Source organism: Marinactinospora rubrisoli, assembly GCF_042664915.1.
Taxonomy (GTDB): Bacteria; Actinomycetota; Actinomycetes; order Streptosporangiales; family Streptosporangiaceae; genus Marinitenerispora; species Marinitenerispora rubrisoli.
The window spans coordinates 746,611-804,281 of the sequence record NZ_JBHTBH010000001.1; the positions used below are offsets into that span (position 1 = coordinate 746,611).

Below are 57,671 nucleotides of genomic sequence, written 5' to 3' on the forward strand. Positions count from 1 at the left end.
AGTTCGTGACCGGCGGCCTGGTTGGCCGCGCGCAGCCGGCCTTCGGCGAGTTCCAGGAAGCGCTGGTTGGTGGCGTCCAGGGCCTGCGCCGAGAGTGCCCGGAAGCGTTCGGCGAGCTGTTCCTCGATGTAGGCCGCGCGCTCCTCGGCGGCGCGGGCGTCGGCGCGCGACTCCGCCTCGCGGCCCCTGGCGAGCATCCAGCCGACCAGCGTGCCGAGCGCGACTCCCACCAGCAGTACGAGTATCAGGTTGAGGCCGTCCATAGCGGCCCATGCTCTCAACCCGGGGGGCGGCGCGGGAATCGCCACGCGCGGCGGCCGGCGCGTCGTGCCGCCGGATTCGGGGATCCGCCCGAGCGCAACGGTGGCCCGTCCGGGCCGCCGTTCCGCCCGGACGGACGGGAGACCGGGGCCGGCGCCGGGCGACCCGGCAGGTCAGCCCGTGGGCGGCCGGCAGGCGTCGATCGCGCTCCGCCAGTTGTCCGCCGCGCGCCAGAAACCGGGGGCGGGGGGCTCGGGCGCGAACATCCACATCCGGTCACGGGATCCGTAGCCGCGGCCGGTGATCTCGGGGCGTGGGGGGTAGGGCGTCGCGCCGGACAGGTGGTACCAGCCGTAGTCGAGCGGCTCCAGAAGCGCCATCAGCCGCTCCTCGACGCCGCGGTCCGGCAGCACCTCGCAGAAGACCCACGGCCGGAACCGGCGCAGGACCTCCAGACCGCCGGCGATGACGTCCGGCTCGGTGGTCTCGGTGTCGATCTTGATGACCGCGGGCACCACCCCGGCCCGCTCCCGCCAGCGCGCGAGGGTGTCCAGCCGTACCGGTATCCGGCCCACCTCGCGGCGGAAGCCCTCGGCCAGCGAGTTGGAGGCGTCGGTCGTCGCGGACAGCCGCAGTGTGGCCGTTCCGCTGTGGTTGCTCAGGGCCAGTTCCTCGACCCGGAAGCCGAGTTCGTTGTCGGCCGCGATGGCGCGGGCGGTCGCCGCGACGTCGGGGGTGGGCTCGAACGCGTAGACGTCGCGGTAGGTGCGGGCGGCGGCGAGCGCCGCGTAGACCCCGATGTTGGCGCCCACGTCCAGTACCGCGCCGGGGCGGCCGTGCTCCAGGGCGGCCAGGAAACAGGCGAGCGTCTCGGGCTCGTAGCCCGCGAGGCCGCGTTCGGCCAGGCGCTTGGCCACCCAGAGCTCGCCCGGCGAGCGGACGGTCAGCGTGGGCGGCCCGATCGGAGAGCCGCCATCGCGAACCGGCAGTGCGAGCTCGAATCGTCTGATGTTCGGTGGTAGTCGGTCCGGATTGATGCCGCCCAGCCGTTCCGGCAGGTGCATGCGGATCCGTCGTGCCGCGCGCCGGACTGTGGGATGACGCCGGACGAACGCGCGTACCTGGTCAGGTACCACTGAAAGCCCCCAAGGTGGCAGACACGGATTCCGTGCGCCCGGGGCCGACCCGAACGCGGCCGGACCGGCGTCCGGCCGATCCGGCCGGCGCCGCCGGCACGGTCGGCGGGAGCGCGGCCGGCGGAGCGGCGAGCACGGCGTACACGGCGAAAGCGGTCAACTGTCAGCACTGCAGGCACCGCCGAGGCAGTAGATACGGATCGTGTCCGGATCGTCCCTGTTCGGACACGTACGGAACCCGGGCCGTTCCGCGGTGTAACGACGGTACCCGCGCACCCTGGCGGAACGCGGGCCATTTCATCCAAAGATCACCGTCGTGTCACCGAATCGTCCGACGCGGCAGCGCCTCGCGTCATCCGCCGCACGCCGCCGGGAGCGACTCGCCACCGACACATTCCCGTCACCGCCCTAGACTCGAACTCCGTGAGTCTCTCTATCGGGATCGTCGGCCTGCCGAACGTCGGCAAGTCCACGCTGTTCAACGCGCTGACCAAGAACGACGCTCTGGCCGCGAACTATCCGTTCGCCACCATCGAGCCCAACATCGGAGTCGTGGGTGTGCCCGACTCCCGGCTCCGCAAGCTGGCGGAGATCTTCGAGTCGGCCAAGGTCATCCCGGCCACGGTCAGCTTCGTCGACATCGCCGGCATCGTCCGCGGCGCCTCCAAGGGGGAGGGGCTGGGCAACCAGTTCCTCGCCAACATCCGCGAGACCGACGCCATCTGCCAGGTCATCCGGGCGTTCGCCGACCCCGACGTCACGCACGTCGACGGCGAGATCGACGCCGGCCGCGACATCGAGACCATCAACACCGAGCTCATCCTCGCGGACCTGCAGACACTGGAGAAGGCGCTGCCTCGGCTGCGGAAGGAGGCGAAGACCAACGCCAAGGACAAGGACCGGCAGCGGCTCGCCGCCGCGGCCGAGGCGGCACAGGAGGTCCTGAACGAGGGGCGTGCGCTCTCGACCGGGGGGCCCGCGGCCGGCATCGACCTCGCGGACCTCCGGGAGCTGAACCTGCTCACCGTCAAGCCGTTCATCTACGTCTTCAACCTCGACTCCGATGAACTGGCCAACGAGGAACTGCGCAAGAGGCTCTCGGACCTCGTCGCGCCCGCCGAGGCGATCTTCCTGGACGCCAAGATCGAGGCCGAGCTGGCCGAACTGGACGACGACGAGGCGGCGGAGCTGCTCGAATCCATGGGGCAGAGCGAGTCCGGTCTCGCCCAGCTGGCGCGTGTTGGCTTCGCCACACTTGGCCTGCAGACCTACCTTACGGCCGGCCCGAAAGAGGCCCGTGCCTGGACCATTAGGAAGGGAGCCACGGCTCCGGAGGCCGCCGGCGTCATCCACACGGACTTCCAGCGCGGCTTCATCAAGGCCGAGGTGGTGTCCTTCGATGACCTGGTCGAAGCCGGGAACACGCAGGCCGCGCGGGCCGCGGGCAAGGTCCGGATGGAGGGCAAGGACTACGTCATGCACGACGGTGACGTGGTGGAGTTCCGCTTCAACGTGTAGGTGACTCTTTCGTCACCCGCGAAAGCCGGGCCGACCAGCGCCTCCGCGCCACACTTGGCTAACTGATCAGCGAATTCCTCCTTTCCGGGCCTCCCGCAAAACCGGCGGTGACCTTGCCTCATTGTCCCGCTTCGTGGTCCCATGCGCCTCGACGCGGCATTGTGGCAGTCCGGTACGAGCCGGTGGAAAACGGGCCGGAGGAAAACACGATCGCGTAATAGCCATGGAGATCCCGGGTCATGCCGCACCATAGAGGATGGGGTAGACAGGCCGCGGGAAACAACGCCTGCGTGGCCGGGAACGTAGTCGGCGCTGCGTGGCCGGGAACGTAGACGGCGCCGCGTGGCCGGGAACGCACGATCTGGGTGCCCCTGGGCAGGCTCGGGTGTGGATGGAGGCGCGATGGCTCGCAAGTCGACCTCGGGGCGGGGCGCCGCCATGCCGGACGACGCCGCCGTCCCGGCGGCCGGCGGCTGGGCGGACGGTGCGCACGACACCGGTCGGCAGCGCGGCCGGCCGCGGCGCCCGCGCGCCGGTGCCGGCGGGCGCTGGTGGGTGTGGGTGGGGCGGGCCTTTCTGTGGGCCTTCATCCTCGTCGTGCTCTTCAACGGGGTGTGGCAGCCGCTCCGCTCCGGCCTGGCCCAGCCCGACCCCAGGGAGCCGGAGCCGGCCGACACCGTCGACTTCCCGCAGACCGCCGCGGCCGCGTTCGCCGTCCGGTTCGCGGAGGTCTACCTCAACTCCGCGCCCGGCGGTGGCAACGAGCGCGCCGACGCCCTGGCGGCCTTCCTCCCCGAGGGGCGCGCGACATCGCTCAACATCACCGGTGGCGAGCTGACCGGCGACAACATCGAGGTCATCGCGGTCGACGCCCAAGACGACAACAACGCCGTCGTCACCCTCAGCGCCGACGTCAACGGCCAGCCGGTGAGTCTGGACGTGCCCGTCTACGCCGAGGACGGCGGCGCCGCCCTCGTCGTCTCGGGGCAGCCGGCCCTGCTCGCCGCGCCCGGCCGGGCGCAACTCCCCGAGGCGCCCGGTGTCGAGAGCGACGTGGACGCCCGCGACGAGCTCGAACCCATCCTGGAGGGCTTCTTCGAGGCGTACGCGCAGACCCCCGAACACCTCTCCCGCTACCTTGAGCCCGACGCCGAGGTCGCCGCGCTGCCGGCCGGCACCGTCGAGTTCGCCGACCTGCGCGACCTCACCGTCCCCTCGGCGGCGGGCGCGGGCTCCGCCGACACCCGGCAGGTCCGCGCCACCGTCGTGTGGCGGCTCGCCGGAGGGGAGAACGCCGACAACGCCGCCGAACTCGCCCAGAGCTACCAGTTGACCGTCGTCAGGGAAGGCGAAAACTGGTACGTCCGTGACATCCACGGCGCCCCGAACTCGTTCGACTGAGCAGGCCCGGACGCCCGGCGACTCGATGACCAGAACCGACCCGGCGTGGGCACCAGTAAGGAGACGTGACAGAACATGCAGCTGAGATCTGAGCCTCAGGGGGGCGGACGCTAGATGCTCCCCCTGTTTTCCAGCGTCACGCACGCCGCCGCCGATACCTTGGTCCCCGTCGTGCTGGCCGCGAGCGTGGACGGGCCGGATACCTCGGGACTGGCCGACTGGCTGCGCGGATTCTTCGGGCCGCTGTTTCTCGTGATCGTGTCGATCGTCGCGATCTTCTTCCTCTTCACCCGGGAGATCACGCGGTTCGCGCAGTTCATCATTCTGGCGATCTTCATCGGAATCGTTTTCTACGTGCCGGGGATCATCGAAGTCATCGCGGTGGCGATCGCGCGGGCCATGGGCGTGACGACCGAGTAGGAGGGCCGGGACGTGGACCTGCCCACGTACACCAACATCTGGCGGATCGAGAAGCGGCTGTACAAGCTGTACGATTTCCGGCTGCCCACGCCGCTTCCGCTGGTCACGTTCGGTGTCTGGCTGGGCGTCACGTTGGTGTGGATGGTGCTGATGAGCATCATCGGCGTGCCGTTCCACACGCCGTGGCACGTCCTGTGGATCGTCCCCCCGTTCGTCATCGCCTTCCTCATGACCCGGCCCGTCATCGAGGGCAAGCGCCTCACCGAACTGCTCCTCTCCCAGGGGCGCTACCTCGCCGAGGCGCGGGTGTACACCCGGCTGGCCCCCCAGTACGAGCCCGCGGAGATCACCGTGACGGCCCGCGTCTGGCACCGCGACCCGGCGGCCGGGCCGCTGCCCGAGGTGCACCGTACGAAAGTGCGCCTCGCGGCCCGGCGCGCGACGGCCGTGGCGCCCGGACGGGCCGGTGCGCGGCCGGTCGAGTCGGCGGATCCTGAGCGCGCGGACGCCCGGCCCGCGGCTCCCGAACCCGTGGCTCCCGAGCCCGTGGGGACCGACGAGGCGGTCCGTGCGGCGGCAGCCCCCACGGAGCAGCCCCCCGGGCCCGCGGAGCGCGCCCCCGCGCCGGCCGAGACCGTCCCCCCGCAGCCGGCCGTCGGCGCCGCGACGGAGCAGGTCCCCGCGAAACGCTCCATCGGGCTGCGGGTCCTCAACTACTTCGGGTTCGCACTGCCGCGTCCCGCAGAGGACGCGGTCCCCGAGCGTGCGCGGCCCGCGGCCGCCCGGGGCGAACTCGGCACCGTGAAGCGCCGCGAAGAGGCGCCGAGCATGCTGCCGGCTCCCCCCGCCCCCACGACGCCCGGTGACGCGGACGCCGACCCCGACCCCGCGGACGCCGCCCGGCCACGCGCCGACGCGAACCCCTGGCTGTCGGCGGCGCGCCCTTCTCCGGGCGGGCCGCCGCCTCCGTACCCGGCCGAGAGCACCGGCACCGCCCCGGACACCGCGGAGAGCGAGCGGGTCGCGGCCCGGCGGCGGGCCGAGGAGATCATGGCCGCACCGGCGCCCGGCAGTGGGCACGCGGAGGTGCCTCAGGCGCGGTCGCGGCCCGCCGGGACGCCCGGCCCGGAGGCGCCCGACGTCGGCATGCTGACCGCTCCCGGCGACATCACCACCCCCCGCGAACGGGTCGTCGCACGTCAACGCGCCGAGGCGTCCGGGCACGAGCCGACCCCGGAGCGCGACCCGTGGCGCGGCCGCGAGGCCCAGCGCCGGCTGCGCGGGCGCGCCCAGGGGGCCGAGGTCGCCCGCCGCCTCCAGCGCGAGCGCGCGGCCGCCGAACCACCGGCCGTGGAACCGGCCCGTGGACTCGGCGCACCCGCCACCCCGGACGAGGCGCACGAGCAGCGGCCCTCCGGCCGGCAGCGTCCCCGCCCGCACGCCGCACCGTGGGAACTGTCGGCGGTCGCTCCGGACGGCCCGGCGCAGCAGGACGGAACCGCTGTGGCCAACGGCCTCGCCGACTCCCGGCCCACCACGGGCCCGGCCGAGTCGACCGATCTGTCCTCTCTGCCCCCCGGAGCCGCCGCACCGGCCGACTTCCCCGACCCCGGCCCCGCGGTCCCCGCCGCGCCGGAGGCGGCTCCCGACACGACCGGAGCCGCCTCTTCGCACCCTGCCGACGGCACGTCCGCCACCGGTCCCGCCGGGTGGACCGCACCGCCGGAAGCGGACGCTTTCGCGCCCGGCGTCGACGCGCCCGGCCAGGGGCAGGGCGGCGCCACGGGGCACGGTGCGGCCACCACGTCCAGTGAGGGACCCGCGCAGCCGGAAGACGACGCGAGCGGCGAGCCGCGCCCGCCGGGCCGTGGCGCTCCGTCCGGGCGGGAACCCGAAGCCGCCGTCCCGGACGGCCCGGCGGCTCCGGACGCCGGGCACCCGGGCGATCCATCCCCGCTGCCGGGCCGGGACGGCGGCCCCGCGTCGGCGCTGGTGATCCCGGCCAAGCCACCCCTGGAACTCGACCACGGCACCGGAGAACACGAGAGCTTCACCGACGTCGCCGAACCGGGACCCCGCATGACACTCGGCGAGCTGCAGGCCGCCGAGCGGGCCGCCTTCCTCCGGCGGCGTGGTGCGGACGCCACGCCGCGCGCCGCCGCCGCGGCGGCCGAGAACGCCGCCATGGCCGAATCCCACGGCGTCGAAGCGCCGGACGCCGCCGCGAGCCCGGAGCAGCGGGCCGGCGGGCCGGAAGACGAGGCCCGGACCGCCGGTTCCGCTCCGGGGCCGGTGGCCGAACAGAACGGTGCCGCTCCGGCCGGCGAGTCCGCCCGCGAGCCGGGCGCCTTCGAACGCGTGGCGCGCAACACCCGTAAGCTCGGGCAGCTGTTCGCTCCCGCCTCCGGCGGATCCGGTGCCTCCGGCGGCGAGACCGCCGGGCCACGGCCGCCGGAGCACGAGGCCACCGCCAAGCCCGGTCTGGAGCTCGACCACGGCACCGGAGAGCAGGAGGTGCTCACCGGGCGGATCCAGGTGGTGCCGGACGACGGCACCGCCGTGTCCCCGGCCGACGTCCCGGGTGTCCCCCGCACCGACGCGCCGGGACGCGACCCGGACCAGCGGCCCGCCGCCGACGCCGCCCCACAGCCCCCCGCCGTCCCCTCACCGCCGGGCGGCACCCGCGGCTGGCGGCGGCTGGCCCGGGTGGTCACCGGTGGCAACACCGCCGCGTCGCGGTCCGAGCTGCCCCCCGCCGACCTGGACCGGCTGCGCAGCCGCTTCGAGGGCACCCGCCGCATCGTCGTACTCGGCTGCACCGGCGGGGCCGGCCAGACCGTCACCACACTGATGCTCGGCCACACCCTCGCCGCGCACCGCGACGGGCGCGTCGTGGCGGTCGACGTCAACCCGGGCGCCGGCGCGCTGTCCCGCCGGATCCGCACCGAGACCCCGGAGACCCTCACCTCCCTGCTCGCCAACGCCGAGGACGTGCACGGCTACCTCGCCATGCGCGGCTACACGTCGCAGTCGAGCTCCGGCCTGGAGGTCGTCGCCACGCTGGACGACCCGTACGTGCAGACGCTGGACGACCGCGACTACGCCGGTCTCACCGGGCTGCTGGAACGGTTCTACGAGGTCACCCTGCTCGACCCCGCGGCCACCGGCGTCGCGCGCGCGCTGCCGATCGCCGACGCGCTCGTGCTGGTCGCGCCGGCCAGCGCCGACGCCGCCCGCGCGGTCGCGATGACCTTCGAGTGGCTGGACGGGCACGGATACGCCCACCTGCGAGCGAAGGCCGTCATGGTGGTCAACGGGGTGAGCAAGCGCAGCCTCGCCGACGTCGACGCCGCCGAACAGGTGGCGCGCGGCCGATGCCGCGCCATCGTGCGGGTGCCGTGGGACGACCATCTCGCCACGGCGCGCGGCGTCGTCGATGTCGGCGAGACCGCCGCGCTGCGGGCCACCACCCGGCGGGCGCACGCCGCCCTCGGCGGGGTGCTCATGTCGGGTTTCACCGGGACCGGGACCTCCGGCCCCCGGACGTCGTCGGAGGTGCGGAGGTGACCGGGCGACGGCCCGGCCGGCCGGGGGCGGCGGGACGATCCAGGGCGGGTGCCGGGCGACCCCGGTGCGGCACCCCGTGAGCACAGCCGGAACAACGCAGCTCCAGCACACCCCGTGGGAGGGCAGCCAATGAACGGCAGCAGGGGCGCCACCAGACTGGCGGTCCGCTACTTCGACGACCGCATCCTGCTCAGCGACACCGAAGCGTGGGCCTACTTCCGGCTGCCCACCGTGTCGTACGAGTTCGCCACCCCCGAAGAGCGCGAGGCCCTCGCCACGAACATCACCATCGCGCTCGCCGCCATCCGGATGAACGACGCCGAGGTGCACCTGCGGGTCGCGCACCGCACCTACCCGGCCGCGTCATGGGCCACCCGGCTGAACCGCACCTCCGACTCCGGGCCCGGCTGGTACGACTACCTCGACGAGATGTACCGGCACGTCTGGGCCAAGGACTTCTGGACGAAGGAGGTCTACCTCGGCGTCCGGCTCGGGCAGCGCGGGGTGCGCGCCCAGCTCTCCCAAGGCGTGTTCGCGCAGCTGTTCGGCGCCTACCAGCGCACCGAACAGGTCCTCGGACTGGAGGACGACGCCATCGACGCCCGCGAGATCGCCCGGTGGACCGAGCAGGCCGAACGGCTCGGCCGCGCGCTCGCCGCCAGCTCGCTGCACGCCCGCCACGCCACGTCCACCCAGCTCGCGTGGCTGATCCGGCACGCCGTCACCGGCACCATCGAGGAGCCCCGCCGGTCCGCCGCCGGCCGCCGGACGTGGGGCCGCGGGGAGATCGAGGCGCTCGTCGAGGGCGTCATCCACAACGGGCGGTCGATGCTGCGGCTGGAGCAGCCGACCGGCTCCACCTACGTCGCACACCTCTCCTTCTCCCGCTTCCCCGACCTGATGCCGTTCCCCGACGGCGAGCCGTGGCTGCACTACAGCGACGCGCTCCCGTTCCCGGTCGAGGCGTCGCTGCGCATGAAGCTCGTCCCGCCGGCCAAGGCCAGCAAGGACGTCGGCCGCAAGCTGGCGCACGCCCGGGACATGGACGCCCACATCCGGGAGGCGGGGGTGGAGGCGCCGCTCGCGCTGGCCGAGCAGATCGACGCGGCGCGGATGCTGGAACACGGCATCACCAAGGAACGGCTGCCGTTCGTGTACGGCTGGCACCGGCTGATGGTGTCGGCCCCCACCGAGGACCTGCTGGTGCAGCGGGTCGAGGCGGTCGTCGAGCACTACCGCGACATCGGGATCGACGTGGTCAACTCCACGGGAGACCAGTTCTCGCTGTTCTGCGAGTCGCTGCCCGGCGACCGGATCCGGCTGAACGCCTACGCGCAGCGCCAGCCGCTGCGCACCATCGCCGGCGGAATGCCGACCGCGACGATGGAACTCGGCGACCGGCCCGACTCCTCGGGGGCCGGCTGGGTCGGCCCGTACGTCGGCGAGACACTGGGGCGGGCCCGCTCGATCGTGCACTTCGACCCGATGGTCGCCGCCGCCCGCAACCGCCCCACGGCCATCGCGATCACCGGCGAACCGGGCGGGGGCAAGACGACGCTCGCGCTGCTGCTCATCTACCAGCTCGCGCTGCGCGGCGTCACCGTGGCCGCCATCGACCCCAAGGGCGACGCGGAGTCGCTGGTCCGCCTGCTCCGCCGCCGCGGCCGGCGCGCCCGCGTCATGTCGCTCGGCTCGGCCGAACCGGGGCTGCTGGACCCGTTCGGGTTCGGGGACGACCTCCCCACCAAGAAGACGATGGCCACGGAGACGCTGCGGCTGCTGCTCCCGCGGATGAGCGAGGAACGCGAGTCGGCGATGATCCAGGCGGTCGCGGCGGTCGCCAACCAGCCGCGGCCCAGCCTCGCCAAGGTGGTCGACTACCTGGAGTCGTCGTCGGACCCGGCGTCGCGCAACCTGGGCGCGGTGCTGCGGTCGATGTCGGAGATGCGGCTGGCGAGCCTGTGCTTCGACCCGCAGGGCGAGCACCAGGTCGACAGCGAGGGCTGGACCACCGTGTTCACGCTCGGCGGCCTCACACTGCCCGACTCCGCGATCCAGCGGGACGACTACAGCTACGAGCAGCGACTCAGCGTCGCCCTGCTCTACCTGGTCAGCCAGTTCGCCCGGCGGCTGATGAACGGCCTGGACCGCAGGCTGCCCAAGGCCATCTTCCTGGACGAGGCGTGGGCGGTCACCTCCACCCCGGAGGGCGCCAAACTCGTGCCGGAGGTGTCCCGGATGGGCCGCTCACGTAACACGGCGCTGATCCTCGTCAGCCAGAACGCCGGCGACCTCCTGAACGAACAGGTCACCAACTGCCTGTCCTCGGTGTTCGCCTTCCGCTCCTCCGAACGGGTCGAGGTCGACAACGTCATGGCGCTGCTCGGGGTCGACCCCTCGGAGGAACACCGCGCCATGCTTCGCAATCTCGGCAACGGCGAGTGCATCTTCCGCGACCTCGACGGCCGCGCCGGACGCATCGCCGTCGACCTGGTGTCGGAGGAACTGCTCAGGTGGCTCGACACCAACCCCACGAGACAACGGCCCGACGCTGATGACGCCGAGGAGGATGCTGCTTTGGTCGGCACGGGGCAGGAGCTGCGGCCATGAACCCACACCCGGGAAACCCACCAACCTCGGGCCGCCCACCCGGCCCGTCCACCCCCGCCACCGCGGCGGGCACCGCCGACGCGACGGGCGCGGAACAGCGCGGGTGGCGCCGCATGCTGTTCATGGCACTGCTGATGGCGGCCTTCATCCTCACTCCCCTCGGCTCGGCCCAGGCCGCCGTCCCCGGCTGCGAGGGAGAACCCGCCCCGCAGCCGGAGGCGGCGGGATCGGGGGCGGACGGGTTGCTGGTGCCGCCGCGATCGCAGGCCTCGATCGACGGCTCCCCGGACGGGCTCCCGCCGGACGCCAGCCTTTACGGGCAGTACGGGACGGCGGGCCAGCAGTGGCACGTGATCCGTGAGTCGTGCGTCGACAAACTCAGCTCCAGCGCCGTGGCGACCCTCAGCAACACGGCGTGGGATCTGTCCAAGACGATCAACCAGTCGACCATCACGGTGTACCAGGCGGCCACGTCGGACGGGTTGCTCGTCAGCTTCAATGAACTGGTCGAGAACGTCGTCGTCGAACTGCGGGAAGGGATCTGGCGGCCGCTGCTGCCGACGGTGATCATTCTGGGTGCCGTGTGGCTCGGGTGGTACGGGCTCATCCGCAAGCGGGTCACCTTGACGATCGAGAGCACCATATGGATGGTGCTGGCGACGGCCATCGGAATCTGGATTCTGGTGAATCCGGGGCAGATCCTTGGATACGCCGGGACCGTCGTGAATTCCGGTGGGCAGTTGGTGAACACCGCGGTGTCCAGGGTGGCGGTGCCGGGCGTCTCCAACTCCTGCCCTGCGGGAGCACCGCAGATCGAGCAGGCCGATTGGGAGAGCGACAACGATTTCGCGGTTCGGCAGAACTCTCAGATGCTGTGGGTGGGGCTCGTCTGCCGTCCCTGGGTCGCCGGCGAGTTCGGAACCGGAGCGGTGGCGAACAGCGCCGCCCGCGAGCACGGTGTGGCGCTGCTGGAGGCGCAGGCCATCAGCCGGGTCGAGCTGCAGCGCATCAGTCAGGGCGACCTCGACCCCGTCGAACTCACCCAGGACAAGGAGAGCCAGTACGAGGAGATCGCAGCGAGCATTCGGGAGACCTATCCCGAGGTGTATCCGCTGTTCGAAGGCAACCAACAGGGAAGCCGCCTGGGGGTGGCGACGCTCGCGCTCTTCGCCTCGATCTTCGCCGGAGGCCTCATCCTTGCCGGCTCCGTGGCACTCATCGTTCTGAAGATCGGATTCCTGCTCCTGCTTCTGCTCTCCCCGATATTCCTGCTCATCGGGATTCATCCGGGGTACGGGCGCACAGTCCTGCTTCGATGGTTTGAAATGGTCCTCGGACTGCTGCTGAAGCAGATCTTCGTGATTTTGCTGATCTCCTTGCTGGTCATGAGCTATGGCCTCGTCATGGCGACGGATCTCGGGTGGGGCCTGCAGATGATCCTGCTCGCCCTCTTCACACTGGCGCTCTTCATCTACCGCAGGCCCTTCGCCCACCTCTTCGCGTCGGTGAACGCCAACACCTTCACCTCGCGGATGGTCAGCGACGCCGTGACCAGCAGCGCCCTGAGCCGGAGCGCCAACATCCTCCCGCCGGTCGCCTACATGCGGGCGCAGAAGTGGGGCCTGAAACGCGCCCCGCAACTCGCCGCCGCGGCCGCCGCGGTGCCCCCCGGTGCCGGTGCCGCAGCGGCGGCCGGAGAGGGGGCAGAGACCGCCCGGGGCGCCACGGCGACGGCGGACACCGGTGCGAACGACGCGGCCACCGCTCGCGGCGAATCCGGCCGGGCCCGGGGAGTCGCCGGGTACGGGCGGGCACGCGGTGGCGCCGCTCCGCCGCCGCTGCACCTCGGTTCCCAGGAGGCGGGAGCCGAAGGGGGCCGCAGCGGCGGCACGTCGTCGACGCGGCGATCCGACCAGGCTCCCCGGCTGAGCGACGTCGCGGCGGCCAGCGGAGGACTCGGCTCCTCCGCCGCGCCGGCCGGCAACGCGGGGCCGATCCCGCCCCGGCCCGCAGGGGGCTACACCGGGACGGGCGACACCGGATGGGCATCGGTGTTCGGCACCGGCTCGGGCAGCGGGCACCGCGCCGCGTCGAGCGGCAATACCGCGGCGCCGGGCGGAGGAGGGGCCGGGGGAGCCGCTGAGCGGCCCGCGCCCAGCTCCGGCCGTGGGATCTTCAACGGCCGTTCCAGCACACCCCCGCAGGGAAACGTGTCCCAGCGCGGCTCGCGATGGGGCGGCCCTCGGACCCGGCCCGAGAAGGCGGCGCCGCCACCGCGGACGCCCCGGCTGTCCGGCGGCGGCGACGAGCGCGGCACCTGGTTCACGAACTCCGGCGGCTCGAACAAGGACGCGCCGACGAGCCCGTTCTGGGCGGGCACCGGACCGCAGCGCCGGGAGAACCGTCGGGACGTCCCCTTCTGGCTGCAGGACGACGACTAGCGGACGGCGGTGGGGGCGGTGTGCGCACCGCCCCCACCGCGACGCGCATACCGAAATCGGAGTCGTGACGACCGAGTAACCACCCGAAGCAGCACCCGAGAGAGCTCCGAGAACATGCCCCAGCCCCTCTCCGACGGCGCTCAGCGCCTCGTATTCGGCATTCTCGTCGTGGCGTTGGTCGCGCTCGGCATCTACCTCAGCGTCGACGGGTTCCGCGGTGACGAGGAGCCGGAGCAGCAGCCGGGCCAGGCGAGCGGCGACACGTCCGCGGCCGACCCGGCGCAGCCGGACGCCGCACCGCCGAGCCCCCTCCCGACCGCCGACGCCGCCGACATGAACGTCATGGACTGGTTCCCCTTCTCCGAGGAGGAGTTCCGGGCGGCGGCCAGCGTCGCGCAGCGGTTCGGCGCGGCGTACGGCACCATCGACTACACACGATCACCCGAGACCTACTACGACAGCCTGGCCGCCTTCACCACCGAGGACTACGCCAGGACCGTGGAGAGGAGCTCCGGCGCGGGCGCCCTGTGGGGTGAGATGGCCGAGCAGGAGGCCGTCGCCCAAGGGCGTGCCAACGTCGAGTCGGTGCGCAACTTCGACGCCGAATCCATCGTCTTCGTCGTCCGGACGCAGTCGATCGTGGAGGGCGGCGATGCCGCCGACTCCGACCTCGGGGACTTCGCGGTCACCATGGTCCGGGAGAGCGGCGAGTGGCGGGTCTTCGACTTCCAGCCGGCCGACGCCGGGAATCTGGGGGACGGCAGATGACCCGGCTGTTCGTGCACCCGGACCCGGACCGGGGTTCGTGTGCCACGCGGCTGGCGATCGCGGTGGGCGTGTTCATCGCGGGTGTGCTGGTCCTGGCGATGATCGTCATTCCGACGGCGTCGATCAACCGTGGGATGAGCGCCCTGACCGGGCTCCGCTGCACCAGCGAGACGGAGCAGGTCGCGGCGTCGGGGTACGCCGAGAACTCCATTCCGGAGAACTACCTGGAGATCTACCGGGAGACCGGGGAGGAGAAGGGCATCCCCTGGAACGTCCTCGCGGGGATCGGGCAGGTGGAGACCCACCACGGGCGCTGGGACGGGCCCGGCGTCACGGAGGGGCACAACGACTGGGGCGCGTCGGGACCGATGCAGTTCGGCTCACTGAACGGCTCGGCGGCCGGCAACAGCTGGGGCGGAGAGCCGATCATGCCGGTGGACGAGCGCCCCGAGGACGGCTACGGACAGGACGGCAACGGCGACGGTGTGGTCAGCGTGTACGACCCCGCGGACGCCATTCCGGCCGCCGCCGACTACCTGATCGCCCACGGGGCGCGTGAGAACCTCCGCAACGCCATCTACGGCTACAACCACGCCTGGTGGTACGTGGAGGACGTCCTTGAGTGGGCCGAACGGTACGCCGACGGGAGCTTCTCGACCGACCAGGCGATCGAGACCGCGGTCAACTGCGACCTGACCGCGTCGGGAGATCCACTGGGACAGGCCCCGGACGAGCTCACCCAGGCCGTTGTCGACTGGGCGCTGGACCAACGTGGCAAGCCCTACGTGTGGGGCGGTACCGGCCCGAACGGGTTCGACTGCTCCGGGCTGCTCATGCGCGCCTACGAGAGCATCGGGGTGAGCATTCCACGGGTCTCCCAGGACCAGTGGAACTTCGGCCCACGGGTCGAGCCGGGGCAGGAACAGCCGGGAGACCTGGTTTTCTTCGACGTCCAGCGCCCCGGGGAGCCGCCGGGGCCCGGACACGTGGGCATGGTGGTCGGAGACGGGCTGATGGTCGAAGCGTGGTGCACCGCGTGCGGTCCCATCGCGACCCGGGAGTACAACGACCCCAGCCGCGCGGACGTTCTGGGATTCACCCGGCCGTTGGCCGACGCCGGGGCTCAGGCTCAGCTGGAGCAGTTGGGAGAGCTGTAAAACCGGCCATCGTTCCTGGAAAGCAGTGATCGGGAGATGCGGAATGTCAGATTCGGAAAGCACGCCACAACGCCGGAGGGAACTCCGCGGATGGCGAGCATTCGCGGTGATCGTGCTTTCTGGAACACTGGTGGCGCTCCTCACGGTTGGCGGAGTGGTGGGCATCGTCAATGCGTTGACGAGGTCCGTGGACCCGTCCGCCGGTCCTCGGGTATCGCCGTCTTGGCAAGCCGTTGAATCCGTTGATCCCGGTGAGTTCGACCTCTGCGGACAAACGGTCGACACGCTCGGTGTGACCGACTACCGCCTTGATGACGGTGCAGGCTACGAAGACACGGCGACGTCGAGCCCTTCGGCGCGGCCCAGGGTGGTGAGTGACGAGTGCGCCTGGGAGATCACGTCGGCGGCGGCCGGGAAGATGGAGATGGCCATCTCCTATGAGGTGTTCATCGCCGAATCCGGAGAAGAAACGGGGAGCGACTTCGCCCAACGATCCTTCGAGGAGATGAGGGCCTCACTTTCCGATCAATTCGAGACGATCGTCGATGAGGGGGAGCGAAGCGATGTGATCCCGTCCTCCTACTACGTGTACGGCTCTGCGATCGAGGACGAAGGCGCTCTCCCCAGGTACGTCTTTCTCGGCCGTGTGAAGAGTGGCGTTTTCCGCATCGTTCTGCAGGACATACGATCGTCGCCGAGCGAAGCCTTGGCCGACGAGTCGGCGTTCCTCGCAGAATTGCGTGGCATCGTTCCCGATGTTCAGATAGATCTCGAACGAAGAATCCCTGACTGACGGTTATTAGAGATATGGAGCCAGGAATCTGCCTGCGCGTGCTACTGCGGCGCCCGAGCGTGCCGTCAGCCCCGGTCTGTCAGGATGACGGCCAAGCGCTGAGGAGGTGATCTCGTGGCAACCGGAGAGGCGTTTCGGCCGGCGGTCCTGGAAGGGGTGCTGGAGCGGGTCACCTTCGCCAACGAGGAGACGGGGTACACCGTCGCCCGGGTGGACACGGGGCGGGGTGGGGATCTGGTGACGGTCGTCGGGGCGCTGTTGGGGGCGCATCCGGGGGAGTCGTTGCGGATGGAGGGGCGCTGGGGGTCGCATCCGCAGTATGGGCGGCAGTTCATGGTGGAGAACTACCGGACGGTGCTGCCCGCGACCGTGCAGGGGATTCAGCGGTATCTCGGGTCCGGGCTGGTCAAGGGGATCGGACCGCGGATGGCGGAGCGGATCGTGCGGCACTTCGGGGTGGACGCGCTCGACGTCATCGAGCGGACGCCCGAGCGGTTGATCGAGGTGCCGAATCTCGGGCCGAAGCGGACGCGGCTCATCACCGAGGCGTGGGAGGAGCAGAAGTCCATCAAGGAGGTGATGGTCTTCCTCCAGGGGATCGAGGTCTCCACGTCGCTCGCCGTGCGGATCTACAAGAAGTACGGGGACGCCGCCATCGATACGGTGCGGACCGAGCCGTACCGGCTGGCGGCCGACGTGTGGGGGATCGGGTTCCGGACCGCCGACACCATCGCCCGGGCCGTGGGGATTCCGCACGACAGCCCCGAGCGGGTCAAGGCCGGAATCCAGTTCACGCTGTCGGAGTCCACGGGGGACGGGCACTGCTATCTGCCCGAGGAGCGGCTGATCTCCGAGGCGGTCAAGATCCTGCAGGTGGACTCCGCGCTGGTGATCGACTGTCTCGCCGAGCTGGTGGCCGAGGAGGGGGTCGTCACCGAACGGTTGCCGGAGGACGGCGCGGACGGTGCCGAGAGCGTCAGTGCGGTGTATCTCGTCCCGTTCCACCGCGCCGAGTTGTCGCTCGCCGGGCAGTTGCGTGCGCTTCTGGCGGCTCCGGTCGACCGGATGCCGGCGTTCGCGGACGTCGACTGGGAGACCGCCCTGGGCTGGCTGGCGCGGCAGACCGGGGCGGAGCTGGCGGCCGAGCAGCAGGAGGCGGTGCGGCTGGCGCTGACGAGCAAGGTGGCGGTGCTCACGGGCGGTCCGGGGTGCGGGAAGTCGTTCACGGTGGCGTCGGTGATCCGGCTGGCGGCGGCCAAGCGGGCGAAGATCCTGCTGGCGGCGCCGACCGGGCGGGCGGCCAAGCGGCTGACCGAGTTGACCGGGCACGGCGCCTCCACCGTGCACCGGCTGCTGGAGCTGAAGCCGGGTGGCGACGCCTCCTATGACCGGGACCGGCCGCTCGACTGCGACCTGCTCGTCGTGGACGAGGCGTCCATGCTCGACCTGCTGCTCGCGAACAAGCTCGCCAAGGCGGTGCCGCCCGGCGCGCACCTGCTGCTCGTGGGGGACGTCGACCAGTTGCCGTCCGTCGGCGCCGGCCAGGTGCTGCGTGACCTGCTCGCCGACGGATCTCCGGTGCCCGCCGTGCGGCTGACCCGGGTGTTCCGCCAGGCGCAGCAGTCCGGTGTGGTCACCAACGCGCACCGGATCAACACCGGGAAGCCGCCCATCCTGGACGACATGCCGGACTTCTTCCTGTTTCCGTGCGATGACACCGACGCCGCGGCGGAGCTGACCGTGGACGTGGTCGCCCGCCGGATTCCGCGCCGCTTCGGGCTGGACCCGCGCCGGGACGTCCAGGTGCTCGCTCCCATGCACCGGGGCCCGGCCGGCGCCGGCAACCTCAATACCCTGCTGCAGGCCGCGCTCACGCCGGCCCGGGAGGGGGTGCCGGAACGCCGGTTCGGCGGGCGGGTGTTCCGGGTCGGCGACAAGGTCACCCAGATCCGCAACAACTACGACAAGGGCGCCAACGGGGTCTTCAACGGGACGCTCGGTGTGATCACCCGGCTGGACGCCGAGCAGCAACTGGTCACGGTGCGGACGGACGAGGACGAGGACATCGAGTACGAGTTCCCCGAACTCGACGAATTGGCGCACGCCTACGCGGTCACCGTGCACCGTTCACAGGGCAGCGAGTATCCGGCGGTGGTGATCCCGGTGACGACCAGCGCCTGGATGATGCTGCAGCGCAACCTGCTGTACACGGCGATCACCCGCGCGCGGAAACTCGTGGTCCTGGTGGGCTCGCGCCGGGCGATCGCGCAGGCCGTGCGCAATGCGACCTCCGGCCGCCGGCACACCGGGCTGCGGCACCGTCTGGCGGTCGCCTGATCGGGTGGAGCCGGCTGGCCCTCACGTGGCGGACGTCGCCTCGGCTCCGAACCGGCTCCGCTTCGCGGTGGGGACGCCCCTGGCCGGGGCGCTGACCAGCGCGTTCGCGGTGGCGCGACGGCGCGATCCGCGGGGCTGTGGCCTCGGGCTTCCGCATGCGGTATGGCAATTTGCCTAGTCAACACGCCAAAGTAAACGCTAAAGTCGTCCGTAAAACCTCGCATAGGTGATCTTTCGCCAAGGGCTTGTGCCGGTTGCCCGATAAAGCGAGTGAAGTTCGTGCCCGCTGCCCAATGGATTTCTCTCGGTATCGACCTAACGTTGGTTTCGCGGTCGCGCGAGAGAACTCTCCTTCACCTCGTGTCATCGCCGACCGTGGTGCCGTCCCTCCCTCTCCCGGACGCGGACCACGGTGGCCGGGAGCTGTCGTTTCTCGGGGGCTGTTCTGCGTCCTCCCCTCCTCTTTCGCGGAACAGTTGAACGACAGCCTCCCGGCCTTCATCTTCTCCGGGTGTCCCGGCAGATTTTTTCCGGTTTCCAGCACGCCGCCCACCCATTGGATTTAGGCTCACCTCATGAGACTGAAACCCGGGCGGAATCCGCACACGGCGTGGAGTCGGGACCGGTCAGGCGCCGAGCGGCGGCCGGCGGGGGACGACCGTGCCGCGCCCGGGCGATCCGAGGGCGCGACCGCCCACCCCACGAGACGCTGACGCTCTTTCCACTCCCCCCGGAGAGTGTCAGCCCCTCGGGCGCCGGTAACCGCCGGCGCCCGAGGTCTCTTTCGGGGGTGCCGGCCGGGCGGGCCCGGCCGCGGTGTCCGGCTAGCGGTTCTCGTGCGTGGCGGGACGGGAACGTCGCAGGACCGCCTTGCCGCAGGTGGCGTCCACCGCTCCCGACCGTCCGCGGAAGGTGATGTGCAGCCGGATCGCCCCGGGATCGTGGTCGGCCCGGATGCTCGCGACCCGCGCGTCCGACCAGAGCGTCTCCGTGGCGTCCTGGAAGCCGAATTCGGTGACCTCCTCCAGCGTCAGGGTGTGGTCGGTGAACCCGTGCTGCCCGTCGCCGCTCGGCCCTTCGCCACCCGTGCGCAGACCGAGCATCACGCGGTGCCGCGGCACGTCCATCCAGACGCCGTCGAGCGCCGCCCCCGTGAGGGCGTCCAAAGCCGACATGGATCCGACCTCCCCCTTGGCCCGTGGTCCCTCCCGTGCGAAGACCCTGCCCGCCGAACGCCCGCCTCACACGGGCCGGGAGGTCCGGCGGGCCGCCGGTGCACCGCCGCAGTCGCAAAGACGCGGGGGCCATAGCCGAAACCGTGGCGGGCGGGAAGGGGGAGACGGCACCGCCGGGTGCGCGGCTGTGGCGCATCGGGGCAGGACGGGACAACCCGTCCACCCTAGAGGTGCGCGGCACCGTAATCAAGAAGTAATCAAAATGGAAAGAGAGTGTTTGCGGACGCCGTGTCCGCGGGTATTAGGGACGCTGGCGGCGGGGCCACCCGCCGGCCGACCCCCGTAGTGGTCACGGGCGCCCCGGAGCCCGCGACATCGCATGGAAAGGCACCCGCCTCGTGGGCACCCTCTCGTGGATCGACGGCTCCATCCCGGCATCGCCTGCTCAGGCCATCGGCATGCTGCACAGCTACCTCACGGCGGCCGGCATGCAGCGCCTGTACCCGGCGAACCACACGACGGTGGCGTCGCTGTCCATCCGCGCCGGACTCACCGTGTGGTGCATCGGGGGGCTGTTCCGGTGGCGCGACGACCTGGGCCGGCCGGTGACCCACCCCGCGAGTGATCCCGAGGGCGCCGCCCGCCGCCTCAACGGGATGGCCGCGCCACTCCGTGCCGCCGCCTAGCCGCCCGGACACAGGCATAGTGGTGCCCGGGACCAGGGGGGACCCCCTGATTCTCATCCAACCCGCCGCGCACCGCCCGCCGCCACCCCGATCCGCCGCCTGTGGACGACCGGATCACACCGCGGCCGGTTCGAACCGCCGCCGCACCTCCCGCCCCGCCGTCCCGGACGGCCCCCGCGCCCGGCGGCGGCACCGCCCGGACCCCGTCTCGCCGGGGCGAGTACCGTGGAGCCTCGTGACAGAACCCGTGATCGTCGTCGGCGCGGCCATCGTCCGCGACGGTGCGCTGCTCGCCGCCCAGCGGGCCGAGCCGCCGCAGCTGCGCGGCCGCTGGGAGATGCCCGGCGGCAAGGTGGACCCCGGTGAGAACGACGAGGAGGCGCTCGTCCGCGAGTGCCAGGAAGAGCTCGGGGTGCGGGTCCGCCCGCTGCGCCGGATCGGCGACGACGCCCCCTTCCCCCTGCGCCCGAACTCACCACCCGCCGTGCTGCGGGTGTGGCTCACCGAAGTCGTGGAGGGAGAACCGCGGCCGATCGAGCATCTGGCGCTGCGCTGGCTGTCCGCCGACACCCTGGACGACGTCGACTGGCTCCCGGCCGATCTCCCCTTCCTCGACGGCGTCCGCCCCTTCCTGACGCCGGAGCGTTCGGAGTCCGACGAGCCGCTGCCCGACCCGAGCTGACCGCCGCCACGGCGGGGTCCCGCGGCCCCGTCGAGTTTCGCGGGGAGGTGACCAGGCAGCGCATAAACTGGAGGACGGCCGCGGGAGTCGCGGTGTTCCCCAGCAGATGAGATCGAGACTTTCGCATGCCCAGCGCCACCCCCGTCGCCGGATCCGCACGCCGTGCGGACCTGCGCAACGTCGCCATCGTCGCGCACGTCGACCACGGTAAGACCACGCTCGTGGACGCCATGCTCTGGCAGTCCGGAGCCTTCCGCGCCAACCAGGACGTCGACGAGCGCGTCATGGACTCCAACGACCTGGAGCGCGAGAAGGGCATCACCATTCTCGCGAAGAACACGGCGGTCCACTACACCACGCCCGAGGGCGAGGACGTCGTCATCAACATCATCGACACCCCCGGTCACGCCGACTTCGGCGGCGAGGTCGAGCGCGGCCTGTCGATGGTCGACGGCGTGGTCCTGCTCGTCGACGCCAGCGAGGGCCCGCTCCCGCAGACCCGGTTCGTGCTGCGCAAGGCGCTGGCCGCCAAGCTCCCGGTGATCCTGGTCATCAACAAGGTCGACCGCCCCGACAGCCGCATCGCCGAGGTGGTGGACGACACCTACGAGCTCTTCCTGGATCTCGACGCCAACGAGGACCAGATCGAGTTCCCGATCGTCTACGCCTGCGCCCGCGACGGCAAGGCCTCTCTGGAGCGCCCCGCCAACGGCACGGTGCCCGGCAACGACGACCTCGAACCGCTGTTCCGCACCATCCTGCAGACCATCCCGGCCCCCGAGTACACCGCGGGCGCGCCGCTGCAGGCGCACGTCACCAACCTGGACGCCTCCCCCTTCCTCGGCCGCCTCGCGCTGTGCCGGGTGCACCAGGGCGAGATCCGCAAGGGCCAGCAGGTGGCGTGGATCCGCGGCGACGGCACTACCGAGCAGGTCCGCATCACCGAGCTGCTCATGACCGAGGCGCTGGAGCGCAAGCCCGCCGAACAGGCCGGCCCCGGCGACATCATCGCCATCGCCGGCATCCCGGACATCATGATCGGCGAGACGCTCGCCGACCCCGACGACCCGCGCCCGCTGCCGCTCATCTCAGTGGACGAGCCCGCCATCTCCATGACGATCGGCACCAACACCTCGCCGCTGGTCGGCCGGGTCAAGGGCGCCAAGGTGACGGCTCGGCTGGTCAAGGACCGGCTGGACCGCGAGCTCGTCGGCAACGTGTCGCTGCGGGTGCTGCCCACCGACCGCCCCGACGCCTGGGAGGTGCAGGGCCGCGGCGAGCTGGCGCTGGCCATCCTGGTGGAGCAGATGCGGCGCGAGGGGTACGAGCTGACCGTCGGCAAGCCGCAGGTGGTCACCAAGGACATCGGCGGCAAGCTGCACGAGCCGGTGGAGCGGCTGACCGTCGACGCTCCGGAGGAGTACCTGGGCGCCATCACCCAGCTGCTCAGCGTCCGCAAGGGCCGCATGGAGCAGATGACGAACCACGGCACCGGGTGGGTCCGGATGGACTGGCTGGTCCCGTCGCGCGGGCTGATCGGCTTCCGCACCGAGTTCCTGACCGAGACGCGCGGTACCGGCATCGCGCACCACGTGTTCGAGGGCTTCGAACCGTGGTTCGGCGAACTGCGCACCCGCCCCACCGGCTCACTGGTGGCCGACCGCTCCGGCCAGGCCATGACCTACGCCATGTTCAACCTCCAGGAGCGCGGCACGCTGTTCGTCGAGCCCGGTACCGAGGTGTACGAGGGGATGATCGTCGGCGAGAACTCCCGCGCCGATGACATGGACGTCAACATCACCAAGGAGAAGAAGCTCACCAACATGCGCTCCTCCACCGGCGACGAGCTGGAGCGCCTCGTACCGCCGCGCCGGCTGTCGCTGGAGCAGGCCCTGGAGTTCTGCCGCGAGGACGAGTGCGTCGAGGTCACGCCGGACGCCGTGCGCATCCGCAAGGTGATCCTCGACCAGAAGGAGCGCGGCCGCATCGCCGCGCACAAGAAGCGCGGCTGACCGCCGGTCCCCGCGCCGCGGCCCGTGCTGCCCCCTGGGCGGCACGTGGTCAGGCCGGCTGCGCGGGGTGCCGGGCCAGCGCGCCCAGCAGGTCGCCCGCCGAGCGGCGCAGCTCGGCGCGCGATGGGTGCCGGGCCGACGCCGGTCCGGCCACGAAGTCGAAGATGACGCCGTCCGCCCACGCGATGAGGTCGCGGGCGTGCCGCTCGGGGTCGGGCGAACCGAGCACGCTCGTCACCCTCTGGGCGAGCGCGCGGAACCGCGCGCCGACCCGGTCGTAGAGTGGCCGCAGCTCGGGGCGCCGGGTCGCCTCCAGCGCGAGCTCGTACCGGGCCAGCATCCGGTCCCGGTCGCGGTGGATGGCGGTGTACATGAAGTCGGCGACGAGGTCGGCGAGCGTGTCGAGGTCGTGGTCGGCCGTCATCAGGACGGTCTCCTCCGCACGCCCCTCCTCGTCGGCCATCCGGCGCAGCGTCACCTCGATCAGCCGGGCTCTGGTCCGGGCGTGATAGGAGGTGGAGCCGGGCGGCAGTCCCGCCGCCTGGTCGACGGCGCGGTGGGTCAGCCCCCGCAGCCCCCGGGACGCGATGAGCCGCATGGCCGTACGGGCGATCAGTTCCAGGCGCGGGCTCGCGATTTCCGCCACTCCCGCATTTTACGGGACTCTACAAATGTAGAGTGCTGTGCGCTACGGCTGTAGAGCGACGGGAGGGATGGTGCCCATGGCCCGACCACATGCGGTCGTGATCGGAGGCGGGATCGGCGGGCTCACCGCCGCACGGGCGTTACTGGGCGGCGGCTGGGAGGTGACCGTTCACGAGCGTTCCCGCTCGCTCGCGCCGGCGGGCGCCGGTCTGGCCGTCGCCCCCAACGCCCTGCGCGCTCTGGACACCCTCGGCCTGGGCGACGCCGTCCGCGAGCGGTCCTCCCTGCACGGCGGCGGGATCCGCCGATGGGACGGCCGCTGGCTGATGCGGATGGACGCCGACCGGATCCGCGCCTGGTTCGGTGACCCGATCGTGCTGCTGCGCCGTTGCACGCTGGTCGACCTGCTCGCCGCCGGGCTGCCCGCGGGTACCGTGCGCACCGCCAGCGCCGCCACCGTCGTCGACCCGGGCGGGCGGGACCGCCCGGCCCGCGTCACCACCGGCTCCGGCGAGCTGACCGCCGACCTCGTCGTGGCGGCCGACGGCATCCACTCCGTCACCCGCCGCGCCCTGTTCCCCGAGACCCCCGCCCCCGTGCACGCCGGATTCGCCACCTGGCGGTTCGTCGTCCCCGCCGACCGCCCGATCGTTCCCGCCGAGAGCTGGGGACGCGGCGCCGTCGTCGGCCTCATGCCGCTGGCCGATGGCACCGTCTACGTGTACGTCAGCGTCTCCGGCGCCCCCCGCGAGTGGACGCTGGAGGAGCACGCGGCGCTGCCGCGCCGGTTCGCCCACTGGCACAGCCCGATCCCGCAGCTGCTGGCCGCCGCGGCTCCCGGTGAGATGCTGCGCAACGAGGTGTGGTACCTCGACACCCCGCCGCGCAGCTACCACCACGGGCGGGTCGCGCTGCTCGGCGACGCCGCGCACGCCATGCCGCCGAACCTCGGCCAGGGCGGGTGTCAGGCGATCGAGGACGCCGTGACCTTGGCGCACACCGTCTCGGGAGCCGGTTTCGCCGACGTCCCCGCCGCCCTGGTCCGGTACACGGCCGCCCGGCGGCCCCGGGCCGCGCGGGTGGTGCGCCGCTCGGCGCAGGCCGGGGCCCTGCTGTGCAGCGGCTACCGGAGCGTGGCCACCGTGCGGAACATCGCGCTGGTCGCGCTCGGGCCGTTCGGCCCGCAGGTGGTGCGGCGCAGCGTCACCGGGATCTTCGACTGGTCTCCGCCGGGCGCAGCCCGGCGGTGAGGCCGGCGTCCGCCGGCCGTGGAACGCCGGAGTCGGCGGTCCACGGAGCGTGCCGGGCGGGCTCTGGTGCGGCCCACCCGGCACGCCCGCAGCTCACGGCCGGTGAGCCGGCACCGTGTTGGGCACGACGGGCGTGTCGCGGCGCAGCCCCGGCCGCAGGCCGATCGTGCGCCCGAGCCACACCAGCGGGTCGTAGCGACGGTCCGCGACCCGTTCCTTCATCGGGATGAGCGCGTTGTCGGTGATCCGGATGCTCTCCGGGCAGACGTCCGTGCAGCACTTGGTGATATTGCAGTACCCGAGCCCGAACGCCTCCTGGGCGATCATCCGCCGGTCGGCGGTGTCCTCGGGATGCATCTCCAGCTCGGCGATCCGCATGAGGTAGCGCGGGCCGGCGAAGTGCGGCCGGTTCTCCTCGTGGTCGCGGATCACGTGGCAGACGTTGTTGCACAGGAAGCACTCGATGCACTTACGGAACTCCTGCGAACGTCCCACGTCGGACTGCGTCATCCGGAAGTCGCCGGGCCGGGTGCCCGGAGCCGGGGAGAACGACGGGATCTGCCGCGCCCGCACGTAGTTCTCGGAGACGTCGCAGACCAGGTCGCGGACCACCGGAAAGGTGCGCATGGGCGTCACCGTGACCGGCTCACCGGGCTCGAACACGCTCATCCGCGTCATGCACGCCAGCCGGGGCCGGCCGTTGATCTCCATGGAGCAGGACCCGCACTTGCCGGCCTTGCAGTTCCACCGCACCGCGAGGTCGGGCGCCTGGGTCGCCTGCAGCCGGTGCAGCACGTCGAGCACCACCTCGCCCTCGTGCGCCTCGACGGCGTAGTCGACCAGCTCGCCGTCGCCGCCGTCGCCGCGCCAGACCCGGAACCTCGCCTTGTCGCTCACCTGCCGGCCTCCTCGCCGTCGCCGCTCTCGTCGTCCGGGTCGCCGGATCCGCCGGCGCCCGGGACCGCCTCCGCCGCCCGCGCGCCCGCCGGGCCGGGAACCGGGATCTCCGCCATCTCCTCCTCGGTCAGGTACTTCGCCAGTTCCCCGCGGTCGAACAGCGCGATGACGTCGGGCCGCAGTGCCGGGAGCGCCTGCCGGCGCAGCTCGATCCGGTCGCCGGACAGCCGGGTGACCAGGGTGATCCGCCGCCACTGCGGCGACATGCCCGGGAAGTCGTCGCGGGTGTGTCCACCGCGCGACTCCTGGCGTTCCAGCGCCGAGTGGGCGACCGCCTGCGACACCAGCAGCATGTTGCGCAGGTCCAGGGCGAGGTGCCAGCCGGGGTTGTACACGCGTCCGCCCTCGGCGCGCACCCCGGCGATCCGGTCCCGCAGCTTGTCCAGGGTCTCGATGGCCTGCTCCATCTCCGGTTCGCGCCGGATGATGCCGACCATGTCGTTCATCGTCTGCTGGATCTCCTGGTGCAGCGCGTACGGGCTCTCACCGGTGGCGCGGCCCAGCGGAGCCTCGGCGGCACGCGCGGCGGCGGCCACCGCGGCCTCCGGCACGGCCGGGCGGCCGGCGAGCCCGTCCAGGTACCGCGCCGCGCCCAGCCCGCACCGGCGGCCGAAGACCAGCAGGTCCGACAGGGAGTTCCCGCCCAGGCGGTTGGAGCCGTGCATACCGCCGGACACCTCGCCGGCCGCGAACAGCCCCGGGACGACGGCGGCCCCGGTGTCGGCGTCGACCTCGACGCCCCCCATCACGTAGTGGCAGGTCGGGCCGACCTCCATCGGCTCGGCGGTGATGTCGACGTCGGCGAGCTGCTGGAACTGGTGGTGCATCGACGGCAGCCGCCGGATGATCTCCTCACGGGGCAGCCGGCTGGCGATGTCCAGGAACACCCCGCCGTGTGGAGAGCCGCGCCCCTGTTTGACCTCGTTGTTGATGGCGCGCGCCACCTCGTCGCGCGGCAGCAGCTCCGGCGGACGGCGGTGCAGGTCCGGGGCGGTGTACCAGCCGTCGGCCTCCTCCTCGCTCTCGGCGTACTGGGACCGGAACACGTCGGGGACGTAGTCGAACATGAACCGCCGGCCCTCGGAGTTGCGCAGCACGCCTCCGTCGCCGCGCACCGACTCGGTGACCAGGATGCCCTTGACCGACGGCGGCCAGACCATGCCCGTGGGGTGGAACTGGACGAACTCCATGTTCAGCAGGGTGGCCCCGGCCCGCAGCGCGAGCGCGTGGCCGTCGCCCGTGTACTCCCAGGAGTTCGACGTCACCTTGAACGACTTGCCGATGCCGCCGGTCGCCAGGATCACCGCCGGGGCCTCGAACACCACGAAGTCGCCGCTGTCGCGCAGGTACCCGAAGGCACCAGCGATGCGGTCGCCGTCCTTGAGCAGCTCGGTGATGGTCGTCTCGGCGAAGACCCGGATCATGGCCTCCGGGTCCCCGTGCTCGGCCGCGTCGGCCTGCTGGAGCTGCACCACGCGCTGCTGCAGGGTGCGGATCATCTCCAGGCCGGTGCGGTCGCCGACGTGCGCGAGCCGGGCGTACTCGTGCCCGCCGAAGTTGCGCTGGCTGATCCGCCCGTCGGCCGTGCGGTCGAAGAGCGCCCCCCAGTACTCCAGCTCCAGGATGCGGTCCGGGGCCTCCTGGGCGTGCAGTTCGGCCATGCGGGGGTCGTTGAGGAACTTGCCGCCGCGGAGCGTGTCGCGCAGGTGCACCTGCCAGCTGTCGTGCGGGTTGACGTTGCCGAGCGCGGCCGCGGCGCCGCCCTCGGCCATGACGGTGTGCGCCTTGCCGAACAGCGACTTGGAGATGATCGCCGTCCGCTTGCCCTGCTGGCGTGCCTCGATCGCGGCACGCAGACCGGCGCCGCCGGCGCCGATGACCACCACGTCGTAGGAGTGCCGTTGCGTCTCGGACATGTGCCTGACTTTCCGTGCCTTGGTCCGGTCCTTCCCGGTCGCCGGCCGGTGGTAACGGGCGGCGCACCGGATATCCGGATATCCGTGCTGACTGGGGGCGATCGGGATTGGGGTGGCGATCGGTGGTGATCCGGTGGGGGGTCGCCGGCCGGATCGGCCGCCCGTCGATAACGACGGTCAATTGAAGAAGCGCGGGTCGGTGATCGTCCCGCTGGAGACCAGCAGCACATAGAAATCGGTCAGCATCAGCGTCCCGAGGGTGATCCACGCGAACAGCATGTGCCGGGAATTCAGCGCGGACACCCACGTCCACAGCCGATAACGCACCGGATGCCGGCCGAAACTGCGCAGCCGTCCCCCGATCACGTGCCGGCAGGAGTGGCAGGAAAGGGTGTAGCACCACAGCAGGATGACGTTGCCGAGCAGGATGACCCCGCCGAGCCCGATCCCGAACCCGCCGTCGCGGCCGTGCGCCAGCGCGGCGAGGGCGTCGTAGGTGTTGACGAGCGAGATGAGCACCGCGATGTAGAAGAAGTACCGGTGCAGGTTCTGCCCGAGCATGGGGAAGCGCGACTCACCGGTGTAGCGCGCGTGCGGTTCCCGCACGGCGCACGCGGTGGGCGCCTGCCAGATGGAGCGGTAGTACGCCTTCCGGTAGTAGTAGCAGGTGAAGCGGAAGAGGAGCAGGAAGGGCAGGCTGACCAGCGCGTACGGCAGGAACCACGGGAAGGCCCACGGCAGGGTGCCGAAGACCGCGGAGCCCGGCGCGCACGAGGCGCTGAGGCAGGGGGAGTAGAACGGCGTCAGGTAGTGGTACTCGGCCGCCCAGTAGTGGTCCTGCTGGAACACGCGGGCGGTGGCGTAGCCGACGAACACGGCGAGGCCGAGCGTGGTGAACAGGGGGCCGACCCACCAGCGGTCGGTGCGCAGGGTGCGGGCCGCGAGCCGGACGCGAGTGCGTCGGGGGCCGTCCGGCGGGAGTGCTGTCTCGGTCATGGGCCGGGCATCTCCATCTCCACCGGTGAGCGGCGCGAACGGCGCGAGATGGTGTGCGGAGATATCGGGCCGCTCTCCGAGTCAGCGAGCAGTGCGGGTGCGTTCGGATTGCCAACGTTAGGCCGTTGCGATCGCGAATTCAGCAACGGTTTCTCGCGGTTTGGCTGTGAAAAACGCCACTTCATTTCTTGGTGAAGTGGCGTTTGCCGAAACGCGAGAGATTTTTGGGGTCATTGGGAGTGATGGGAATTCTGACGCACCTGGAGAATTGTGAGGCGTGGTTTCCGGATGTATCGGGAAATGTGGGAGGCGTCGAGTCCGCCGGGCCGGACGCTCCCGCCGTGTTCACCTCTCCACGGAGCTGATCACCTCCAGGTCCTCGCCGAGTTCCGCCTGGCTGAGCCGCGCCAGGTAGCCCATCAGGCCGCGGCGGAACGCCTTGGCCGTGTGCGAGGGCTCCACGTCCTTGCGGTGCGCCAGCGCGATCGTGCGCAGCAGCCGCGGCTGCGCCAGCGGGGTGCCGCGCAGGCCGGGACGGTTCTTCAACACCATGCTGGGCACCACCGCCACTCCCAGCCCGGCCTCGACGAACCGCAGCACGGCGTCCATCTCGCCGCCCTCCACGGCCAGCCGGGGCTCGAATCCGGCGGCCCGGCAGGCGTGCAGCGTCGCCTCGCGGACGTCGTAGCCCTGCCGGAACATCACGAGCGGCAGCTCACGCAGGTCGGTGATGCGCATGGCGGCCTGCCGGGTCGGCCGCGGTGCGTCGGCGGGGGAGACCACCACCAGGCTCTCGCGCAGGATGGGAGTGGTGACGAAAGCGGGGTCGCTGCTGTGCAGAGGCAGTATGATCAACGCGAGGTCGAGCTCACCGCGCCCCAGAGCGCGGATCAGGTCGCGCGACCCGCTCTCCTCCACGTGCAGCTCGATCCCGGGGAACCGCGAGTGGAACCGGGCCAGCGCGTCCGCGAGCAGACCCGCGCACAGGGACGGCGTCGCCCCGAGCCGGACCCGCCCTCTCCGCATACCGGCCAGCTCCTGGACCTCGCGGCGGGCGGTCTCCATGTCGGTGAGGATGCGCTGGGCGAGCGGAAGCAGGGCCTCGCCGGCCGGGGTGAGTGTGATATTTCCCCTGGCCCGGCTGAACAACGCGGCTCCCAGCTCCTCTTCGAGGTTGCGGATCTGCTTGCTCAGACTGGGCTGGGCGACGCGCGATAACTCCGCTGCACGGGTGAAATGCCGTGTCTCGGCCACGGCCAGGAAGTAGGCGAGTTGCTGGAACTGCATGGTCAATAGCCTATGGCTATGGAGACGAGCAGTCCTATGACTTAGACGTCGTCCTTTATCGAGTTTTAAAGTGACACGTTGTGGCGAACAGTACCCTGACCAAGCAGCGGTCAACGGCATACACGTCCACGGTGGCACTGAAGGCCGCGATGGCCGTCACCGGGGCGATCCTCGTGCTGTTCTTGATCGCGCACATGTACGGCAACCTGATGATCTTCGGGGGGCCGCAGACCTTTGACACCTACTCCGCGCACCTCCGCGAGCTCGGCGAGCCGATGCTCCCCTACGAGGGCTTCCTGTGGATCATGCGCGTCGTCCTGCTGGCGAGCGTCCTCATCCACGCCTACGCGGCGGTGACCCTGTGGCGGCGCGCCAAGCGGGCCCGGCCCGCCGGCCAGCGCTACCACACCAAGAAGAGCGTGCAGCGCAGCTACGCGTCCTACACCATGCGGTGGGGCGGTGTGGTGATCGTGCTCTTCGTGATCTACCACATCCTGCACCTGACCACGAACAACATCGCGCCCGGCGGCGCCTCCGACAGCCCGTACGAGCGCGTGGTGAACGGCTTCCAGATCTGGTGGGTCGTCCTCAGCTACGTGATCGCCCTGGCCGCGGTCGGCTTCCACCTGCGGCACGGCATCTGGAGCGCGATCGCCACCCTGGGCGGGAACCGGGCGGGGCGGCAGCGCGCGCTCAACATCATCGCGACCGGGCTCGCCCTGGTCGTCACGATCGGCTTCCTGATCCCGCCGTTCGCCGTTCTTCTCGGGCTGGTGAAGTAAATGACTGACCTGTACATCGAGGGCGCCCCGATCAAGGACGAGAAGGCGCCCGAGGGACCGATCGAGCAGCAGTGGGACAAGCGCCGCTTCTCCGCCAAGCTGGTGAACCCCGCGAACCGGCGCAAGCTCTCGGTCATCATCGTCGGCACCGGCCTGGCCGGAGCCTCCGCGGCGGCCACCCTCGGCGAGGCGGGCTACCAGGTCACGTCGTTCTGCTACCAGGACAGCCCGCGGCGCGCCCACAGCATCGCGGCGCAGGGCGGCATCAACGCGGCGAAGAACTACCGCAACGACGGCGACAGCATCTACCGCCTCTTCTACGACACCGTCAAGGGCGGCGACTTCCGCTCGCGGGAGTCCAACGTCTACCGGCTGGCGCAGGTCAGCGTCGAGATCATCGACCAGTGCGTCGCGCAGGGCGTCCCCTTCGCCCGCGAGTACGGCGGCCTGCTGGACAACCGCTCCTTCGGCGGCGTCCAGGTGTCGCGGACCTTCTACGCGCGCGGCCAGACGGGCCAGCAGCTCCTCATCGGTGCCTACCAGGCGCTGGAGCGTCAGATCGCGGCCGGCACCGTGAAGATGCACACCCGGCACGAGATGCTGGAGCTCATCGTCGTGGACGGCCGCGCCCGCGGCGTCATCGTCCGGGACATGGTCACCGGTGAGATCGAGACCCACTTCGCCGACGCGGTCGTGCTCGCCTCCGGTGGCTACGGCAACGTGTTCTTCCTGTCCACGAACGCCATGGGCTGCAACGTGACGGCGACGTGGCGCGCGCACCGCAAGGGTGCGCTGTTCGCCAACCCGTGCTTCACGCAGATCCACCCCACCTGCATCCCCGTCAGCGGCGACTACCAGTCCAAGCTCACCCTCATGAGCGAGTCGCTGCGCAACGACGGCCGCATCTGGGTGCCCAAGAAGGCCGGTGACACCCGCGACCCGCGGGAGATCCCCGAGGACGAGCGCGACTACTACCTGGAGCGCATCTACCCGTCCTTCGGCAACCTGGTGCCCCGCGACATCGCCTCCCGCGCCGCCAAGAACGTCTGCGACGAGGGGCGCGGCGTCGGCCCGGGCGGGCTCGGCGTGTACCTCGACTTCGCCGACGCGATCAAGCGCATGGGGCTGCCGGCCGTCGAGGCCAAGTACGGCAACCTCTTCGACATGTACCAGCGCATCACGGGCGAGAACCCCTACGAGGTTCCGATGCGCATCTACCCGGCCGTGCACTACACCATGGGCGGCCTGTGGGTGGACTACGACCTGCAGAGCACCATCCCCGGCCTGTTCGTGACCGGAGAGGCGAACTTCTCCGACCACGGCGCCAACCGGCTCGGCGCCAGCGCGCTGATGCAGGGGCTGGCCGACGGGTACTTCGTGCTCCCCAACACGATCAACGACTATCTCGCGTCCGGGCCGTTCGAGAAGCTGGACGAGAACACCCCCGAGGCCAAGGAGGCGGCCGAGGCGGTGCGCGCGCGCATCGACAAGCTGCTCTCCATCGACGGCAACCGCACCGTGGACTCCTTCCACAAGGAACTCGGCCACATCATGTGGGACTACTGCGGCATGGAGCGCACCGAGGAGGGCCTGCGCAAGGCCATCGAGCGCATCCGCGAGCTGCGGGACGAGTTCTGGCAGAACGTCAAGGTCACGGGCACCAACGAGGAGCTCAACCAGGCTCTGGAGAAGGCCGGCCGGGTCGCCGACTTCTTCGAGCTCGCCGAACTCATGTGCATCGACGCCCTCCACCGCCGCGAGTCCTGCGGCGGTCACTTCCGGGCGGAGAGCCAGACGGAGGACGGCGAGGCGCTGCGGCACGACGACGAGTTCGCCTACGTCGCCGCGTGGGAGTTCACCGGCACGGGCGAGCAGCCGGTGCTCCACAAGGAGAACCTGGAATACGAGTACGTCGAGATGAAGCAGCGGAGTTACAAGTGAACATCACCCTGCGCGTTTGGCGCCAGAAGAGCCGCGGCGACGAGGGCCGGATGGTCACCTACCAGGTCGAGGACGTCTCCCCGGACATGTCCTTCCTGGAGATGCTCGACGTCCTCAACGAGAAGCTCACCCTTGAGGGCCACGAGCCGGTGGCGTTCGACCACGACTGCCGCGAGGGCATCTGCGGCGCGTGCGGCGTCGTCATCAACGGCGTGGCGCACGGTCCGGAGACCACCACGACCTGCCAGCTGCACATGCGCAGCTTCAAGGACGGCGACGTGATCGACGTCGAGCCGTGGCGGGCCAAGGCGTTCCCCGTGATCAAGGACCTGGTGGTCGACCGCGGCGCGTTCGACCGCATCATCCAGGCCGGCGGGTACATCAGCGCCCCGACCGGCACGGCGCCGGACGCCCACGCCATGCCGGTGCCCAAGGCCGACGCCGACCGCGCGTTCGACGCGGCCACCTGCATCGGCTGCGGCGCCTGCGTGGCGGCCTGCCCGAACGCCTCCGGCATGCTGTTCACCGCCGCCAAGGTCACCCACCTGGGCATGCTCCCGCAGGGCCAGCCCGAGCGGGCCGCCCGGGTGGTGAAAATGGTGAACCAGCACGACGAGGAGGACTTCGGCGGCTGCACCAACATCGGGGAGTGCGCGGCGGTCTGCCCGAAGGGCATCCCGCTGGACACCATCTCCCAGCTCAACCGCGACCTGCTCGGGGCCCTCGCCAGCGGGGACCTCGGCTAGCCGGATCGCGGCGGCGTGCCGCCCGCTCCGGCGGACGGCGAAAAGGGGGCCGGCCCGGCACGGGCCGGCCCCCTCACGCGTCTCGGCGGAAAGCCGTCCGGATCGGCGGAGCCCCGTCGGCAGGGGAGCCGGTCAGGGCGTCTGGCCGAACACGTGGGCGCGGACCCACGCGTGCATGGCGATCGCCGCCGCCGCTCCGGCGTTGATCGAACGGGTGGACCCGAACTGGGCGATGGACAGCACCGCCGTGCAGGACCGCCGGACCTCCGCCGACAGCCCCGGCCCCTCCTGGCCGAACACCAGCACGCAGGCGTGCGGCAGCGGGCAGGTCTCCAGCGGCACCGAACCGGGCAGGTTGTCGATGCCGATGACGGGGAGATCCCGCTCGGCCGCCCACGCCACCAGGGCGCCGGTGTCGGGGTGGTGGTGGACGTGCTGGTACCGCTCCGTCACCATGGCGCCGCGCCGGTTCCACCGGCGGCGGCCGACGATGTGGACGGCGGCGGCGCCGAACGCGTTGGCGGTGCGCACCACCGACCCGATGTTGAAGTCGTGCTCCCAGTTCTCCACGGCCACGTGGAACGGGTGGCGGCGGGTGTCCAGGTCGGCGACGATCGCTTCACGCCGCCAGTACCGGTACCGGTCCACGACGTTGCGGCGGTCGCCCTCGGCGAGGAGTTCCGGGTCGTAGCGCTCGTCGTCCGGCCACGGACCCGGCCACGGGCCGACCCCGACGGCCGGCCGACCGGGGTCGCCGGCGGGCTCGGGGGCGGACGGGACGGGCGGGGCGACCTGCTCACTCACGCGGTCCAGGGTATCCGCACCGGGGATCAGTCCCCGGAGGAGCCGAGCCGGGCCCGGACGCGGTCCGCGCCCGGATGGTGGACGTCCGCGTACAGCCGCTCGGCGGCGGTCAGCGCCGCGCGCCAGGCCGTCCGGTCGCCGGCGCGCAGCGCCAGGTCGGCACGGACCTCCAGCGCCTCGGCGAACCGGACGCTCTGCCCGGACTCCCCGAACACCGTCAGCGCGGATTCGACGGCGCCGAGCGCGGCGGTGTCCTCACCGAGTTCGGCGAGGACCCGGGCCAGGACGACCCGGGCGCGGGCGTGCAGCTTCGCGTCGGCGTCGACCGCCAGAGCCGCCTCCAGCATCTCCCGGGCGAGGACGGGTTCACCGGCGAGCAGGTGCACCCGGCCGAGCTGGTAGCTGTTCAGCGCGACACCGCGGTCGTTGCCGGCCGCCCGGTGCAGCTCGATCACCTTGCGCAGGTTGCCGGCGGCGGCGGCGAAATGGCCGCGCTCGCGGTGCAGCCGGTGCTCGCCGTCCAGGACGACGGCGAGGTCCAGCGGGGAGTCGGACCGGGCGGCGGCCTCCCGGGCGAGAGCGAACTGTTCGGCGGCGGCGCGGAACTCGCGCTCGGCGAGTTCGCGGTGGTACGCCGCGTCGGCGGCGTGCCCGGACCGGCCGCCGCCGTCCGGTGCGGCGGTGTTCCGCGCGGCCCGGAGCGCGCCCGCCCCGAGGTCGGTGTGCACCCGGGCCAGGTGGTCGCGCATCAGCGCCTCGGCGCCGTGATGGCCCAGCAGCTCGGCGCTCTCGACGGCCGTGGTGTAGGCCGCCTGGGCGTCGACGTACAGCTTGTCGCTGTCGTACAGCGCCCAGGCGCTCCCGCAGAGCCGAACGACCGCGGCGTGCTGCCCGATGCCGGCGGCGAGCTCGATGACGGCGTGCAGGTTGTTGCGTTCGGCCCGCAGCCATTCCAGGGCGTCGGGCTTGCCGCGGAAGACCACGGCGGGGCTCCGCGGCAGTCCGGGTACCGGCAGCCGCTCGCGGAGCCGGAGCGGCCGGCCGAGCGCGGTGTCGTCGGCCGAGGCGGCGGCCGCGGTGTACCAGAGCACCATCCGGACCATGGCGGCCTCGCGCTCGGGCACGGGATCGGCCAGTTCGGCGCGCGCCCGGGCGTCACGCCGCGTCAGCTCGGAATAGCGGTACCTCCGGCCATCGCCGACCTGCTCGATGAGGTGGTGGTCGGCCAGCACTCGAAGCGCGTGGGCGGCCTCCGGGGAGTCGGACGGCAGGCCGAGGAGGGCGGCGGCCACCCCGTTACTGAGGGTCGGGCCGGGGACGAGGCCGCCCAGCCGGTAGAGCCGTGCCTCCAGCGGTGGGAGTTCGTCGTACACGAGATCGCAGATCCCCCTGGGCGTGCGAACCGCCGCGGCGTCCTCGGAGTCGGTGAGCGGGCTGAACTCGTCGAGCCGTCCCCGCGCGTCGGCGAGCCGGTCGGCGACCTCCGTCAGGGGAACGGCCGGATTCAGGTACAGGTAGCTGCCGACGATGCGCAGCGCCACGGGGACTCCCGCGCAGTGGTCCACGATCCGCCGCAGCGCCGCGGGGTCCGGGGCCCAGAGCGTGGGATCGGGGTGGTCGCGCCGGGCCATGCGGGCGATGAGCTCCGCGGAGGCGGCGTCGGACAGTGGGCGGACGGGCACGAAATCCGCGCCGGGGTCGAGGTCGAGCGAGCGGAGCTGCCGCCGCGTCGTGACGATGACCACGCCGCCGGGGGAGTTGGGGATCAGGTCGCGGACCTGCGCGGCCGAGTCGGCGTCATCGATGAACACGATGACCCGGCGCTGCGCGGTGATGGACCGGAACAGTGCCGCCCGTTCCTCCAGGAGTGCGGGGACGGCGTCGGGAGGCACGCGGTAGTGCCGCAGGAATCCGGCCAGGATGTCGCTGGTACTGGGGCGGGTGCCGTCGGCCCGGCGGGCGAGCGAGGCGTACAGCCGGTCGACGTCCGGCGACGCGTGCGCGGTGTGGCCGAAGTGCAGCGCGAGGGCGGTCTTGCCCAGGCCGCTGAGACCGTGCAGCACGGCGATGCCGGTCCGGCGTTCGTGCCGCGCTCGCTCACCCGTGCGGCCTACCCGGTGGAGTTCGGCGTCGCGATTGACGAAGGGTGCGACCGGGGCGGGGAACAGCGTGGGAGCGCTTGGTGCGGTCGGTTCGGAGTGAACGTGCACGCCGCCGTGGATGACGCCCGCCTGCACGAGGCGCCCCAGGACGTCACCCGCCAGATTCTGATGCGCGGTCGCCTCACCTCCGCGTGAGCCGTCCTCCTCCGGCATGGCACTCCCTCCCCGAAACCCCAGCGGCTAACGGGAATCTACGGGAGACTGCGATGCGCGGGCCACCCCGACGCGGAGCCTGTGCACAATCCCGGAATCGGGTGCCCAGGGGTGTACCCGGCACCCGGAAACCCGGGACAATGCCCCGAGTGGAGCGTCCGCGCCGCCTCCAGCCGGCCGGGACCGCCCCGAAGCCGCCCCCTCGTCCACCGGGAGGACCAATGGCCGATCCGATCTCCGTGGCGGTCGCCGCCGCGATCGCCGGGAAAGTCGCCGAATCCCTCACCGACGCCGGAAAACGCCTGCTCGCCGCCCTGCGGCAGCGCGTCCAGGACAAGCTCAAGGACGACCCGAACGGCCTGCTGGCGCTCCTCGCCGCCACCCAGGATCCCGAGAACCCCGACCGGCACGTCGAACTGGCCGAGATCGTGGAGGCGGCCGAGGCGGCCGACCCCGCCTTCCGCACCGAGGTCCGGGAACTGTGGGACCAGGTCCGGGCCGAGACCACCGGCTCGGGACCGGTGCGCAACACGATCCGGGGCGATGTCCGAGACGGCAGCACCGTGGTGCAGGCCGGGCACATCAATGGGGACATCAACCTACGCTGATGTTACGGAGCGGCGAGCCGCCGAGCGTCCGGAGCCGCCGATGTCCTTGCGCGTAGCGCCGTTCGCGTTGGCGGCGGAGGAAAGTGAGGTGGCGAGCGCGACCGGGAGCACAGCGGCGAGCCGCCGAGCGTCCGGAGCCGCCGATGCCCTTGCGCGTAGCGCCTCTCGCGTTGGCGGCGGAGGAAAGTGAGGTGGCGAGTGCGACTGGTGGTACAGCGGCGAGCCACCGAGCGTCCGGAGCCGCCAACGCCGATTGCGGAAGGCCCCTTCGCGTCGCCGGTGAAGCGTAACGCGGCGGCGAATGCGATCACAGGTACCCGTCGCCCGGTCCCGAGGTGCGCGCACCGGGGGATTCGGCGGTGGCCGGATCGCGGTCAGTCCGACGGGTCGTGCCGTGGTCGCGAGGTGGCGGGATCGGCGGCAGACCGGCGAAAATCATCGGGGGGGGGGTACCTCGGATGACGGTTCGGCGGGCGCCGATGTGTACCGGTACCCCGGCAGCCAGCGCGGGCAGCGGACGGCCGTCCACCGCCCATGCGTAGACGGCCGTCGCGGCGACGAACAGGTCGGTACCGGGCGCGTCCAGTTCCAGCGCGCGTCCGTCGCGCAGCCGCAGCAGTGCCCGGGATCCGCTCAGCGAGGCGGCCGCCAGCCCGCAGCCGGGGAAGCGGCGCAGCGTCCGGACGATCCACTCCTCGGGCGGCTCGCTCTCCGAGGCGTGCGACCGCACGGCGATGTCCGGGCTCGCCGCGGTCGCCGGGTGCAGTCGCTCCGCCGCCACCACCTCGAAGCGTTCGGCGTCGCCGGTACCGGCGGCGAGCGGCGCGAAGCGCCGCACCCGCACGCCGTCGCCGTCCACGGTGGCCTCCACCGCGAAGCGCTCGGGTTCTTCGGTGTAGGACTCGGGCGTTCGCAGTGGTGGCGGCTCCGGGGCCGGTACCGGCGGCGGGTCCAGCCGTAGCATCTCGTACAGCAGCCGGCGCATCCGGCCGGCCGAGCCGCCGGGGTGCTGGATGAGCAGGTCGGCGGCGGTGAGCGAGCCGCCCTCGCGTTCGGCCGTCGCGAGTTGCGCGCGGAGGTCGCCGTCGGGGTCGAGGCGGGGCGTCGCGCGGCCGAACTCGGCGAGCGGCGAGTCGGGCGCGATGAGCGTGTCGCCGAACGTCGCGAGCAGCACCGGGCGGCCAAGAGCGGCCGCGTAGTAGGAGACCGAACCGTGGTCGCCGACGACCACATCGGCGGCGACGAGCGTGGCCCGCCACCCCTCCAGGGGCGGGACGAGCCGCAGTCCGGCCTCCAGTTCGGGCGCGAGCCATCGCCGTAGCTGCGCCGGGCTGTACCGGTACCAGATGTTGGGGTGCGCGATCAGCGCCACCTGATACTCGTCGTGGGGGAGTTGTGACAGCAGCGCGCTGACCAGCCGACGGCCGTGCCGGCCGAGCAGCGAGTCGTGGTGCCAGGTCGACGTCACCACGACCAGCCGGCGCCCCCCGGTGGCGCCCAGCGCCCTCCGGAAGTGCTCCCGCCGTTCGAGGTTGGCGAGCATGCGGTCGTAGCTGGGGTCGCCGACCACCACCGCGCGGCCGGCCGCCTCCGGGTAGCTCGCGCGCAGCCGCTCGACCTGTTCGGGGTGCGAGAGGGCGAGCCGGGCGGGGAGGGTCCGTCCCCGGTGCTCCAGTTGGGAACGCGCCAGCCCCGACGCGACGCTCAGCGACCCGGGCAGGGTCCCGACGAGCCGGTTGTGCCCGGCGCCGTGCGGCATGAACAGCATGGGGACCGGCAGCCGGTGCAGTTCGCCCTTGGGGTTGGCGACCAGAGCGAGGTCGAATTCCCCTTCGGGGGCGACGGCGTGGTTCCAGGGCACCAGCCGTTCCACGCCCGCGTCGTGCAGCATGCCGGTGATCCCCGCGCCGAACCGGGATCCGGCGTTGACGGTGAAGTCGACGGCCACCCGTTCATCGCCGCGGAAGAGTTCGGCGACGTCCAGCAGCCGGGCCGTGCACGGGACCGTCCGGGCGACCGCGAGCACCGTGCGCGCCACCGGGAGCGTGCCCCACGGATCCTGGCCGGTCACGCCGCCGTCGCCTCCTCTATCAGGGTCCGGCCCGCTCAGCCGGCCACCGGCCGGCGGTCACGGCGCCGCGTCACCAGGTGCGCCACCGCGCGCCAGCCCACCAGGGTGGCGCCCAGGAAGATCGAGGTGACGATGACGAAGGACAGGGGCGCGCCGTCACCGGACAGGACGCGCAGCACCATGCCACCGGCGACGGTGGCGGCCCACACGCCGACGCCGGTACGCAGCGGCCGGGCGGGCGCCCGCCACGCCAGGGTGACGAGCCACCCCGCGGCGAGGGCGGCCGTGAACGGCCACGCGGTGCCGAGGAACCCGAGCAGGGCGTTCTCCTCGCCGTGGCTGGAGCGCCCGATGAGCACGAATGCCGCGACGCACAGCAGGTCGAGGAGGGCGGCGGGGAACAAGCGCATGACCGACAGGTTATGTCCTGCCTCGCGGTACGGGCCCGGCGCACCCCGTGCGCGCCGGGCCGGGCGGTCCGCTCAGACCTCGTCGAGCGCGGTGTCCCTGGTCTCCCGGCTGACCAGCAGCGCGGCGAGCGTGATGGCCGCGGCCAGGGCCAGGTAGCCGCCGACCCAGCCGAGACCGAAGGAGGCGGCCAGCCAGGTGGCGACGTACGGGGCGATCGACGCGCCGAGCAGCCCGGCGAGGTTGTAGGCGATGGAGGCCCCGCTGTAGCGCACCCGGGTGGGGAACAGCTCCGGCAGCACCGCGCCCATCGGCCCGAACGTGAAGCCCATGAGCGTCAGACCGAGGACGAGGAACAGCAGGACCACCGGGGTGGAGCCGCTGCCGAGCATGGGCCCGAGCAGGAGCCCGAACACGATGATGCACACGGTGGTGATCACCAGCGTCGGGCGGCGCCCGAACCGGTCGGCCAGCAGCCCGGAGATCGGGACCGTCAGGCCGAAGAAGACCACGCCGACGAGCAGCAGCACCAGGAATTCCGATCGCTGGTAACCGAGGCCGTCCGGGCTGGTGCCGTAGGAGAGCGAGAAGACCGTCATCAGGTAGAAGAGCACGTACGTGGCGAGCATGATGAACGTGCCGAGCACCAGGGCGGGGGTCGCCGTGCGGAACACCTCGGTGACCGGCGTCCTGGCCCGGGTCCCGTCCGCGATCACCCGGGCGAACGCGGGCGTCTCGTGCAGGCTCAGCCGGACCCACAGCCCCACCACGATGAGCACGGCCGAGAGCAGGAACGGCACCCGCCAGCCCCACGCGAGGAACGCCTCCTCGCTCATCAGCTCCGAGAGGGCCAGGAACACGCCGTTGGCGAGGAAGAACCCGATGGGCGCGCCGAGCTGGGGGAAGGTGCCGAACAGCGCGCGCTTGGCGCGGGGCGCGTTCTCGGTGGCCAGCAGGGCGGCGCCGCCCCACTCGCCGCCGAGGCCGAGCCCCTGGCCGAACCGGCAGAGCGCCAGCAGCAGCGGCGCGGCGACGCCGATCTGGGCGTGGACGGGCAGCAGCCCGATGACGACGGTCGAGATGCCCATGGTGAGCAGCGCCGCCACCAGCGTGGCCTTGCGTCCGACGCGGTCGCCGAAGTGGCCGAAGAGGGCGGAGCCCACCGGCCGGGCGACGAAGGCGATCGCGAACGTGGCCAGCGATTGCAGGGTGGCGGCCGTGGGGTCGTCGGCCGGGAAGAAGAGGTGGGGGAAGACGAGGACCGCGGCCGTCGCGTAGACGTAGAAGTCGTAGAACTCGATGGACGTGCCGACGAGGCTGGCGGCGATGACCCGGCCTGCCGGGTTGGTGGGCGGAGCGTCGGCGGCGGGCTCCGAGCCCGGTTTCTGGACGGCCACCGCGGTGGTACCTCCCTGTTTGGCGTGTTTTGACCAGATCAGCGTAGGGCACCGGGCGGAGTCCGTGAGACCAGTGTCTCATGAAGTGAGACAGTTACCTGGGACGGGTGCCGGCCGTGTCGCCGGCCGCCCGCTCACCGGGCCGGGAGCGTCCCGGCCGGCCGCATGCGCCCTCCGGAACGCGCGAGTCCCCGGCGCCCGCTCGGGACGCCGGGGACTCGGGGGAGGGGATCAGCCGGTGGTGAGCGTCAGGCCCCACTCGTCCAGGATCGGGTTGATCGGCTGGAAGTAGGTGGTGCCGCCGGAGCTGCAGTTGCCGGAGCCGCCGGAGGTGACGCCCTGAGCCTCGGTGCCGCTCAGCCAGGAGCCGCCGGAGTCACCGGGCTCGGCGCAGACGTCGGTGCGGGTCAGGCCGTTGACCTGGCCCTCGGGGTAGACCACGGTCTGGTTCTTGGACTCGATGGTGCCGCAGTGCCAGCCGGTGGTGGAACCGGACCGGCAGATGGACGCGCCCTCGGCGGCCTCCTCCGAGCCGGTGACGGTCACGGTGCCGCCCTCGTAGTCGTTGACCGTGGCGGTCGGCGTCCAGCCGCTGCCGGCCTCGACGTAGCCCATGTCATTGCCGGGGAAGATCGACCCGGCGACGGTCCCGGTGCCGCTGCCGTCCTCGCTCTCCACGGGCGTGCCCTCGGTGCCGCAGTGGCCGGCGGTCGCGAAGCCGCCCTCCACCGCGAACCCGATGGAGCAGCGCCCGCTGCTGTCGATGTAGTAGGGGTCGCCGCCGACGATGTCGGCGTAGGTGCGCGGCTGCTCCGCGGACTCCTCGACCTCGACCGCGCCGGCGGTCACGCCGGCCTCGTCCACCAGTTGCTGCGCGGCGGCCGTCTCGCCCTCCTGGACGGTGATCACGACGGCGTCCTGCGCGGTGTCGACGTACCAGCCGGTGACGCCGCTGTCGCTGCTGGGCGTCGTGGCGTTGAGGTCGGCGACGATGCCGTCCAGGGCGCGCTCGCCGTAGGTCACGACGCGCGGGGTGGCCCCGGCCTCGCGCACGGCGTCCGCGGCGCTCTCCTCGGTGACGGAGACGGTCAGCTCGCCGGTCTCGGTGTCGAAGACGCTGCCGCCGAAGGCGTCGCCCAGGTCCGCGCGCAGGTCGCTCTCGACCGCGCGGGCCTGCTGCTCCTGGGTGAGGAGCCGGCCGGCCTCCGCGGCGGAGAGTCCGAGGTCGCGCTGGAGGGCGTCGAGCTGACCCGGTGCCGCCACCAGGTCCTGGGGTGCGGGGTCGGCCGCCGCGAAGGGGGCGGCGGCGACCACCAGGCCGAACGCCACAGCGGCGCCGCCAAGAGTGCGGGTCAGGGGGGACTTTCGCACGTTCTGCCCTTTCTGTTGTGCTGCTGGGGGCGGATCCGCGCTAACGAGCGGGGACTCAACGCGGGTCCTTCGGGCCACCCGGCCCCGAAGGGCGGGGCGGCCGCCGTTTGTTACCGGACAGTCGGTAAACGCTTCGCAACCTTAGGTCATCGAACGCGCCAAGCAACAGACCAAAAGGAACGTGAAAAATCCGGCATATGACGGATAGGTCGAGTTTGTGGCTATGTGACGGCGTACGGGAGGCGGTCGAGAACCGCTGGAAATCCGGCGTTGAGCGGCGGTCGAGGGGGTGGCCGGAGCCGTTCCGCCGTGCTCCGCAAGAGTCCGGGGCTGGCCGGTTGCGGCCATCGTCCCCGGTGGCGGCGCTTGTGCGATCACACAGGCCCGGTCCGTCACTCTCGTCACAACCGCCGAATCGGGCGGCGGGCGCACCCGCCCCGAGGACCGCCTCCGGCCACGGCCGCGCGCCCGCGCGACGCCGCGGGCCGGCCGGGCCGCCGGACCGGCAGGCCGCTCACCTGCGCCGTCCGCGGCCGGGCGGGAGAGCACGCGGGACGGAGGGGGACGCCGGACGGCCGGACGGGCACCCGGCCCGCCCGGCTCACAACCTCAGGAGGTGGCCCCCAGGCCCAGGGCCGAGCGCAGGAACTCCACCTGCAGCACGAGCAGGTTCTCGGCGGTGGATTCCTCGGTGGGCATGTGCGTGATGCCCGAGAGCGGCAGCACCGTGTGCGGGCGTCCCGCCGCCAGCAGCGCCGAGGAGAGCCGCTGCGAGTGGGCGAACACCACGTTGTCGTCGGCCAGGCCGTGGATCAGCATCAGCGGCCGGCTCAGCCGACCCGCGTCGGCCAGCAGCGAGCTGTCCCGGTACGCCGCCTCCTCCTGCTGCGGCATCCCCAGGTAGCGCTCCGTGTAATGCGTGTCGTACAGCCTCCAGTCGGTGACCGGCGCCCCGGCCACCGCCGCGTGGAACACGTCGGGCCGGCGCAGCACGGCCAGCGCCGCCAGGTAGCCGCCGAACGACCAGCCGCGGATCGCCACCCGCTCCAGGTCCAGGTCCGGGACGCGCTCGGCGGCGTCGTGCAGCGCGTCCACCTGGTCCGCCAGCGGCGGTCCGGCGAGGTCGCCCCGCAGGGTGTACTCCCACTCGGGGTCGCGACCGGGGCTGCCGCGGCCGTCCGCCACCACCACCGCGAACCCCTGCTCGGCGAACCACTGGGAGGTCAGGTACGCGCCGCGCGCCGCCAGGACCCGCTGCGCGTGCGGGCCGCCGTAGGGGTCCATGAGCACCGGCAGCGGACCGGAGCCCCGCTCGTGCCAGGACGGCAGCAGCACCGCGGTGCGCAGCCGCCGCTCACCGGTGGCGAGCAGTGTCACCGTGAAGTCCGGCAGCTCCGGCCGCTCGGCGAAACTCGCGATCTCCGCCACCGTCTCGCCACCGCGCCGTACCCGGGTCTCCACCTCGGTGCCGTCCAGCGACCTGCGCTGAACGACGAGCGTGCCGCCGCGCAGCCGCCCCGCGTGCACCCCGTTGGGCCTGGTCAGCCGGCGCGGCCCGTCTGCGGGGCCGAAACTCCACAGATCGATCTCGACCGGGTTCTCCGAGGCGGTGAACAGCACCGTGTCACCGTCGATGTCGCCGACCGCGCGCACGTACAGCCCGGGCGGCGTCACCGGGTCCTCACCGATGATCAGCCGCTGCTGGCCGTCCCGCACCCCGATCCACACGGCGGCGCCGCCGTCGGTGACGGCGGGTACCCCCGAGGGCACCTCCACCCACGCCTCGTGCGTCTCCTCGCCGAGCAGCCGGGTCCGCCCGGTGCCGGCGTCGGCGGCGAGCCGCTGCAGCGTGCGCTGGTCGCGGCTCTGCACCACCAGGACCGGCTCGGCCGGCCCGTCCCCGGACGCGGCCTGCCAGCCGGCCGACGCCACGTACGGCAGCGCGGCGCGGTCCCACTCCACCCAGACGGGCTCGGCCGGGCCGTCGCCCGCGAGCGGCAGCACGGCCAGCCGCACGTCGGCGTTGGCGGTGCCGGCCGCCGGGTAGGCCATGACCTGCGCGGGGGCCTCGGGGCTGGCGGGGTCGGCGATGTGCCAGCGGGTGACGGCGCTGTCGTCCACCCGGGCCGCGAGCAGCGCGGAACCGTCCGGCGCCCACCACATGCCGCGGTAGCGGCCCATCTCCTCGGCGGCGATGAACTCCGCGAGCCCCCACGTCACGTTCGGTTCCCCCGGCCGGGCCACCACCCGGTCCGCTCCGGACGCCAGGTCCAGGACGTGGACGGCGCCACCGCTGACGTAGGCGACCGCGTCGCCGCGTGGGCCGATCACCGGGTCGACGACCGGGGCCACGGCCGGAAGCTCGCGGGGCTCGGCGCCGTCGGTCAGGTCGACCGAGTAGAGGCGGCCGGACAACGTGAACACCGCCCGCTCGAACGCGTCGTCCACCGTGTAGGCGACGATGCCGCCGCCGGTCTCCCGGAGCCGTTCGCGCCGGGCGCGCTCCTCCGGCGGCAGATCCTCGTCGATCCGGCCGATCCGCCGCGGGTCGGCGACCACCCGCTCCCTGCCGCCGCGGAGATCGAGGATCCACAGCGACGTCGCGGTGTCGGTGCCGTCACGGCCGCGCAGGAACGCGACCCGGCCGCCGTCCGGGGAGATCTGGAACGCCCGGGGCACGCCGAGCGTGAAACGCCGGGTCCGGGCCTGCTGGCGAGGGAAACTCATGAGCCGATTGTGGCAGGGGTGCTGATCATGCCGGCGGCGCACATACGGTCGGCCGCACCTGGCCTCCGGTTTCGGTACGGCGTTACCGAACATGCGGCGTCCGGCCAGGTATCGTCCCGGATATGACAGATCGCCGCATCCTGCTGGTCCATGCCCATCCGGACGACGAGACCATCGTCACCGGGGCGACCATGGCCAAGTACGCGGCCGAAGGAGCCCAGGTCACCCTCGTCACGTGCACGCTCGGCGAGGAGGGCGAAGTCATCCCCGAGCATCTCGCGCACCTGGCGAGCGACCGGGACGGTGGCCTCGGCGAGTACCGGGTGGGCGAACTGTCCCGGGCCTGCCTCGCCATGGGCGTGCGCGACCACCGCTTCCTCGGCGGCCCCGGACGGTACCGCGACTCCGGCATGATGGGCGCGGCGACCAACGACGACCCCCGCTGCTTCTGGCAGGCCGACGTCGAGGAGGCCGCCCACGAGCTCGCGCTGGTCATCCGCGAGGTCCGCCCGCACGTCATGGTGACCTACGACGACAACGGCGGTTACGGGCACCCCGACCACATCCAGGCGCACCGGGTCGCGGTGCGCGCCTTCGGCAGGGCCGGCGAGCGCGCGCTGCCCGGCACCCCGTGGCAGACCCGCAAGCTGTACGCCGTCGCCCAGCCGCGATCGGTGCTGGCGGCGTCGGTGGAGCGGCTGCAGGACGACTCCGGCTCCTTCAGCGCGCCCAAGACCATCGAGGACATCGCCCCGGGCACGCCCGACGAGCTCGTCACCACCCGCGTGGACGCCGGCGCGTACTGGGCCGCCAAGGTCCTCGCCCTGCGCGAGCACGCCACCCAGGTCACGGTCGAGGCCGACCTGTTCGCGCTCTCCAACGGCATCGCGCAGGAGATCAGCGCCGTGGAGTACTTCTCGCTGCTGCGCGGGCCCTCACCCAGACGCGGACCGGGCGGGTACGAGACCGACCTGTTCGCCTGACCCGCCCGTCCGGCGGGAGCCGGCCACCGGTCGGCGCGCGCCGGGGCGGCCGGGTAGCCTGCGAGGGTGGCAACCTCCTCGCCCCAGTCCCAGCGCACCCCGGCGGCACCGCAGCCCCCGCGTGCCGGCGCCCGCCCCGGGCGGCTGCCGCGTCTCGTGCTGGCGGGCGCGGCCTACACGCTGCTCGCGGTCCTCGGCGTCGTCGCGGGCACCGTGTGCGGGCTGGCATCGAGCTGGCTGTCATGGCTGTGGCTGACCGGCCCGGTCGGCCAGGGCCTGGCGGCCGGCACGCTGGCGCTGGTCCTGCTCGTGCTGTTCGCCGGCTGCCGCGCTGCCGGATGGGGCATGGGCACCCGGCTCGGCGCCGGACTCCCCGCGGCCGGATGGATCGCGGCGAGCTTCCTGCTGGTCAGCTGGTCGTCGTCCGGCGACGTGATCCTCACCTCGGCCGCGATCAACTACGCGTTCCTGTTCGGCGGCATGGCGGTGTCGGTGCTCGCCACCGCGCTGAGCACGCCCGCCCCGGTGGCGCCGCGTAGCCGGTGACGCCGCGGCGCGCAGCGTCCGCCCGTGGTCAGCCCACCCAGAACTGGAAGAGCAACTGGCCGAACCCGATGTAGTCGCGGTTCGGGCCGACCAGTTCCATCACCCGGTACATGAGGTCGAGGAAGGCGGTGTGCACCGGCGGGAACCAGAGCACCGCGAACACCGCGATCGAGCCGAAGACGCCGGCCGTGTGCCCCTGCCGCGCCAGTTTCTCCGGAAGGAACGGCGCGATGACGTCGAAGCCGTCGGTCCCCGGCACCGGCAGCAGGTTCACCAGGGCCGCCGTCATGGCCAGGAAGCTGACGTACATCAGCCCGACGAGCAGGTAGTTGTTGGTGACCGCCCCCGTCGGGACGAGCGCCCCCACGACCAGGCCGAGCGCGACGGCGAGCAGCAGGTTCGCGACGATGCCGGCGAGCGCGACGAGGCTGCGCCGCGCCCGCCCCCGCACCGCGGCGCGGTCCAGGTGCACGGCCGGGCCGGTCATGCCGAAACCGCCCAGCACCAGGTAGACGACCGGCAGCAGCAGTCCGGCGAACAGCTCCCGGTACCGGAACGGGTTGAGGCGCAGGTAGCCGCTGCCGCGGAGGGCACGGTCGCCGAACCGGTAGGCGAGGACGGCGTGCGCGAACTCGTGCAGCGCTACCGTGACGATCCACGCCCCGAGGATGAGCACGAACGGCGCGTACACCACGTTGCCGTCGGACCAGTTCTCCTCGGCCCGCGTCCAGGAGAACCAACCGGCCAGACCGGTGATGCCGAGCAGCAGAACGAACATCGGGCTGGGCGCGAACGCCCACCGGCCGGCATCGCGGGACCCGGACCGGTCCGCGCCGTCCCCCGCGGCCGCCCCGCCATCGGGCTGCCCGGACGTCTGGACCGCGTCGGCCGCGCCGGTCTCGGCGGGTTCGCCCGGGTTCCCGGCCCCGGTGGCCGCGGAGCGGGTCTCGGACTCAGGCGTGGACATGCAGTGCTCCTGCTGATCGTGTCGGTGGCCGTCGGCGCCGGACCCGGCGCCGGTGATCCACCTGTCAGGCTATGGGGTCCCGCCGGCGCACCGGCACCGGGTGGCTTCGAGCCGGGCCGGCCACCGGCCCGGCGCCTAAAGGGAGGCGCGCGGCGTGGTCGCCGAGAGATGCATCGCGGTCAGCACGAACGCCCGGCCGACCGTGGTCAGGCGCTGGCAGCGCGCCTCGCCGAGCAGGCCGGGGTCGCGCAGGCAGCCCAGGGTCTCCAGCAGCCACGTGACCGTGATCAGCACCGACCGCACCTGCTGGGTGCCCGGTTCCTCGCCGGTGCCGTCGTGTTCCCACCCGGCGTCGGTCAGCACGAGACGGGCCTCCTCGGCGATACTGACCCCATCGCCGTCCTCCCGCCGATGGCTCCCCGCGCGCGGGGAGCGCAGGAGCAGCAGACCGAACAGCGTCTCGGCGGCGGCCTGCTGGAAGCCGTCGGTCCGCAGCACGCTCTCCGCAACGGCACGCCACAGCGCCTCGGTGCTGGCGTGCAGCCGCTGGCCGCGGCGCGTCAGCACCAGCCGCCGGCCGGAACGGCGGACCGCTCGCATGCCGCGCAGCAGCTTGTGCAGCGCGATGAGCTGCATGACGTCGGTCTCGCTGCGCGGCGGCGACGGAGAGGTGGACCAGTCGAACTCCGCGCACAGCTCCCGCACCACGGTCGGGGAGATGTAGCCGATCTGGGTGAGCTGGATGCCTTCGTCGGCGTAGTCGAGCAGCCGGTGCACCGGGGCCAGCGCGCGTGCCGCGCCGTTCGGGAGCTCGGCCCCGGCGATGATCTGGCCGAGCAGCGGCCACAACTGCTGCCGGTGCGGGTGCGAGCGCGCGGCCAGCCAGTCGCGCACCCGCTCCTCGCGGATCCGGTCCAGCCGGCTCCGGCCGTGCCCGTCGGGCTGGGTGAGGAAGACACGGGCGTGCTGCTCCTGCGCGGCCCGCCAGCCGGGCGTGCCGGGCCGCACCTCACCGGCGGCGATGGCGAGTTCCAGGGCGGCCGAGGTGGCCTGGTACGCCTCGATCTCGGCGCTGCCCAGCGCGGTGCCCCACGTCAGCTCGGCGAGATCCGGCGGCTCGATCCCCGAGGCGCGCATCCGGCGCTCGTAGGCGGCGACACCGGTGTGGTGCCCGAGCGCGTAGGCGGCGAGGATCTCACGGGTGTGGTCGGAGGTGCAGATGCCGGCGTAACGCGGCAGGTCGAGGAGGGAGAACAGCCGGCCGAGCGAGTGCGCCACGAACAGCCGGTCCTGCGACTCCGCGGAGAACCGGGCCGGAAGCACGTACCAGCAGAACTCCTGTACCGCGCGCTGGGTCAGCCGCTCCAGATCCTGCCCGGCGGTGAGGCTGGCCAGAGCGGACTCCGCGCTGCGGGCCGCGGCCGGGTCCAGGCGAGCCATCTGGGCGAGAGCGGACGCGACGGTCTCCTGCATGGTGTGGCTCCGTCACCTCCTGCTCGGGCCGCGCGCCCGGCTGCGGCTGCTCCTGTTCTCCCCGCCGGACCGTGACCTAGGGGTCCCGGCCATCCCGCCCGGTGCCCGGAGCGCCACGGCGCCGGGGCGGGTGCTGCGGCACGACTCTGCTCGCGACCACGTCGCGCGCCGCGACCTCGCCGACGGAGCCGTCTCGGCGGCGCACCCGGAGGACGCCGTTCTCCCATGACACCAGGACACCGACGATATCTCGGAACCGTCCGTCTGGCAGCCGGTTGCGCAGAGTGACGCGCCGGCCGACGTCCTGCGGTGTCACCGAATCGGCCAGCCGCGCGACGTACCCCACCTCGTGGACCCCCAATTACGCTCGAAGGCCGAAGCAACGCAATACTAGAAACAGCGAAACGCGTGTCCACCGGCCGACGTTCCCGCATGCCACCACCCCGGCATCGCCAGGCTATGTGACACCGCGAACATCCATATGCGCATATGCGGTCAACGTGGCGAAGACCGAAGAGGAGTACGACGTGACCTACGTCATCGCGCAGCCCTGTGTCGACGTGCTCGACAAGGCATGCATCGAGGAGTGCCCCGTCGACTGCATCTATGAGGGCCAGCGCATGCTCTACATCCACCCGGACGAGTGTGTCGACTGCGGTGCGTGCGAGCCGGTGTGCCCGGTCGAGGCCATCTACTACGAGGACGACCTGCCCGAAGAGTGGTCCGGGTACTACAAGGCCAACGTCGAGTTCTTCGACGAGCTCGGTTCCCCCGGCGGCGCCTCCAAGGTCGGCAAGATCGAGCGGGACCACCCGCTCGTGGTCGCGTTGCCCCCGCAGAGCGAGGGCTGACGGAGCCTCCCGTGGCGAGTGAACGGGAATGGATTCTCTCCCGTGGCGAGTGAACGGGAATGGATTCTCTCCCGTGGCGAGTGAACGGGGATGGGCTCTCTCCCGTGGCGAATGATCGGGAGGGTGGCCCGGGGCGCGGCCGCGGTGGCCCCGCGGCGCGGACCCCACCCGCCTCCGCCGCCGGCCGGGCGCGCGGGGTGCACCAGCGACCGTGTTCGCGACAAGCGAAATCGAGGTGACAGCGTTCATGGGGCTCACTGGCTCGGAGAGCGGGCGACGCCGCGTGGCGGACCGGCTGCCGACCTTCCCCTGGGACCGGCTGGCCCCGCACAAGGAGGCCGCCGCCGCACATCCGGACGGGCTGGTCGACCTCTCGGTCGGCACCCCGGTCGACCCGGTGCCCGAGGCGGTGCGCGCCGCCCTCGCCGGCGCGGCCGACTCCCCGGGCTACCCCGCCACCTACGGGACGCCGCGGCTGCGCGAGGCGATCGCGGGCTGGCTGGAGCGTCGCCACGGCGTTCCGCTCGACCCGGCCGCGGCGCTGCCCACCATCGGCTCCAAGGAAATGGTCGCCTGGCTGCCCACCCTGCTCGGCCTGGGGCCCGGCGACGTCGCCGTCCACCCCGAACTCGCCTACCCCACCTATGACATCGGCATCCGGCTCGCCGGTGCCACTCCGGTGCCGGCCGACGGGCTGGCCGCGCTCGGCCCGCGGCGGGTGCGGCTGGTGTGGATCAACTCGCCTGCCAATCCCACCGGGCGGGTGCTGCCCGCCGTCCACCTGCGCAAGGTGGTGGAGTGGGCGCGCGAGCGCGGAGCCGTCGTGGCCTCCGACGAGTGCTACCTCGACCTCGGCTGGGACGGCGTGCGGCCGACGTCGATCCTGCACCCCGACGTCTGCGGTGGCTCGCACGAGGGGCTGCTGGCGCTGCACTCGCTGTCCAAGCGGTCCAACCTGGCCGGCTACCGGGCGGCGTTCGTCGCGGGCGATCCCGAGCTGGTCGGCGAGCTGCTGGCGGTGCGCAAGCACGCCGGGATGATCGTGCCCGCCCCGGTGCAGGCGGCCATGACGGCCGCGCTGGAAGACGACCGGCACGCCGACGAGCAGAAGGAGCGCTACCGCGTCCGCCGCGAACTGCTGCGCGGCGCCTTCGAACGCGCCGGCTGGCGGATCACGCACTCCGAGGCCGGGCTGTACCTCTGGGCCGCGCACCCTCGGCACGACGCCTGGGACTCCGTCGCCCGGCTCGCCGACCTGGGGATCCTGGTCGCGCCGGGCGACTTCTACGGCGCGGACGGCGGCGGGCACGTGCGCGTCGCGTTCACCGCCACCGATGAGCGGGTCGCCGCGGCGGCCAAGCGGCTGGCGGCTCTGGAGGTGTAGGGGGCCGGAACCGGCGCTCCGGCGGCCCCCTAACGCAGGACGATCTCCGCGGACTCCCCGGCGTCCTCGGCCGTGGGCGCCGCGTTCTCGCCCCCGACCTCGGTCCAGCCGTCGATGCCGTCCGCGGCGGTCCACCGCCAGCCGCCGTACTCGACCGTCGTCAGCCCGTACTCCTCGGCGTTCGCGACCGCCCACAGCGCCATGGCCCACCGCCGGTCGCCGGTCTGCGGCTCCGCGCCGTCCGCCGGCCGGTCCTGACCGGCCGAGAACACCCGGTCCATCTCCGCCCGAGCGCCTTCGACGTCGGCCGCGTCCGCGGCTTCGGTGTCGTACCAGCAGGTCACCGCGGGTCCCTCCGCGCCGGTGAACGCCTCGGCCATGGTGCGGGAGCGCGACTCGTGCTGGTCGTAGGCGAAGCCGTCGGCGCTGCGCTGCACGGCCTGGGCCGCCTCGTAGACCGGCATGTCCTGGTAGCCGGACAGCTCGGCCAGCCGCTCGTAGAACGCGCGGCTGGAGTAGACCGGGTCCATCAGGTGCTCCGGGTCGCCCCATTCCTGCGACGGGCGCTGCTGGAACAGTCCGACCGAGTCACGGTCGCCGAACCCGATGTTGCGGAACTTCGACTCCTGCCAGACAGTGGCGTACGCCACGACCACGGCGTGCGGCGGCAGATCCATGCCGAACGCCACGCCGCTGATCGTCGCGGCGTTCGCCGCCTGCTCGACCTCCAGCTCGTCGGTCTCGCCCGCGGCGGTGAGGGTACAGCCGGACACGGGCGGCGGCGGTGTCAGCTCGACCCGCTGCACCGACCGGACCACGTAGTAGCCGCCGGCGACGATGGCGGCGCAGACCACGGTGAGCGCGGTGAGGATCTTGATGAAGGCGGAGATTCTTCGACGCTTCTTTGGCACACGCAGACCGTAATGGCTAGGGGCGGGACCGGAACCGGGCCGGGGGAGCCGCCTCGACGGACAGAACGGGTGACGCCGACGCGCGGCCCCGTCTCCCCACGGCCGCGGCAGGGCGTGGTGCGGTGGCGGGGCAGCCGCCGGAGCGTGGCTGGTGGCTGCCGCCCGCGACGGGCGGCACACCCGTGCGTACCGCCCCGCGCCGCTCCTCGCCGAGCACGCCGGCCGGTGTGGGCGGCGCCGCGCAGGAGGGCGGGGCCCCACCAGACACGCCCCCGATACTAGAGGGCGCGGATGAACACGCCCGGGGCGAACCCGCGCCGCCGGCCCGCCCTGTTCGATCCGGCCCGGCCGGACCCAGTAGGCTCCACAGCCATGACCACCTCGTTCACCAGTCCGCTTCCCGCGTCGATCGACGAGCTGTGGGAGCGCCGATCCGAGCTGACCCCCGACGACACCGAGGCCCGTGACATCATCGTGGGCGCGGTCGACGAACTCGACGCCGGCAAGGCCCGCGTCGCCTTCGTTGACCCCGAGACGGACCGGGTCGTCGTCGACGAACGCGCCAAGCGCTCGATCCTGCTCAGCTTCCGAGTCCTGGGCATGGTGGAGTCGAAGGTCGGCGAGTTCCACCACCACGACCGCATACCGCTGAAGACCCGGTTCGACGGAGTCCGGGTCGTCCCGGGCGCGATCGCCCGCTGGGGCGCCTACCTCGCCCCCGGTGTCGTGCTGATGCCGTCGTTCACCAACTTCGGCGCGTGGGTGGGGTCCGGCACCATGGTCGACACCTGGGCCACCGTCGGCTCCTGCGCCCAGGTCGGCGAGAACGTGCACCTGTCCGGTGGTGTCGGCGTCGGCGGCGTCCTCGAACCGCCGCAGGCGTCGCCCGTCATCATCGAGGACGACGCGTTCCTCGGTTCCCGCAGCATGGTCGTCGAGGGGGCGCGGGTGCGCCGCGGGGCCAAGCTCGGCGCCAGCACCATCCTGACCGCCTCCACCCGCGTCTACGACGCCGAGACCGGCGAGGAACTGCCGCGTGGCGAGGCCCCGGCGTGGTCGGTGTGCGTCACCGCGAACCGGGTGAAGAGCTTCCCGGGCGGCGACTTCGGCGTGCCGTGCCTGCTCGTTCTCAAGCGCCTGGAAGAGGGCCAGGAGCACGAGAAGCTCGCCCTGAACGACCTGCTGCGCGAGCACGGCCTCAACGCCTGACCTCCGCCGGCCGCCGCCCGAGGCGGCGGCCGGCCGCCCGCACCCGGCACGAACCCACGACAGTCGAGAGCCGAAAGCCCTGCCATGTTGGATCTCAGCGCCGACGTCCGCACCCTGACCGCCCAGCTCGTCGACATCGAGTCGGTGAGCGGCGGCGAACGCGTGCTCGCCGACGCCGTCGAGCGGGAGCTGCGCGCGCTGCCGCACCTGAACGTGCGGCGGGACGGCGATTGCGTGGTCGCCCGCACCGACCTCGGCCGGCCGCAGCGGGTGGTGCTCGCCGGGCACATCGACACCGTGCCGATCGCGGGGAACGTGCCCTCGCACGTTCGCGACGGGCGGCTGTACGGGTGCGGGACGTCGGACATGAAGAGCGGCGTGGCCGTGCAGCTCCGGCTGGCCGCGACCGTGCCCGAGCCCGTCCACGACGTCACCTACGTCTTCTACGACTGCGAAGAGATCGACGCCGAGCGCAACGGGCTGCGGCGGCTGGCGCGGACCCGCTCCGACTGGCTGGCCGGCGACTTCGCCGTGCTGCTGGAGCCGACGGACGGCGTGATCGAGGGCGGCTGCCAGGGCACCATGCGCGCGCAGGTCGTGGTGCCCGGCCGGCGCGCGCACAGCGCGCGATCCTGGATGGGGCGCAACGCCATCCACGACGCCGGGCAGGTGCTGGACATCCTGCGCGCGTACACCCCCCGCCGCCCCGAGGTCGAGGGACTGCGGTTCCACGAGGGCCTGAACGCGGTGTTCATCTCCGGCGGGGTGGCCGGCAACGTGATCCCCGACGAGTGCGTGGTCACGGTCAACTACCGGTTCGCCCCCGACCTGACGCTCAAGGAGGCCGAGGAGCACCTGCGCGACGTGTTCGACGGCTTCGAGGTGCGCGTCATCGACGCCGCGCCCGCCGCCCGGCCCGGCCTGGACCACCCGGCAGCCGACGCGTTCGTCCGCACGGTCGGCGCGGGGCAGGCGCGCGCCAAGCTGGGCTGGACCGACGTCGCCCGGATGGCCGAACTCGGCATCCCCGCCGTCAACTACGGGCCGGGGGACCCGACGCTGGCGCACACCCGCGACGAGTACGTCGAGCTGGACGCGATCGCGGCGGCGGAGAGCCGCATGGCCGGCTGGCTGACCGGGGCCTGAGCGGACGTGCCGGGGGCCGCGCGGCCGCCGCACCGTCCCGTTCGCCGCTGGTCGCCGGCCGGTGCCGCCGACGTCGATCCGAGGGCACCCGATCCGGGTAGCGTGACTCCATGACGGAATCGCGATCGAAAGTCCGCCGGGCGGGCCCGCTGACCTACCGCGGCGGCGCCATCCCCACGACCACCACCGACCAGCGGCTGCTGGACAGACGCGGACCCACCGACTGGGTGCACACCGACCCCTGGCGAGTGCTGCGGATCCAGTCGGAGTTCGTGGAGGGCTTCGGACTGCTCTCCGAGGTGGGCCAGTCCGTCAGCGTGTTCGGTTCCGCCCGGATCAGGCCGGGCAACCCCCATTACGCCGTGGGCGAGGCCGTCGGGCGCAGGCTCGCCGAGGCCGGCTACAACGTCATCACGGGCGGTGGGCCGGGCCTGATGGAGGCCGCGAACAAGGGGGCGCAGGAGGCGGGCGGCACCTCGATCGGCCTCGGCATCGAGCTGCCGTTCGAGCAGATGCTCAACGACTACGTCGACGTCGGGGTCACCTTCCGGTACTTCTTCGTGCGCAAGACCATGTTCGTGAAGTACTCGCAGGCCTTCGTCGTGCTGCCGGGCGGCTTCGGCACGATGGACGAGCTGTTCGAGGCGATCACGCTGGTGCAGACGGGGAAGGTCACCCGCTTCCCGGTGGTGCTGGTCGGTTCGGAGTTCTGGGGCGGGCTGTGCGACTGGATCCGGCGCACCCTGCTGCTGGAGGGCGTCATCTCCCACGACGATCCCGGCCTGATGCACCTCACCGACGACCCCGACGAGGTGGTGGAGATCATCCGCAAGTCGCATGTCGACCTCGCGCGGCAGGAGTTCGAAGCCGACCAGGTCGAGGCGACCGCGGCCGACATCGAGGCCGCCGAGCGGAGCGGGAACGGCACGTAGCCACCCGGGCGCCGCGCCGCGGCGCCCGTGGGCGGACCGGCGGTATCAGGCGCCCGATTCCGGCCGGCCGGGCGGGGGGAGAACCCCCAGCAGCGCGGTGGCGTCGTCGTGCGGCTTGCCGCGCGGGACGCCGTGCCGCCGCTCCTCCGCGCGGACCCACGCCACGAGGGCGGCCGGGCCGTCCTGTGTGAGCCGGTCCCAGACCGCGTCCCACCGGTGACCGTAGTACTCCACCAGCCGGGTGACACCGTCGGTGAGCAGCGCGAACCGGCCGTCGGCCGAGCGGACCGAGCCGGTCACCGCCTCGTGGGCCGCTCGCGGGTCGGTGCTCGCCACCCAGAACCCGCCGGGGCTGTTGCGGGCGGCGCGCACCAGTTCGAGCGAGTAGGGGCGGCCGCCCGGCAGGTGGTCCAGCCGGTCGTCGGTGACCGCGGTGATCGCGCCGTCGGGGGTGCGGAACAGTGCGGCGGAGTCGGCCAGCAGCAGGTAGTCGAACCCGGGCCCGGTGCGGCGCACCAGGGCGACGGTCGAGGACGGGCTGTCAGGGTTGCCGAGGTCGCAACCCGGCCCGTGCGCGGCGCGGGTCCGTTCGATCGCCGCGGCGAGCAGGTCGGCCAGCGGGTGCTCCCGGCCGGGCGGGTCCGCGGCCAGCTCCGCGGTGAGCGCCCCGGCGAGCTGGGCGACCAGCCAGCGGACTCCGTGCCGGCAGCCGGTGTCGACGCCGGGCGGCGCGGTGGCGCCGTCGAGCACGAACGCCCAGTCCGTCCCCGCCGCCGCGTGGTCCTCGTTATGGGCGCCGGTGCCCTGCGCGCTCGCGTAGCTGACCTGCACGCGGCAACCCTAGGCCAGACCCGGCGGGCCTCCGGGGAGGGGGGCCCGGGAAACCGCCGTTCGGCCGACGGTCGCCCGGCACCGACCCGGTGTCGTGGCGCAGCGTGTGCGCGCCGATACGCTCCGTCTATTCCGGGTCGACGGGAAACCAGGAAAAGGGCGGGCGGGAATTCTGTGAATCGCGGCCGGTGGCCCCCGATACGTAGTGGCGGAGGGCGGCCATGACGGGCCGCCGGTGAATCCGTCATCGCGGGAATTCCGGTATTTGTACGGCGGTCGACCGGTCGGCGAATCCCGGTTTCGGTCGCCGCCGTCGATGATCACATTACGCCGTTCCGCTTCGCGGGCGCCGTCGACACTCCGGCGCTGTCGCGACGTGCGACGACGGTTACCCGCCACCGGCGCGCAATTGGTGACGGCTGATACCGCCGTTTCGGTTGGGCGCAACCGGGTGACGGAATCGGACTTCGGTGTGCACGCCACGAAGGTAAAGCATCGGTAAAGTGCGCAGGTGGCATGTGTGTTCCATATTTGCTGGAGGGAATTTCCTCGACTGGTGAGACGAGATGGCCCGCCGCCGGAAAGGGGGTGATCCCCATGTACGACACGACGCCGGTGTACGAGACCCCCGTCCTGGTGGAGGTCGGCGATTTCGCCGAACTCACCACCGGCTACGGCCTGTTCCCCGTCTACGACGGCTGGGATTTCGGAATCTGGCCCTGAGCCGACACCGGCGGGCCGCGCACCTTTCGTCGGCCCGGGTACGCCCCTCGTACGACCGTCTTTCGCGGTCAGCGCCTCCCGGTGCCCCGCCGGCCGGCCCAGCCGTGTGGACCGCGCGACGTCAGGAGACACCGGCCGGTCCGCCACGGCTCCGCGGACCGGCCGGTCCCCTCCCGCCGCGACACCAGCCGCGACATAAGAGGTGTTGATTGTCCGAGCACGTGTGGTTCGCCGTGTTCCCCGACGACGAGGGGGGCAGCGCGGCGGCGCGGGAACTCCAGCCCGAGCGGCTGCGGAGCGGGATAGTGCCGTCCGAGCGGCTGCGGAGCGGGATAGCACCGTCCGAGCGGCTGCGGAGCGGGATAGCGCCGTCCGAGCGGCCACCCGGCGGCGATCACTCGTGCGCCGCGCAGGTGTTCACCCACGCGTCCGGGCGGCCGTGGCTCATCGGCAGCTGGCCGCCCGGCGAGGTCACCGTCGCGGGTGCGGGCACCGCCATGATCGCCGTCTTCGGCCGCTGCTCCGCGAGC

Annotated in this window: 47 protein-coding genes (2 of these 47 only partly in view); 27 read left to right on the plus strand and 20 right to left on the minus strand. The window is 72.3% G+C overall.

The window, feature by feature from the left end:
* Positions 1 to 263, minus strand: the 5' portion of a protein-coding gene (locus ACFQRF_RS03385) for a DNA recombination protein RmuC (protein WP_379868674.1). 1,132 nt of this gene lie to the left of the window's left edge; only the first 263 of its 1,395 coding nucleotides appear in the window; the start codon lies at positions 261 to 263; its stop codon lies off the left edge, out of view.
* 171 nt (positions 264 to 434) lie between these two features.
* Positions 435 to 1,397 carry an FkbM family methyltransferase gene (locus ACFQRF_RS03390; RefSeq protein ID WP_379868676.1) on the minus strand — a complete coding sequence of 321 codons (963 nt, stop codon included), beginning with the start codon at positions 1,395 to 1,397 and terminating at the stop codon, positions 435 to 437.
* Between the two features lie 423 nt (positions 1,398 to 1,820).
* On the opposite strand from ACFQRF_RS03390, the gene ychF reads away from it, so the two are divergent.
* From ychF to recD2, 10 genes are all read left to right on the plus strand, one after another.
* Positions 1,821 to 2,915, plus strand: a complete 1,095-nt coding sequence (ychF, locus tag ACFQRF_RS03395; RefSeq protein ID WP_379868678.1) for a redox-regulated ATPase YchF — start codon at positions 1,821 to 1,823, stop codon at positions 2,913 to 2,915.
* Positions 2,916 to 3,317: 402 nt separating this feature from the next.
* On the plus strand, positions 3,318 to 4,316 hold the full coding sequence (locus ACFQRF_RS03400) for a conjugal transfer protein (RefSeq protein ID WP_379868679.1): 999 nt from the start codon (positions 3,318 to 3,320) through the stop codon (positions 4,314 to 4,316).
* 114 nt (positions 4,317 to 4,430) lie between these two features.
* Positions 4,431 to 4,736 (plus strand): hypothetical protein, encoded by a 306-nt coding sequence (locus ACFQRF_RS03405; protein WP_379868680.1) that lies wholly within the window; start codon positions 4,431 to 4,433, stop codon positions 4,734 to 4,736.
* A gap of 12 nt (positions 4,737 to 4,748) precedes the next feature.
* The gene (locus ACFQRF_RS03410) at positions 4,749 to 8,303 is read left to right on the plus strand and encodes a TcpE family conjugal transfer membrane protein (protein WP_379868682.1); all 3,555 of its coding nucleotides are present in this window, start codon (positions 4,749 to 4,751) and stop codon (positions 8,301 to 8,303) included.
* Between the two features lie 129 nt (positions 8,304 to 8,432).
* Positions 8,433 to 10,913, plus strand: a complete 2,481-nt coding sequence (locus ACFQRF_RS03415) for an ATP-binding protein (protein WP_379868683.1) — start codon at positions 8,433 to 8,435, stop codon at positions 10,911 to 10,913.
* Positions 10,914 to 11,035: 122 nt separating this feature from the next.
* Positions 11,036 to 13,354 (plus strand): conjugal transfer protein TrbL, encoded by a 2,319-nt coding sequence (locus tag ACFQRF_RS03420; protein ID WP_379869033.1) that lies wholly within the window; start codon positions 11,036 to 11,038, stop codon positions 13,352 to 13,354.
* Positions 13,355 to 13,468: 114 nt separating this feature from the next.
* Positions 13,469 to 14,122, plus strand: coding sequence for a hypothetical protein (locus ACFQRF_RS03425; RefSeq protein ID WP_379868685.1), 654 nt, complete (start codon positions 13,469 to 13,471; stop codon positions 14,120 to 14,122).
* Positions 14,119 to 15,279: a C40 family peptidase gene (locus ACFQRF_RS03430; protein WP_379868686.1), complete on the plus strand. Its 1,161-nt coding sequence runs from the start codon at positions 14,119 to 14,121 to the stop codon at positions 15,277 to 15,279. The genes ACFQRF_RS03425 and ACFQRF_RS03430 overlap by 4 nt, the downstream gene beginning before the upstream one ends.
* A 130-nt stretch (positions 15,280 to 15,409) precedes the next feature.
* Entirely contained in the window at positions 15,410 to 16,072 is a 663-nt protein-coding gene (locus ACFQRF_RS03435) for a hypothetical protein (protein WP_379868688.1), read from the plus strand.
* A 114-nt stretch (positions 16,073 to 16,186) separates the two neighbouring features.
* Positions 16,187 to 18,409, plus strand: coding sequence for an SF1B family DNA helicase RecD2 (gene recD2 / locus ACFQRF_RS03440; RefSeq protein ID WP_379868689.1), 2,223 nt, complete (start codon positions 16,187 to 16,189; stop codon positions 18,407 to 18,409).
* A gap of 824 nt (positions 18,410 to 19,233) precedes the next feature.
* Here recD2 and ACFQRF_RS03445 read toward each other — a convergent pair.
* Positions 19,234 to 19,584, minus strand: coding sequence for a hypothetical protein (locus ACFQRF_RS03445; protein WP_379868691.1), 351 nt, complete (start codon positions 19,582 to 19,584; stop codon positions 19,234 to 19,236).
* A 398-nt stretch (positions 19,585 to 19,982) separates the two neighbouring features.
* Between ACFQRF_RS03445 and ACFQRF_RS03450 the strand changes: the two genes are divergently transcribed.
* The 3 genes from ACFQRF_RS03450 (at position 19,983) to typA (ending at position 22,964) form a co-directional block, all read left to right on the plus strand.
* Complete coding sequence (locus tag ACFQRF_RS03450; protein ID WP_379868692.1) at positions 19,983 to 20,270, plus strand: hypothetical protein; 288 nt, start codon at positions 19,983 to 19,985, stop codon at positions 20,268 to 20,270.
* A 235-nt stretch (positions 20,271 to 20,505) separates the two neighbouring features.
* Positions 20,506 to 20,952 carry a (deoxy)nucleoside triphosphate pyrophosphohydrolase gene (locus tag ACFQRF_RS03455; RefSeq protein ID WP_379868694.1) on the plus strand — a complete coding sequence of 149 codons (447 nt, stop codon included), beginning with the start codon at positions 20,506 to 20,508 and terminating at the stop codon, positions 20,950 to 20,952.
* Positions 20,953 to 21,077: 125 nt separating this feature from the next.
* Positions 21,078 to 22,964: a translational GTPase TypA gene (typA, locus tag ACFQRF_RS03460; RefSeq protein WP_379868695.1), complete on the plus strand. Its 1,887-nt coding sequence runs from the start codon at positions 21,078 to 21,080 to the stop codon at positions 22,962 to 22,964.
* A gap of 49 nt (positions 22,965 to 23,013) precedes the next feature.
* Here typA and ACFQRF_RS03465 read toward each other — a convergent pair whose 3' ends face one another.
* A complete protein-coding gene (locus ACFQRF_RS03465) occupies positions 23,014 to 23,610 on the minus strand; it encodes a TetR/AcrR family transcriptional regulator (RefSeq protein WP_379868697.1) in 597 nt (198 codons plus the stop codon).
* A 76-nt stretch (positions 23,611 to 23,686) separates the two neighbouring features.
* On the opposite strand from ACFQRF_RS03465, the gene ACFQRF_RS03470 reads away from it, so the two are divergent.
* Complete coding sequence (locus tag ACFQRF_RS03470) at positions 23,687 to 24,859, plus strand: FAD-dependent monooxygenase (protein WP_379868698.1); 1,173 nt, start codon at positions 23,687 to 23,689, stop codon at positions 24,857 to 24,859.
* A gap of 93 nt (positions 24,860 to 24,952) precedes the next feature.
* On the opposite strand, the gene ACFQRF_RS03475 is transcribed toward ACFQRF_RS03470, so the two are convergent.
* From ACFQRF_RS03475 to ACFQRF_RS03490, 4 genes are all read right to left on the minus strand, one after another.
* Complete coding sequence (locus tag ACFQRF_RS03475) at positions 24,953 to 25,756, minus strand: succinate dehydrogenase/fumarate reductase iron-sulfur subunit (protein WP_379868700.1); 804 nt, start codon at positions 25,754 to 25,756, stop codon at positions 24,953 to 24,955.
* The gene (locus tag ACFQRF_RS03480; RefSeq protein ID WP_379868701.1) at positions 25,753 to 27,732 is read right to left on the minus strand and encodes a fumarate reductase/succinate dehydrogenase flavoprotein subunit; all 1,980 of its coding nucleotides are present in this window, start codon (positions 27,730 to 27,732) and stop codon (positions 25,753 to 25,755) included. Before ACFQRF_RS03480 ends, ACFQRF_RS03475 begins: the two co-directional genes overlap by 4 nt.
* Positions 27,733 to 27,909: 177 nt before the next feature.
* The gene (locus tag ACFQRF_RS03485) at positions 27,910 to 28,728 is read right to left on the minus strand and encodes a hypothetical protein (RefSeq protein WP_379868703.1); all 819 of its coding nucleotides are present in this window, start codon (positions 28,726 to 28,728) and stop codon (positions 27,910 to 27,912) included.
* Positions 28,729 to 29,073: 345 nt separating this feature from the next.
* The gene (locus ACFQRF_RS03490; protein WP_379868704.1) at positions 29,074 to 30,015 is read right to left on the minus strand and encodes a LysR family transcriptional regulator; all 942 of its coding nucleotides are present in this window, start codon (positions 30,013 to 30,015) and stop codon (positions 29,074 to 29,076) included.
* Positions 30,016 to 30,095: 80 nt separating this feature from the next.
* Here ACFQRF_RS03490 and ACFQRF_RS03495 point away from each other — a divergent pair, with 80 nt between their 5' ends.
* From ACFQRF_RS03495 to ACFQRF_RS03505, 3 genes are read left to right on the plus strand one after another with little or no spacing between them, the layout of a single operon-like run.
* Entirely contained in the window at positions 30,096 to 30,797 is a 702-nt protein-coding gene (locus tag ACFQRF_RS03495; protein ID WP_379868706.1) for a succinate dehydrogenase cytochrome b subunit, read from the plus strand.
* A complete protein-coding gene (locus ACFQRF_RS03500) occupies positions 30,798 to 32,738 on the plus strand; it encodes a fumarate reductase/succinate dehydrogenase flavoprotein subunit (RefSeq protein WP_379868707.1) in 1,941 nt (646 codons plus the stop codon).
* Positions 32,735 to 33,484 (plus strand): succinate dehydrogenase/fumarate reductase iron-sulfur subunit, encoded by a 750-nt coding sequence (locus tag ACFQRF_RS03505; RefSeq protein WP_379868708.1) that lies wholly within the window; start codon positions 32,735 to 32,737, stop codon positions 33,482 to 33,484. The genes ACFQRF_RS03500 and ACFQRF_RS03505 overlap by 4 nt, the downstream gene beginning before the upstream one ends.
* Positions 33,485 to 33,616: 132 nt before the next feature.
* Here the strand turns inward: ACFQRF_RS03505 and ACFQRF_RS03510 are convergent, their stop codons facing one another.
* Together ACFQRF_RS03510 and ACFQRF_RS03515 are read right to left on the minus strand one after the other, a co-directional pair.
* Positions 33,617 to 34,288: a TrmH family RNA methyltransferase gene (locus ACFQRF_RS03510; RefSeq protein WP_379868710.1), complete on the minus strand. Its 672-nt coding sequence runs from the start codon at positions 34,286 to 34,288 to the stop codon at positions 33,617 to 33,619.
* A 26-nt stretch (positions 34,289 to 34,314) separates the two neighbouring features.
* Positions 34,315 to 36,603, minus strand: a complete 2,289-nt coding sequence (locus tag ACFQRF_RS03515; RefSeq protein WP_379868711.1) for an NB-ARC domain-containing protein — start codon at positions 36,601 to 36,603, stop codon at positions 34,315 to 34,317.
* 221 nt (positions 36,604 to 36,824) lie between these two features.
* On the opposite strand from ACFQRF_RS03515, the gene ACFQRF_RS03520 reads away from it, so the two are divergent.
* Positions 36,825 to 37,211 carry a hypothetical protein gene (locus ACFQRF_RS03520; RefSeq protein ID WP_379868712.1) on the plus strand — a complete coding sequence of 129 codons (387 nt, stop codon included), beginning with the start codon at positions 36,825 to 36,827 and terminating at the stop codon, positions 37,209 to 37,211.
* A gap of 307 nt (positions 37,212 to 37,518) precedes the next feature.
* Here ACFQRF_RS03520 and ACFQRF_RS03525 read toward each other — a convergent pair whose 3' ends face one another.
* The 5 genes from ACFQRF_RS03525 to ACFQRF_RS03545 form a co-directional block, all read right to left on the minus strand.
* The gene (locus ACFQRF_RS03525) at positions 37,519 to 39,282 is read right to left on the minus strand and encodes a translation initiation factor IF-2 (protein WP_379868713.1); all 1,764 of its coding nucleotides are present in this window, start codon (positions 39,280 to 39,282) and stop codon (positions 37,519 to 37,521) included.
* A gap of 35 nt (positions 39,283 to 39,317) precedes the next feature.
* Positions 39,318 to 39,692 carry a DUF3054 domain-containing protein gene (locus ACFQRF_RS03530; RefSeq protein ID WP_379868715.1) on the minus strand — a complete coding sequence of 125 codons (375 nt, stop codon included), beginning with the start codon at positions 39,690 to 39,692 and terminating at the stop codon, positions 39,318 to 39,320.
* A 72-nt stretch (positions 39,693 to 39,764) separates the two neighbouring features.
* Positions 39,765 to 41,087 carry an MFS transporter gene (locus tag ACFQRF_RS03535; RefSeq protein ID WP_379868716.1) on the minus strand — a complete coding sequence of 441 codons (1,323 nt, stop codon included), beginning with the start codon at positions 41,085 to 41,087 and terminating at the stop codon, positions 39,765 to 39,767.
* A gap of 231 nt (positions 41,088 to 41,318) precedes the next feature.
* Entirely contained in the window at positions 41,319 to 42,458 is a 1,140-nt protein-coding gene (locus tag ACFQRF_RS03540; protein ID WP_379868718.1) for a S1 family peptidase, read from the minus strand.
* 609 nt (positions 42,459 to 43,067) lie between these two features.
* A complete protein-coding gene (locus tag ACFQRF_RS03545; protein ID WP_379868720.1) occupies positions 43,068 to 45,185 on the minus strand; it encodes a S9 family peptidase in 2,118 nt (705 codons plus the stop codon).
* A 122-nt stretch (positions 45,186 to 45,307) separates the two neighbouring features.
* Here ACFQRF_RS03545 and mshB point away from each other — a divergent pair, with 122 nt between their 5' ends.
* Both mshB and ACFQRF_RS03555 read left to right on the plus strand, forming a co-directional pair.
* On the plus strand, positions 45,308 to 46,168 hold the full coding sequence (mshB, locus tag ACFQRF_RS03550; protein ID WP_379868721.1) for an N-acetyl-1-D-myo-inositol-2-amino-2-deoxy-alpha-D-glucopyranoside deacetylase: 861 nt from the start codon (positions 45,308 to 45,310) through the stop codon (positions 46,166 to 46,168).
* A gap of 66 nt (positions 46,169 to 46,234) precedes the next feature.
* Positions 46,235 to 46,714 carry a DUF6113 family protein gene (locus ACFQRF_RS03555; protein ID WP_379868723.1) on the plus strand — a complete coding sequence of 160 codons (480 nt, stop codon included), beginning with the start codon at positions 46,235 to 46,237 and terminating at the stop codon, positions 46,712 to 46,714.
* A 28-nt stretch (positions 46,715 to 46,742) separates the two neighbouring features.
* On the opposite strand, the gene ACFQRF_RS03560 is transcribed toward ACFQRF_RS03555, so the two are convergent.
* From ACFQRF_RS03560 to ACFQRF_RS03570, 3 genes are all read right to left on the minus strand, one after another.
* A complete protein-coding gene (locus ACFQRF_RS03560) occupies positions 46,743 to 47,681 on the minus strand; it encodes a site-2 protease family protein (RefSeq protein WP_379868724.1) in 939 nt (312 codons plus the stop codon).
* 135 nt (positions 47,682 to 47,816) lie between these two features.
* Positions 47,817 to 49,154, minus strand: a complete 1,338-nt coding sequence (locus ACFQRF_RS03565) for a hypothetical protein (protein WP_379868726.1) — start codon at positions 49,152 to 49,154, stop codon at positions 47,817 to 47,819.
* Between the two features lie 76 nt (positions 49,155 to 49,230).
* Positions 49,231 to 49,500, minus strand: coding sequence for a putative acetyltransferase (locus ACFQRF_RS03570; RefSeq protein WP_379869035.1), 270 nt, complete (start codon positions 49,498 to 49,500; stop codon positions 49,231 to 49,233).
* A 181-nt stretch (positions 49,501 to 49,681) separates the two neighbouring features.
* Here ACFQRF_RS03570 and fdxA point away from each other — a divergent pair, with 181 nt between their 5' ends.
* Positions 49,682 to 50,005, plus strand: coding sequence for a ferredoxin (gene fdxA, locus ACFQRF_RS03575; RefSeq protein WP_379869036.1), 324 nt, complete (start codon positions 49,682 to 49,684; stop codon positions 50,003 to 50,005).
* Between the two features lie 247 nt (positions 50,006 to 50,252).
* Positions 50,253 to 51,389 (plus strand): succinyldiaminopimelate transaminase, encoded by a 1,137-nt coding sequence (gene dapC / locus ACFQRF_RS03580; RefSeq protein ID WP_379868727.1) that lies wholly within the window; start codon positions 50,253 to 50,255, stop codon positions 51,387 to 51,389.
* A 29-nt stretch (positions 51,390 to 51,418) separates the two neighbouring features.
* Here the strand turns inward: dapC and ACFQRF_RS03585 are convergent, their stop codons facing one another.
* Positions 51,419 to 52,300 carry a hypothetical protein gene (locus ACFQRF_RS03585; protein ID WP_379868728.1) on the minus strand — a complete coding sequence of 294 codons (882 nt, stop codon included), beginning with the start codon at positions 52,298 to 52,300 and terminating at the stop codon, positions 51,419 to 51,421.
* A gap of 372 nt (positions 52,301 to 52,672) precedes the next feature.
* Between ACFQRF_RS03585 and ACFQRF_RS03590 the strand changes: the two genes are divergently transcribed.
* The 3 genes from ACFQRF_RS03590 to ACFQRF_RS03600 all read left to right on the plus strand — a co-directional run bounded on the left by ACFQRF_RS03590 (position 52,673) and on the right by ACFQRF_RS03600 (position 55,587).
* Positions 52,673 to 53,509: a 2,3,4,5-tetrahydropyridine-2,6-dicarboxylate N-succinyltransferase gene (locus ACFQRF_RS03590; protein WP_379868730.1), complete on the plus strand. Its 837-nt coding sequence runs from the start codon at positions 52,673 to 52,675 to the stop codon at positions 53,507 to 53,509.
* An 84-nt stretch (positions 53,510 to 53,593) separates the two neighbouring features.
* The gene (gene dapE / locus ACFQRF_RS03595) at positions 53,594 to 54,655 is read left to right on the plus strand and encodes a succinyl-diaminopimelate desuccinylase (RefSeq protein WP_379868732.1); all 1,062 of its coding nucleotides are present in this window, start codon (positions 53,594 to 53,596) and stop codon (positions 54,653 to 54,655) included.
* Between the two features lie 110 nt (positions 54,656 to 54,765).
* Positions 54,766 to 55,587, plus strand: a complete 822-nt coding sequence (locus tag ACFQRF_RS03600) for an LOG family protein (protein WP_379868734.1) — start codon at positions 54,766 to 54,768, stop codon at positions 55,585 to 55,587.
* A gap of 45 nt (positions 55,588 to 55,632) precedes the next feature.
* Here the strand turns inward: ACFQRF_RS03600 and ACFQRF_RS03605 are convergent, their stop codons facing one another.
* Complete coding sequence (locus tag ACFQRF_RS03605) at positions 55,633 to 56,418, minus strand: protein phosphatase 2C domain-containing protein (protein WP_379868736.1); 786 nt, start codon at positions 56,416 to 56,418, stop codon at positions 55,633 to 55,635.
* 597 nt (positions 56,419 to 57,015) lie between these two features.
* Between ACFQRF_RS03605 and ACFQRF_RS03610 the strand changes: the two genes are divergently transcribed.
* Positions 57,016 to 57,141: a lasso RiPP family leader peptide-containing protein gene (locus tag ACFQRF_RS03610; RefSeq protein ID WP_379868738.1), complete on the plus strand. Its 126-nt coding sequence runs from the start codon at positions 57,016 to 57,018 to the stop codon at positions 57,139 to 57,141.
* 209 nt (positions 57,142 to 57,350) lie between these two features.
* Positions 57,351 to 57,671: the 5' portion of an asparagine synthase-related protein gene (locus ACFQRF_RS03615; RefSeq protein ID WP_379868740.1), read on the plus strand. Its footprint extends 1,638 nt past the window's final position; only the first 321 of its 1,959 coding nucleotides appear in the window; it begins with the start codon at positions 57,351 to 57,353; its stop codon lies beyond the right edge, outside the window.

Excerpts from the sequence above, each read along its gene's own strand:
- ACFQRF_RS03470 (WP_379868698.1), top strand. The coding sequence starts at position 23,687 with ATGGCCCGACCACATGCGGTCGTGATCGGAGGCGGGATCGGCGGGCTC.
- ACFQRF_RS03500 (WP_379868707.1), top strand. The coding sequence starts at position 30,798 with ATGACTGACCTGTACATCGAGGGCGCCCCGATCAAGGACGAGAAGGCG.
- ACFQRF_RS03400 (WP_379868679.1), top strand. The coding sequence starts at position 3,318 with ATGGCTCGCAAGTCGACCTCGGGGCGGGGCGCCGCCATGCCGGACGAC.
- dapE (WP_379868732.1), top strand. The coding sequence starts at position 53,594 with ATGTTGGATCTCAGCGCCGACGTCCGCACCCTGACCGCCCAGCTCGTC.
- ACFQRF_RS03405 (WP_379868680.1), top strand. The coding sequence starts at position 4,431 with ATGCTCCCCCTGTTTTCCAGCGTCACGCACGCCGCCGCCGATACCTTG.
- ACFQRF_RS03600 (WP_379868734.1), top strand. The coding sequence starts at position 54,766 with ATGACGGAATCGCGATCGAAAGTCCGCCGGGCGGGCCCGCTGACCTAC.
- ACFQRF_RS03425 (WP_379868685.1), top strand. The coding sequence starts at position 13,469 with ATGCCCCAGCCCCTCTCCGACGGCGCTCAGCGCCTCGTATTCGGCATT.
- ACFQRF_RS03445 (WP_379868691.1), bottom strand. The coding sequence starts at position 19,584 with ATGTCGGCTTTGGACGCCCTCACGGGGGCGGCGCTCGACGGCGTCTGG.
- typA (WP_379868695.1), top strand. The coding sequence starts at position 21,078 with ATGCCCAGCGCCACCCCCGTCGCCGGATCCGCACGCCGTGCGGACCTG.
- ACFQRF_RS03430 (WP_379868686.1), top strand. The coding sequence starts at position 14,119 with ATGACCCGGCTGTTCGTGCACCCGGACCCGGACCGGGGTTCGTGTGCC.
- ACFQRF_RS03420 (WP_379869033.1), top strand. The coding sequence starts at position 11,036 with ATGGCACTGCTGATGGCGGCCTTCATCCTCACTCCCCTCGGCTCGGCC.
- ACFQRF_RS03545 (WP_379868720.1), bottom strand. The coding sequence starts at position 45,185 with ATGAGTTTCCCTCGCCAGCAGGCCCGGACCCGGCGTTTCACGCTCGGC.
- ACFQRF_RS03480 (WP_379868701.1), bottom strand. The coding sequence starts at position 27,732 with ATGTCCGAGACGCAACGGCACTCCTACGACGTGGTGGTCATCGGCGCC.
- mshB (WP_379868721.1), top strand. The coding sequence starts at position 45,308 with ATGACAGATCGCCGCATCCTGCTGGTCCATGCCCATCCGGACGACGAG.
- ACFQRF_RS03565 (WP_379868726.1), bottom strand. The coding sequence starts at position 49,154 with ATGCAGGAGACCGTCGCGTCCGCTCTCGCCCAGATGGCTCGCCTGGAC.
- ACFQRF_RS03520 (WP_379868712.1), top strand. The coding sequence starts at position 36,825 with ATGGCCGATCCGATCTCCGTGGCGGTCGCCGCCGCGATCGCCGGGAAA.
- ACFQRF_RS03415 (WP_379868683.1), top strand. The coding sequence starts at position 8,433 with ATGAACGGCAGCAGGGGCGCCACCAGACTGGCGGTCCGCTACTTCGAC.
- dapC (WP_379868727.1), top strand. The coding sequence starts at position 50,253 with ATGGGGCTCACTGGCTCGGAGAGCGGGCGACGCCGCGTGGCGGACCGG.
- ACFQRF_RS03490 (WP_379868704.1), bottom strand. The coding sequence starts at position 30,015 with ATGCAGTTCCAGCAACTCGCCTACTTCCTGGCCGTGGCCGAGACACGG.
- ACFQRF_RS03590 (WP_379868730.1), top strand. The coding sequence starts at position 52,673 with ATGACCACCTCGTTCACCAGTCCGCTTCCCGCGTCGATCGACGAGCTG.
- ACFQRF_RS03610 (WP_379868738.1), top strand. The coding sequence starts at position 57,016 with ATGTACGACACGACGCCGGTGTACGAGACCCCCGTCCTGGTGGAGGTC.
- ACFQRF_RS03485 (WP_379868703.1), bottom strand. The coding sequence starts at position 28,728 with ATGACCGAGACAGCACTCCCGCCGGACGGCCCCCGACGCACTCGCGTC.
- ACFQRF_RS03560 (WP_379868724.1), bottom strand. The coding sequence starts at position 47,681 with ATGTCCACGCCTGAGTCCGAGACCCGCTCCGCGGCCACCGGGGCCGGG.
- ACFQRF_RS03515 (WP_379868711.1), bottom strand. The coding sequence starts at position 36,603 with ATGCCGGAGGAGGACGGCTCACGCGGAGGTGAGGCGACCGCGCATCAG.
- ACFQRF_RS03530 (WP_379868715.1), bottom strand. The coding sequence starts at position 39,692 with ATGCGCTTGTTCCCCGCCGCCCTCCTCGACCTGCTGTGCGTCGCGGCA.